Below are 46,987 nucleotides of genomic sequence, written 5' to 3'. Positions count from 1 at the left end.
AGGCCCAGACGCTTGGCCGCGGCCAGGTCGACGTGGTTGTAGCCGGCCGAGCGCAGCGCGATCAGGCGCGTGCCTCCCGCAGCGAGGCGTTCGAGTACGGGGGCGCTGAGGTCATCATTGATGAAAGCGCAAACCACCTCGTGGTCTTCAGCCAGGGCCACTGTATCGATGCTCAGGCGCGCGGGTTGAAACTGCAGTTCGAGGTCGGCGGGGAGCTCGGCGGCGAGAAAACTGTCGCGGTCGTAGGTCTGGCTGCTGAATAAAAGGGTGCGCATCGGATCCTCCGGTTGATCAGCGTTCGGTCAGGCGTTGATGCGGGCCTGTGCCGCCAGGCGATTGATCGCCCGGTCGAGCTCCTCGAGGGCACTGTAGGCGCGCGGGTCTTGCTGCTTGAGCAGGGTTTCGCTGCGCTGGCAGGCGGCACGCAATTGCGGCACGCCACAGTAGCGGGTCGCGCCATGCAACCGGTGGACTCGCTCGATCAGCGCGTTGTGGTCGTCGATGTCCCGGGCAAAACGAATGGCTTCGCGGTCGGCTTCCAGGGACGCCAGCAGCATGGCCAGCATATCTGCCGCCAGGTCCGCCTTGCCGGCAGCCAGGCGCAGGCCTTCTTCGTGATCGAGCACCTGCAGTTCCGGCGCGCCAGCGTGCCGATCGCCAGAGCGTTCCGGACCTTGATTGCGCAGGGCCAGGCCACTCCACTTCAACACCACCTGGGCCAATTGCCGTTCGCTGATCGGCTTGGTCAGGTAGTCATCCATGCCGCTTTGCAGCAGCGCGCGTTTCTCGTTGGCCATGGCATGGGCGGTCAGTGCGACGATCGGCAATGGCGTGCAGTGCCGTTCACTCTCCCATTGACGAATCGCCTCGGTGCTCTGGCGCCCGTCCATCCCGGGCATTTGCACATCCATCAACACTAGGTCGAAGGTCTCGTTCTGCACCGCCTTGATCGCAGCAAAGCCGCTTTCCACGGCGAGCACTTTGGCACCCATGTCTTCGAGCAGGGTTTGGACCAACAGCAAATTGGCCGGGTTGTCGTCGACGCACAGCACTTTAGGTGCGCGGCTGGACAATGGCTCGCCCGGTTCGTTGCGAGTCTGGCGCGGGTTGACCAGGTCGGACAAGGCCCTGCGCAGCTTGCGGGTGCAGGCCGGTTTGGCCTGGAGCTGACTGTGGGGGTTGGGAACGGACAGGTGGAACAGTGTCTGTTCGGTCGTCGGGCACAGCACCAGCACTTTGCAGCCCAGGTGTTCGAGGTCCCAGATGTGCTGGTTGAGGCGTTCGGGCGGCATGTCTTTGCTGGTAATGCCCAGCACGGCCAGCTCGATCGCCTGCTCGGTCTGGTGCACCCCGGTCACGCCATTGGTCAGGCTTTCCAGAGTGTTGAATGGCGTCACCGCGAGGCCGCAGTCTTCGAGTTGGTGCTGCAGGGCCTGGCGCGCCAGTTCATGGTTCTCCAGTACTGCAACGCGGCGCCCCAGCAGCGGCGGGCTGGGCAGGTCCTCGGCGTCGTCGCGGGTCTTGGGCAGGCTCAGGCTGATCCAGAATTCCGAGCCTTCGCCCGGGGTGCTGTCGACGCCGATCTCGCCGCCCATCTGCTCAATCAGGCGCTTGGAAATCACCAGGCCCAGGCCGGTCCCGCCAGGTTGCCGCGACAGCGAGTTATCCGCCTGGCTGAAGGCCTGAAACAAGGCGCGCACATCCTGGCTCGACAGGCCGATTCCGGTGTCCTGAATACTGATGCGCAACTGCACGCTGTCTTCCTGCTCGTCTTCCAGCATGGCGCGAGCGACGATCGTACCTTCGCGGGTGAACTTGATCGCATTGCTCACCAGATTGGTGAGGATCTGCTTGAGTCGCAGCGGGTCGCCTACCAGCGACAACGGCGTGTCGCGGTAAACCAGGCTGACCAACTCCAGCTGTTTGGCGTGGGCGGCGGGGGCGAGGATGGTCAGGGTGTCTTGCAACAGATCGCGCAGGTTGAACGGAATATGGTCGAGCACCAGTTTGCCCGCCTCGATCTTCGAGAAGTCGAGAATCTCGTTGATGATGCCCAGCAGGCTGTCGGCAGACTTTTCGATGGTGCCCAGGTAGTCGAGTTGACGCGGGGTCAGTTCGCTTTTTTGCAGCAGGTGGGTGAAACCCAGGATGCCATTGAGCGGGGTGCGGATTTCATGGCTCATGTTGGCCAGGAACTCGGACTTGATCCGGCTCGCTTCCAGGGCTTCCTTGCGCGCCAGATCCAGCTCGATGTTCTGGATCTCGATGGTTTCCAGGTTCTGGCGCACGTCTTCGGTGGCCTGGTCGACGCTGTGCTGGAGTTCTTCCTGGGCGTTCTGCAGGGTCCCGGCCATGCGATTAATGCCCGACGCCAGTTCGTCCAGCTCCTGGCTGCCAAGGGGGGGCAAGCGGGTTTCCAGGTGCCCGTCCTTGAGTTGCGCGACGGCCTGCTTAATCTGGCCGATAGGACGGTTGATGGTGTGGCCCATGCGCAAGGCCAGCAGCGCCGCGCTGCCGAGGCCCGCGCTGATCAGCAGCAGGCTGGCGAACAGGCTGCGATAACCACGCAGTAGCATGCCATTGTGGGACAGCTCGAGTTCGACCCAGCCGAGCAGGCGATCAGCCTCTTCGGGGATCAGGTCGCCCGCCAGGTTTCGATGTTTTCCGAATACCGGCAGCAGGTAGCGCGTTGCGTCATTGCCGCTGCGTCGCAGCAGTTGCGAACCGTCGCCCAGGGGCGCCTGATTGAGCATGGTGGGGCCGGCGTGAGCCAGCGGCGTGCGGTCGGCGGCGAGAAAGGTGACCGCGCGAACGTCCTGCTGCTCCAGCGACTGGGTGGCGATGCGTTCAAGCAGTTCGTTGTTATGGTGACCCATGGCGGGGGCGACCAGTGGCGCCAGTTGTTCGGCGATCATTTCCCCGCGCTGCATCAGCTGAGTTTGCAGGTCGGACTGCTGCATCCAGGTAAAGTAGCCGCCCAGCAGCAGCGTCATCAGGCTGGTCGGCAGCAGTGTCAGCAGCAATACGCGGCCTTTTATTCCCAGTTTTTTGAGCACGCATTTCTCCTGCATCCAGCGATTTAATGACCTGCGCTTACGTCCGGTACGCGCCACCTGCGCAGTGTAGCGATTTGCTCGCGGCCAATCCCCGTAAAATTGTGCCGGTCATTCGTCGGCCCATTCAGCCTATTCAGGTCCGGAGCGAACCTTGGGTTGCCCTCGGCGAAGCGATCTTGAATAATCTATCAACTGAGAATTATTTGCAGATACTCATGACTCCCATCGCTAGCGAACATCCGCGCATCCTCTCCATTGAAGACGACCTCGTTCTCGGTGCCTATGTGCACGAACATCTTGGACGCAACGGCTTCCAGGTGACCTGGTGCCAAAATGGCCAGGAGGGACTGGACCTGGCGCGCGAGCAACGCTTCGACGTGGTGCTGATGGACATTCTGCTGCCGGGCCTGAATGGGCTCAAGGCGCTGACCCAGTTGCGCGAGAGCCATTCGACCCCGGTGCTGCTGATGTCGGCGCTCGGGGCAGAAGCTGATCGCATCAGCGGCTTTCGCCTGGGGGCTGATGATTACCTGCCCAAACCGTTCAGCATGGCGGAGTTGCGGGTGCGGATCGAAGCGATATTGCGACGGGTGGCACTCGACCGTCGGCCGGCCCCGGTTGCCACTGCGCCCCTGGGAGACTGCCTGCGCTTTGACGATGGCTGTTGTGATGTCTTCTCCCGGGATCGGGCAGCGGGCCTGACCCGCAGCGAGTACCGCCTGCTGGAAACCCTGAACCGCAACGGCGACGAGGTATTGAGCAAGGCCTTCCTTTATCAGCAAGTCCTGCAACGCGGCTACGCAGCCCATGACCGCAGCCTGGACATGCACATCAGCCAGATTCGCCGCAAGCTCAAGGCCATCGACTACCTGGAACGCGAAGTGCGTACGGTCTGGGGCAAAGGCTACGTATTGAGTGCCGCTGATGAAGTGTTCTGACCTGCCGGGGCGGCATTCGCTGTTCTGGAAGCTGGCCTTCCTGCTGGTAGCGTTCTGCCTGCTGATGATCTGGCTGAGCTGGTCTTGGGGCCGCTACATGGAAGAGCGCAATCAGTTTCTCTCCGATGAAGCCCGGGGCACCTTGTCGCGCTACGCCGCCGAGGCCGAGCGCGCCTGGCAGCAGGACCAGCAGTCCGGCGTCGACAGCTGGCTGCAGGGCATGCGCCAGCGTGAGGCGGGCTGGGTCGGCGTCATCAGTGGCGACCTGCAGTCATTGAGCAGCCAGGAGCTGACAGACAAGGAGGTCCAGCACCTGACCTTTCTGCGCGGCCTCGACTGGCCCATCCACAAGAAAGGCCTGCCGTGGCTGCGAGTGCCCTTTCCTGGCGACTCGTCCGCCGGCAGCCTGGTGATCGAGCTGCCCCAGCGTTTTGTGCCCGGGCAATATCGGCTGTTCTGGCGCATCATCACCAATGGCCTGATTCCCGGGCTCTTCACCCTGCTGCTGTGCGTCGGGCTGTATCGCCTGCTGGTCGTGCCGCTGAACAATCTGCGTGAACAGGCCAACGCCTGGCGGGCCGACCAACTGGGCGTGCGCCTGTCGAGCCGCACCACCAACCGCCAGGATGAACTGGGTGAGCTGGGTCGCGCGTTCGATCACATGTCCGAACGGTTGCAGGGCACCGTGGCCCTGCAACAACAGCTGCTGCGCGATCTGTCCCACGAATTGCGAACGCCGCTGAGCCGCCTGCGGGTAGCCAGCGACAGCGAGCAGGACCTGGCGCAATTGCGCGAGCGCATCGGTCGGGAAGTCGATGGCATGCAGCGGCTGGTCGAGGACACCCTGCAACTGGCCTGGCTCGACACCGAGCGCGGGCCGTTGCCCGGTGAAGCGATCCAGATTCAGGCGCTGTGGGAGATGCTGACGGAAAACGCCTGTTATGAGAGTGGCTGGCCGAGCGGGCAGTTGGTCTGCACCGTGGATGCCTCATGCTGGGTGCGCGGCAATCTCAACACCCTGGCCCAGGCGATGGAAAATGTCCTGCGCAATGCCATTCGCCATTCGCCCCAGGGCGGGGTAGTGACCCTGGGAGGCCGGCGTGACGGCAACTTCTGGCATCTGTGGCTGGAGGATGAGGGGGGCGGTGTGGCTGAAGCTGATCTGGAGCGGATCTTCTCGCCGTTCACCCGGCTCGACGGCTCGCGCCCGGGCGACGGTGGATTCGGCCTGGGCCTGAGCATTGCGCGCAATGCGGTGCAGCGCCAGGGTGGGAGTATCCGGGCGCAGAATACCGGGACTGGTTTGCGCCTGAATATGCGGTTGGTGGCTCATGGAGGCGGTGTCAGCGCAGCCGTCTTCGCGAGCAAGCCCGCTCCCACAGGGATTTGTGTCGTCTAGATGATTTGTGGAGGCGAACTGAATAGCGGCCTTATTCCCACAAGCCATAAGCACCGCACTTTGCGTGATATGGCCTTTGCGGGTTTGCCGGTATGATGGGCGCCCCCGCAGTCTGGATTGCGAATACGCCATGACATTGCAGTACCCAACTATCGCCGATTGCGTCGGCAACACCCCGCTGGTTCGTCTGCAGCGCCTGCCTGGCGCCACCAGCAATACCCTTTTGCTCAAGCTTGAAGGGAATAACCCGGCGGGTTCGGTCAAGGATCGTCCTGCGTTGTCGATGATCACCCGCGCAGAATTGCGCGGGCAGATTCAGTCCGGCGATACGCTAATTGAGGCGACTTCGGGTAACACCGGGATTGCGCTGGCGATGGCGGCTGCAATCAAGGGTTACAAGATGATCCTGATCATGCCGGACAACTCCAGTGCCGAACGCAAGGCCGCAATGACCGCCTATGGTGCCGAACTCATTCTGGTAACCCAGGAAGAAGGCATGGAAGGCGCGCGTGATCTCGCCCAGCGTATGGAAGCCGAAGGTCGTGGCAAGGTGCTGGACCAGTTCGCCAACGGTGACAATCCTGAAGCGCACTACACTACAACTGGCCCGGAAATCTGGCGCCAGACCCAAGGTACCATTACCCATTTCGTCAGCTCCATGGGTACGACCGGCACCATCATGGGCGTTTCGCGCTACTTGAAAGAGCAGAGCGAGAGTGTGCAGATCGTCGGCCTGCAACCCATGGAAGGCTCGGCCATTCCGGGCATCCGCCGCTGGCCGCAGGAATACCTGCCAAAAATCTACCAGGCCGATCGCGTGGACCGCATCGTCGACATGGCGCAAGCCGAAGCCGAGGACGTGACCCGTCGTCTGGCTCGTGAAGAAGGTGTCTTCTGCGGCGTGTCCTCAGGCGGTGCGGTGGCAGCGATGCTGCGCCTGTCCAAGGAGGTTGAAAATGCGGTGATCGTCGCGATCATCTGCGACCGTGGCGACCGTTACCTGTCGACCGGCATTTTCGACGCGGCCAACTGATGGCCAAGCACGAGAGAGGCCTGCGCTTCCAGCCGACTGGCGGCAGCAAGGCACCCCAGATCCCGACCGGCAAGAAACAGCGCCTGACCATCGAGCGCCTGGCGAATGACGGCCGCGGCATCGCTTTTTTCGAAGGTCGCACCTGGTTTGTTCTGGGTGCTTTGGCAGGTGAAGAAGTTGAAGCGAGAGTACTGGGTACTCACGCCAAGGTGGTGGAGGCGCGAACCGAGCGCGTGTTCCAGGCCAGTGAACTGCGCCGTCCGGCACCTTGCCCGCACTTCAGTCGCTGCGGTGGCTGCAGCTTGCAGCATCTGCCCCATGGCGAACAGCTTGCACTGAAACAGCGCATGCTCGCCGAGCAATTATCCAAGGTCGCCGGTGTCGAACCTCAGGAGTGGGCAGCGCCGTTGAGCGGTCCGGAATTCGGTTACCGCCGTCGCGCCCGAGTGGCGGTGCGTTGGGACATGAAAGCGAAGAAACTCGAAGTCGGTTTCCGTGCAGCCGGCAGTCAGGACATCGTTGCAATCAGCGAATGTCCGGTGCTGGTACAGCCCTTGCAGCCGATCATGACGCGTTTGCCGCAAATGCTGGGGCGCTTGAGCAAACCTCAGGCGCTGGGGCATGTGGAACTGTTCAGCGGGTCTTCCCTGGCGGTGTTGCTGCGGCACATGGCGCCATTGTCCGAGACTGACCTGACCATTCTGAAGGAATTCTGCGCTTTCCATGACGCCCAACTGTGGCTGCAGGGTGAAGGCGAACCGCAACCGGTCGATGCCGATCAGTCCCTGGGGTATCGGTTGGAGCGCTGGGATCTGGACCTGGCCTACCGGCCCGGCGATTTCGTCCAGGTCAATGCCGGCGTCAATGAGGCCATGGTCGCCCAGGCGCTGGATTGGCTGAACCCGCAGCCGGATGATCGGGTACTGGATCTGTTCTGTGGCTTGGGTAACTTTGCCCTGCCATTGGCCAAGGTCGTACGCGAAGTGGTGGCGGTGGAGGGCGTGCAGGCCATGGTCGAGCGTGCAGCCGCCAACGCAGCTTGTAATAATCTGCATAACACTCATTTTTTTCAGGCCGATTTATCCCAGCCTTTGACCGATGCCGAGTGGGCAGCCGAAGGCTTTTGTGCGGTACTCTTGGACCCACCGCGTGACGGTGCCTATGAGGTCGTGCGCAAGCTCAAGGCGCTGGGCGCCGAGCGATTGGTGTATGTGTCGTGCAACCCGGCAACCCTGGCGCGCGACACGGTCGAATTGATCAAGCAGGGCTACCGGTTAAAACGTGCCGGGATTCTCGATATGTTTCCTCAGACGGCACATGTCGAGGCCATGGCGTTATTTGAAGCGAGCCAGGACGGCTCGCCTGGTCCGACTGACCCGCCCGCACAGCGCTCGAATTAGCCCCACGAGCGCCTCCGGCAATAAAGGTCAGCGATTTGACGCATTGAATCTGCGTCGTAGGGAAGGTAAGCAAGATGGTACAGGTGAGAGCACACCAGCCGATCAACACCGACGGCAGTATCAATCTCGAGGCTTGGCTCGATCATGCGGTCAGTGTCGATCTGGCACTGGATCGCGAAGCCTTGAAGGAGGCGTGCGAGTTCGCCCGCACCTCTGAACAACAGGCCAATGCGGCAAAGAACCTGTGGTCCGAAGGGACTTCGAGTTTCCGCACCGGCCTTGAGATCGCCGAGATTCTCGCCGACCTCAAGCTCGATCAGGATTCGCTGGTGGCGGCGATCCTGTACCGCGGCGTGCGCGAAGGCCAGATCGAGCTGCCGGCGGTCAGCCAGCGCTTCGGTCCGGTGGTCGCCAAACTGATCGACGGCGTGCTGCGCATGGCGGCGATCAGCGCCAGCCTAAGCCCGCGTCAGTCCCTGGTGTTGGGCACTCAGGGCCAGGTTGAAAACCTGCGCAAAATGTTGGTGGCGATGGTTGACGACGTCCGTGTGGCGCTGATCAAGCTGGCCGAACGCACCTGCGCGATCCGTGCGGTGAAAACAGCCGACGACGAGAAGCGCAACCGGGTCGCCCGCGAGGTGTTCGACATCTACGCGCCGTTGGCTCACCGTCTGGGCATCGGCCATATCAAGTGGGAGCTGGAGGACTTGTCCTTCCGTTACCTGGAGCCGGATCAATACAAGCAGATCGCCAAGTTGCTGCACGAGCGCCGGCTGGATCGCGAGCGGTTCATTGCCGATGTGATGAGCCAACTGAAGGTCGAGCTGCAGGCGACGGGTGTCGATGCCGACATCAGCGGCCGGGCCAAACACATCTATTCGATCTGGCGCAAAATGCAGCGCAAAGGCCTGGAGTTCAGCCAGATCTACGACGTGCGTGCGGTTCGAGTGCTGGTGCCGGAAATGCGCGACTGCTACACCGCGCTGGGCATCGTCCACACCCTGTGGCGGCACATCCCGAAAGAGTTCGACGACTACATCGCCAACCCCAAGGAGAACGGCTACCGCTCGCTGCACACCGCAGTGATCGGTCCCGAGGGCAAGGTGCTGGAAGTGCAGATCCGCACTCATGCCATGCACGAGGAAGCCGAGCTGGGGGTTTGCGCCCACTGGCGCTACAAGGGCACCGACGTCAAGTCCGGCTCCAACCACTACGAAGAGAAAATCTCCTGGCTGCGTCAGGTGCTCGAATGGCATGAAGAGCTGGGTGACATTGGCGGGCTCGCGGAACAGCTGCGCGTCGATATCGAACCGGATCGGGTCTACATCTTTACCCCCGACGGTCACGCCATCGACTTGCCCAAGGGCGCGACGCCGCTGGACTTCGCATATCGGGTTCACACCGAGATCGGCCACAACTGCCGTGGTGCCAAGATCAACGGGCGCATCGTGCCGCTCAACTACAGCCTGCAGACCGGCGAACAGGTCGAGATCATCACCAGCAAGCACGGCACGCCGAGCCGCGACTGGCTGAACCCGAACCTGGGTTACGTGACCACCTCGCGGGCTCGGGCGAAAATCGTTCACTGGTTCAAATTGCAGGCCCGCGACCAGAACGTTGCGGCCGGCAAGACCTTGCTCGAGCGCGAACTCAATCGTCTCGGTCTGCCAGCGGTGGATTTCGACAAGCTGGCCGACAAGGCCAACATGAAAACCGCCGAGGACATGTACGCCGCCCTCGGTGCTGGCGATCTGCGCCTGGCGCAGTTGGTCAACCTGGCCCAGCAGTTGGTCGAGCCGGAGCGCGGCAATGAGCAACTGGAGCTGATTCCACGCAAAGCCACTGGTTACAAGCCAGGCAAGCGTGGCGACATCCAGATCCAGGGCGTCGGCAACCTCATGACCCAGATGGCCGGATGCTGCCAGCCGTTGCCGGGCGATGCCATTGTCGGTTACATCACCCAGGGCCGCGGTGTGAGCATTCACCGCCAGGATTGTGCCTCGGTGCTGCAACTGAGCGGGCGCGAGCCTGAGCGTATCATCCAGGTCAGCTGGGGCCCGGTGCCGGTGCTTACCTATCCGGTGGATATTATCATTCGTGCCTACGACCGTTCCGGTTTGCTGCGTGACGTGTCCCAGGTGCTGCTCAACGAGCGGATCAACGTGCTGGCGGTCAACACCCGCTCGAACAAGGAGGACAACACGGCGCTGATGTCCCTGACCATCGAGATTCCGGGGCTGGATGCATTGGGTCGGTTGCTGGGGCGGATTTCCCAGTTGCCGAACATCATCGAAACCCGGCGTAACCGTACGCCCTGACATGGGGACTTGACTCTTTACTGTGGGAGCGAGCTTGCTCGCGATGGACGTCAACGATAACGCGTGCTGTCTGGATGAACACGTCGCTCTCAGGTTCCTCGCGAGCAAGCTCGCTCCTACAAAGAGCGGATAGAGATTGATTGATGTATTCACTTGAAGATTTGCTGCACCTGATGAACCGTCTGCGTGACCCGCAATTTGGTTGCCCCTGGGACATCAGGCAAACCTATGCCAGCATCGTCCCGCACACCCTCGAAGAAGCCTACGAAGTGGCCGATGCCATCGAGCAGGGTGATTTTGATCACTTGCAGGGTGAGCTGGGAGATTTGCTGTTCCAGGTGGTTTACTACAGCCAGCTGGCACGGGAAGAAGGGCGCTTTGAATTCGCAGGCGTCATCGACAGCATCACCCGCAAGCTGATCCGCCGTCATCCCCACGTGTTTCCTACCGCAGATCTGTATGCGCCGCTGGATGTCCCGCGCTTGAGCGAGGAGCAGGTCAAGCAGCGCTGGGAAGAGATCAAGGCTGAAGAGCGAGCCGAGAAGTCCACGACGCCGCAGCAGCTGTCATTGCTCGATGACGTGCCCGCCGCGTTGCCGGCGCTGTCCCGTTCGGCAAAATTGCAGAAACGCGCAGCCCAGGTCGGTTTCGACTGGCCGGACGCATTACCGGTACTGGACAAGGTTCGCGAAGAACTGGATGAAGTGCTCCAGGCCATGGCCGACAACGATCCTTCTGCGGTAGCCGATGAGGTGGGTGACCTGCTGTTTTCCGTAGTCAATCTGGCGCGTCATCTCAAGGTCGATCCGGAAACCGCGCTGCGCGGTGCCAACGGCAAATTCGAACGACGCTTCCGATTTATCGAACAGGCATTGCGCGACACCCACCGTCCCATGGAAGATTGCACCCTCGAAGAGTTGGACGCCTTGTGGGGCGAAGCCAAACGCCAGGAAAAGAATTTGCCCAACTGCGGTTGAGCAGTTGCCTAAGTGAGTACTAAGCACCATGAGCATTTCCCTTCGCGACCAGTTGCTCAAAGCAGGGCTGGTCAACCAGAAGCAGGCCAAACAGGTCGGCAAAGAAAAGCAGAAGCAGCAACGCCTGGCCCATAAAGGCCAGATCGAACTGGACGACTCGCAGCAACGGGCGGCTCAGGAAGCCAAGGCCGAAAAGGTCAAGCGCGACCAGGAGCTGAATCGCCTGCAGCAGGAAAAAGCCGAAGCCAAGGCGCGTGCCGCCCAGGTCAAGCAACTGATCGAAGCCTCGCGCCTGCCGAAGTTGACGACCGAGGACTACTACAATTTCGTCGACGACAAGAAGGTCAAGCGGCTGTGCGTCAACACCCTGATGCGCAACAAACTCAGCAACGGCTCATTGGCCATCGTGCACCATGCCGGCGGCTACGAGGTGATTCCCCGTGAAGCGGCCCTGAAGATCCAGGAGCGCGATCCGCAGCGTATCGTGCAGATGAACGTGCAGACCGAAGAAGCGGCGGCTGAAGACGATCCGTACGCGGCCTATCAAATTCCTGATGATCTGATGTGGTAATTCAATAAGTTAAGTAACTGACGCTACACATGCGTTATTACATCAAGTCGAAAATGTAGTTGAGCTCGGGCAAGTGTATAAGTACGCTTTCTCGGGCTCTTCTTGTTTTGCGACTAATAAAATATTTCGATTGTGCCGAAGTCTTGTCTTTTTCAAGTGTGAATTGATTGAGTTGTTTTATTTTTCGTCAGAAGGAGATGAATAACATAATATAATTAGGTGAGGTATTTGATGTTGATAGCTATCGCTTCTTTGCAACAACCCACGTTCCATTCCGAATTTTCCTGGCCGCGTAAGCCCGGTCAGTCCATGACCGACTATGTGAGCCAGGAGCTCAGCCGGCGAATGCAGTTCGTCAGTGATCGCCTCGATACTGCCGCTCAGGCGGCTCAGGAGCTTTATCCAGACCGCACCTGCCTGTTCTTCACGCTGCCCGAGTTCTTCTGGAACCTGCCCTGGGACAGCGTACGCAATGAAGAAGAACTTCTGGAGTTCGGCTGGGCGTGCATGGACCGGATGCCTGAATGCATGGAGCTTTTGATGAGTTGGGCGCGTGTGGAAACACACGGGAAAATAATACTGCTGGCGGGCAGTTGTGCCACTTTGATAAAAGTCGGAGAGGGGCAGGGCGCGTACTTTGATGTGGTCAACTATTTGCTGTCAGTCAATAATTTCAACTTTCGCAATGATGGTCTTCCGGAGTTGTCGATGTGGCCTAAGCGCCACGTGTCGGGCATTGATTTTGGCGAACATGCCAGCAGTGAAGATGGGTATTGGTTTTTTAAGTTGTCTGAAGATTTGACTATCAAAGTCAAGACGCTCAGCTCTGTAGCAGCAGAGCAGAACGCTGCGGGCAGTTTTAATTCGGCCTTCTCAAATACTCTCATTCCGGGGGTCACGTTCAGCGTGAATCTGTGCCTGGATTACACCGTTGTGCAAGCAGGAGAGCGAGACCAGGAGTTGGAGGCCATCGGCTCGAAGATTGATTTCCTGATTGCCTGCGGCATGTCCTTCCAGGAAGGACCGATCTATCCGCAAAGCGTCCAGTTTGCCGCGAGGAACGACGGGATGGGGGAGGGCAGCTGCGAATTCGCGCGAGTAGAGGCCGGAGCAATCACCCAGGTGCTGCCTGCCGTGACCATTGAAGACACGCTGTACCTGATATCAGTCGAGCTGGACTGAACCCCGGGCCCATGGAGCCGCCTGCCGCAGTGCGGGGCTGGGGCAGGCGTGCTCGGATCAGGCCGGCTCAGCTATCAGGGTATTCGCATGCAATTCCAGTTTTTCCAGTTCGGCCTTGTAGCTCTGGGCGTCGGATTCGGAATGGAACATGCCTACCAACAAGTCCTGCTGGTGTACATCCCAGATCCGGATGCCGGCGGCGACACCTTCATGGGACATGTGTGAATCGTCGCGTTCAGTTACTTTCACAGTCATCTGCTTGCTCCAATTTCAGTTACCTGCACCAAGGCATGTGCAGGTCTCTGTTATATGTTTGGATAGCTGGCTAAGTAAACAGGCTGTTTGAGTAACGGTTTTTTGTAAAAATGGAGAAAGTCCTGCAGCCCTTTAAATCCGCGACATTCGGTCGCAGGGCGTTTGGTTTCATGACAAAAGCTTCATGTTCGAAGAAAGGTTTGGCTTCGCCAGCTCCTACCGGAGAATGGCGGCGCCGAAACCAAAAAAAACGCCCCGAACCAGTCGGGGCGTTTTTTGTGTGGTGCAGCAGAGGTGGGGCGTATTACTTGCCCGTCCAGCGCTTCAGTACCAGCGTGGCATTGGTGCCACCGAAACCGAAGCTGTTGCTCATCACGGTATTGATGGTGGCGTCTTCGCGAGTCTTGGTCAGGATTGGCATGTCTGCCACCTCCGGGTCCAGTTCGTCGATGTTGGCGGAGCCCGCCATGAAGTTACCTTCCATCATCAGCATGCAGTAGATCGCCTCGTGAACGCCGGCGGCGCCCAGGGAGTGACCCGACAGGCTCTTGGTAGAGCTGATGGCCGGAGCCTTGTCGCCGAACACTTCCCGCACACCTTTCATCTCCATGACGTCGCCGACCGGAGTCGAAGTGCCGTGGGTGTTCAGGTAGTCGATCGGGGCGTCAACGGTGGACATAGCCATCTGCATGCAGCGGATGGCGCCTTCGCCGCTTGGGGCGACCATGTCGTAGCCGTCGGAGGTCGCGCCGTAGCCGACGATTTCCGCGTAGATCTTCGCGCCGCGAGCCAGGGCGTGTTCGAGCTCTTCGACCACGACCATGCCGCCACCGCCGGCGATGACAAAACCGTCACGCTTGGCGTCGTAGGCGCGGGAAGCTTTTTCCGGGGTTTCGTTGTACTGGCTGGACAATGCGCCCATAGCGTCGAACAGGAACGACTGGCTCCAGTGCTCTTCTTCACCGCCGCCGGCGAACACGATGTCCTGCTTGCCCATCTGTATCTGTTCCATGGCGGTACCGATGCAGTGAGCACTGGTGGCGCAGGCAGAAGCGATGGAGTAGTTCAGGCCCTTGATCTTGAATGGGGTGGCCAGGCAAGCGGAAACGGTGCTGCTCATGGTCCGCGTTACACGGTATGGGCCGACGCGCTTCACGCCTTTCTCGCGCAGGATGTCCAGCGCTTCCATCTGGTTCAGGGTGGAGGCGCCACCGGAACCGGCGATCAGGCCGGTACGCGGGTTCGAGACTTGCTCATCGGTCAGACCGGAGTCGGCGATGGCGTCTTTCATGGCCAAGTAGGCGTAAGCCGCCGCGTGGCCAACGAAGCGATAGATCTTGCGATCGATCAGTTCTTCGAGGGGCAGGTCAATGGAGCCGGAAACCTGGCTACGCAGACCCATTTCGGCATATTCCGGGTTGAACCGGATGCCAGGGCGACTTGCACGCAGGTTAGCGGAGACGGTCTCTTTGTCATTGCCCAGGCACGAAACGATGCCCAGACCAGTGATAACGACGCGGCGCATGCGGATAACCCTTAGAAGTTGTCAGTGGAGGTAAATACGCCGACCCGGAGGCCTTCGGCGGTGTAGATCTCGCGGCCGTCGACGCTGACCGAACCATCTGCGATGGCCAGGTTCAGCTTGCCTTTGAGCACGCGCTTGATCTGAATGTTATACGTAACTTTCTTCGCGGTCGGCAGGACCTGACCAAAGAACTTCACTTCGCCCGAACCCAGGGCGCGACCGCGGCCTGGCAGGCCTTGCCAGCCAAGGAAGAAGCCGACCAGTTGCCACATGGCGTCAAGGCCCAGGCAGCCTGGCATCACCGGATCACCTTCAAAGTGACAGGCGAAGAACCACAGGTCCGGAGTGATATCCAGCTCGGCGACCAATTCACCTTTGCCGTACTTGCCACCCTCTTCGCTGATGTGGGTGATGCGATCAACCATCAGCATGTTGGGGGCGGGCAGTTGCGCGTTACCAGGGCCGAACAGCTCACCGCGACTGCAGCGCAGCAGGTCTTCCCGAGTAAAGGCGTTTTGTTTGGTCATGCGAGCTCCTCAATAATCCGATGCGGCAGGTGGGGCAAATCTTCCCGGCCGATCGAAGCGTTTAATGCCTCGAGTCAGCAGCCTACTCATAGACTATTGCGTTGTGGTGAAAGTCACAGCACCAAGGACATGAAAGTACACTTGTGCACTGAAATTATTTTTCAAGCCCCTTTTCGGGCCTGTTCGGGTGCCTAAGACTGCCGCACTTTCGCCTTTCACGCCAGTCACAGATGGTCAAAAGGCCTGCACTACTGCACCCAACGTTGCAGAATTTGCTGTAGGTCATTGCGTTTGAAGGGCTTGGCCAGGTAATCGTTCATTCCCGCCGTTAAACAGGCTTCACGATCGCCCTGCAAGGCGTTGGCGGTCAGGGCGATGATCGGCACGTCGCTGCAGCCGGGTAGTTTGCGGATTTCCCGGGTGGCCTCATAGCCGTCCATGACAGGCAGGCGGCAGTCCATCAGGATTGCCTCGAACACCAGGCTTTCGGCATTGCGTACCGCCTGCGCACCATCGACGGCGACGCTTACAGTAAAGCCCAGACTGCGCAACATTGCTTCGATGACGGTCTGATTGACCGGGTTGTCCTCCACCAGCAGCACGTTGCGTCCCATGCCGTCCCCACTGCCGGCGGGCATGCGCGGCGCGGCCACCGGCAGCGTCTGCTTGTACAGCGCCAGGGGAATCTCCAGGGTAAATACCGAGCCCAGGCCTTCTTCGCTCTTGGCGCGCAAGGTGCCGCCCATGCGTTCGGCTAGGGTGCGGGCAATCGGCAGGCCCAGTCCGGTGCCGCCATAGCGCCTGGAGATGGAGCTGTCGGCCTGTTGAAACGCGTTGAACATCAGCTCCAGGCTTTCGGCCGAAATGCCGATACCGCTGTCGCGCACGGTGCAGGTGAACCACAGCAGCTCATGATCCAGCGATTGCCACTGCGGTTCGACGCTGACTCGACCGTGCTCGGTAAATTTCAGCGCATTGCCCACCAGGTTCACCAGGATCTGCCGGATGCGCGTCGGGTCGCCTTGAACCTGCAGCGACTTCATGTCTTCGGGGATCAGCAGCGACAACTCGAGCCCGCGCTGCACTGCGCTGTGCTGGAAGGCCTGGGCGCAACTGTTGATCAGGTCGACGAGATTGAACGGGATGTGCTCAAGCTCCAGCGCGGAACGCTCGATTCGCGAGAAGTCGAGGATGTCATTGATCACCTTGAGGAGGTGTTCAGTGGACTCCGAGGCGAGCGCGGCATACTCGACTTGTTCTTCGGTCATCTCGGTGGTCTCAAGCAACTGCAGCATGCCCAGCACGCCATTCATCGGGGTGCGCAATTCGTGGCTCATCATCGCCAGGAAATCGGATTTGGCGTTGTTGGCCTTTTCCGCCTCTTCGCGGGTCTGGATCAATTGCGCCATCGCCTGGTGCTGTTCGCGGCTGGCCTGTTCGAGGCCGCTTGCGAGGTTGTTGATGTGTTGGGACAGCGCGCCCAGCTCGGTATCATCGACAATCGGCAGGGGCGTCTTGTAGTCGCCGTCCTGGATGGCCTTGACCGCGTTGCCAATGTCGCGAATCGGTTGTGACAGGCTGCCCGCCAGGCGCCGGGCGATCAGAAACGTAAACAACAGTGCAAACAAAGCCAGGATCGCGGCCTTGAGCAGGATCTCCTGCTGGCGCTGGTTGAACGCGTCATTCGACAGGCCGACGATTACTCGTCCCAGGTAATCCTCGGTGGGGGCAAACTTGGCGACCCGGCTGTTCTGGAAAAAATCATTGTTGAGCGCGATCCGTTGCAGGCGTACGGGGGCCTGGAACACTTCGACTTGTTGTGAGCGGTTGTGGTTTTCCGAAGGTTGCTCGACATATACCAGAATGCGGTTGGCGCTGTCCTGGACTTCGAGGAAACGCACATTGGGCGTGGCCAAGGTGGCCTTGAGCAAGCCTTCGAGCACCTCATTGTTGCCGGAGATGACGCCATATTCAGCGGCCGGCGCCAGTTGGTTGGCTATCAGCTGGCCGGTGTGATTGAGCTCTTGGCGCAAGTCCTGGATGCGCACGAAGGTAAAGAAGCTGATTAACAGCAGCGTCAGCAACAGGGCAGGGCCGAGGCTGATCATTTGCGTGCGGGTGTTGATGTCCCAACGGCGATGGAAGGTCACGGGCGGCTTACTCCTTCGGCCAACTGTTTTGCGACAGATGCTTCGTCGATCTGTTCAATACCTAATGAACGAGCAACCTGCGGGTTATTCAGGACTTTGAACCGATAGGGATAGTGCGCACGCGGCCAAGTGGTTGGCGAGCGGTCGAGCAACCGGTCGAGAACGGCCAGCCAATCGTTCTGGTCGCTATAAGTGCTGGCAAGGCTGCCGGCCTTGACGAACGCGGCGTTGGGGCCGACCAGCGCCAGTTGCCGTGCGTAGCTGCTAAGCAGCAGGTTTTTTGCGGTCTTGGGGTTGTACAGGTCCGGATCGTCGAGGCCCAGCAATACGTCGCTATTTTTCAACAGGCTTTGCAGGGGGCGGCTGTCGTTGGTGTCATCCCAATGCTTGGCGATGATTTCCATGCGTAGAGGGGCAGCGGCCTGGCGCAGTTCCTTGATGAGGAATTCGCTGTGGCGATCGTACAACACGCCGATCCGTTTCGCTTGGGGTAACAAGATGTGGATCAGGCGCAATTGGCGTTCAAGTGGAGGATCGCTCCACAGCAGGCTCAGGCGCGGGGGCAGGGCGGAGCCCAGGCGCTGTCGGGCTTGCAGGCGGCTGATGCGCAGCACCAGTGTTGGTGGGCCTTGGGCATCCTGCAGGCGCCAGTCGAGGCTCGGCGGGTCGAGCAGGATCAGCCGAGTGTCGCCTGGCAGTTTTCCCGGAGCAGGTAGATTGGCCAGGGGCTCAAAACGGACCCGGTCGCGCGGGCGCCGCTCGCTCAGGGCCGCAGCAAAGGAGCGCATGCGGGGGCTGTCGTCGGCGCCGGTGAGCAGAATGTCGGCGGCGTTTGCCGTCATCAGGTTCAGCATGCCGACAGCCGCCAGGTACACGCTGGCTAACAGGCGGCCAATGGTCGGCGTCTTCCCTGACAAACGGGCTGGCATTCTAAAACTCCAGCTGCGCACTGAAGTACATCACCTGGCGCTGGTCGTACTGATTGTCGATGAAGGTGGTGGGTTGATTGTCCAGGCGCTGCTGCAGCACGCCGGCCAGCTCCAGACTGGCCTTGCCCAAATGGATGCGCTTGGCGATACGTGTGTCGACGCGTTCGAAGCGATAGCCGTTGAGCGCATCCTCGCCGTAGTAGAACAGGGCGCTGTTCCAGCCATACCCCCATTCCCGCAGCCAGCCGGCGGAACCACTGTTGCGCGCAGTTTGCATTTCATCTTCCGGATTGCTCGCGTGAGCATCGACGTAGGCATAGGTCAAGCGCAGGCGGTCGGCGCGGTTGATGCTCCAGTCCAGCTGGGTTTCGGCCCCGGTAAAGCGCGCCTTGTTGGCGTTACTGGCAATGTACTGATTGTTGCGCAGGGGTTCGCTGATCATCCCGGTGATTTCGTCGTTGAACACTTTCACGTCCACCGCCAGCCCCAGCTCGATGAAGTAGCCGTTGTAGCCGAGCTCCCGGGAGCGCATGTGTTCCTGCTTGAGGTCACCGGGGCCTCGGGTCCTGACGAAATAACGCGCACTGGATTGTCCGTATGCGCTGGGGAGCAGTTTGGTTACCCGGTAGCTCCAGTCGACGTTGTTCTCGAACATGTCCGGCGAGCGGATGGCTTCGGAGTAAACGGCTCGCAGGCCATGGCGCGGGTTGATCAGGTAATTGACGGCCAACCGCGGGGTCAGGGAGCTGCCGATCAACTGGGTGTCTTCGAACATGGCTCCGCCCTGCAGCAACCAGTGGTCTGTGGCGCGCCACTCAAGCTGACCGAACGCTCGCCAGGTGGTGTCGTCAAGGGTGCCATTAAAGTAGGTTTCGGAATCTGCCCGGTCGTAACGATAGTTCAGGCCGCTGACCAGGCGCAGGCGGTCGGACAGGCTCAGGGTGTCCTGCAACTCCAGGTCGAAGCGCGATTCCCGGGTGCTCTGGTCGATGTCGCCGCACAGGGTCTGGCGGGCGCCGTTGTTCCATTGCCCCAGCACCTGATTGGCCAGCTCCTGTTCTGCAGTCGGGCCCGGTGGCGCGCCGCTTGCGGTAAAGTGTCCGATATTGCGCGCCAGCCTTTCGGTGTAGTTAGGGTTGAGCTGCCACAAGCGGGTCAGTTGCGGGCTGAACGACACTTCGGCATCGCAGGCGCGCCATGTCTGCTGGCGGTCCCAGTGCTGGGCCGTACCCTGGATATATAGACTGTGATCAGGATCGATGTCGAGGTTCCAGCGCAGGGAGCCGGCGTAGGTCTTGGCAACTACGTCGGAATTGTTCCCAGCATCGGTAGTTCCCGAGAACACTGGCCTGTAGGTGTACGGGCGTTGGTTGCTGCCGTCCTTGGCGTTGAGCTGCCAGTCAATGCTCTGTCGTTCATCGAGTGCCTGGCTGACGGCGAGGTTGATGCGGTTGAGGCGACGGCTGTCGCGGTAGTCGGCGCCGTTGCGGTCGGAGTCAAAGCCATCGTCCTGCAAGCCGGATAGCGACAGGCGCAGATCGCCGTCGTCCCAGCCCATGCCCTGGCTGGCGTAATAGTCATTGATACCACGCTGGCCCCGGACAATTTTCATCCGGCTGCCATGGCTGTCGGCCGGACGACGGGTAATGATGTTGACCACCGCCATCAAGGCATTGGCGCCGTAGCTGACCGTATTCGGCCCGCGGAAGACCTCGATGCGCTCGATGTCGTCCAGGGGTACCGGAATATCGCTCCAGTCCACCGTGGACAAGCCTGCCCGGTAGACAGAGCGCCCATCGATCAGCACCTGCATGCGCCGTGCTTCGCTGGCACTGGTGCCGTGATAGTTCACCGCCGGCTGGTTACCGCTGATGTTGCCGACCATCATCCCCGGTACCAGGCGCAGCAGTTCGCTGATGTCCCGGGCGCCGCTGGCCGTGATCAGTTGGCTGTCGATCACCGTCATGCTGCCCGGTACCGCCGCTGGCGATTGCTTCAGTCGAGTCGCCGTCAGGACTTGGGGCAATGGTTCGCTGTCGAGGAACAGGTCGTCTGCCAGCAATGGCGAGCTGAAGATCAGCGCCATAACCAGCGGCGAGCGCGATGACGTGGAGCCAAATGACACAACACATCCTTGATCGTGGTGAATGGGCGCGCATGTTAACCGAGCCGGTCGACTTTTCCATGCACGATGCCGGCATTTCCCCGATTTGTCGCGGGCGTTCCGGTTCGGGACGCTATTTAACGTGAGGGCTGGCCGCGACCGGGACGCTCCGTATAATGCCGGCATCGCCACTGGTATGGATTAACGGATTGCATATGACTGAACAGCGCCCAATCGCGGTCCTGGGAGGCGGAAGTTTTGGTACCGCCGTGGCCAATCTCCTGGCTGAAAACGGGCATCAGGTCCGACAGTGGATGCGAGATCCGGAGCAGGCCGAGGCCATCCGGGTCAATCGTGAAAACCCGCGTTACCTCAAGGGCATCAAGATACTGCCGGCAGTGGAGCCGGTCACCGACTTGCAGGCCACGCTGGATGCCTGTGACCTGTGCTTCGTAGCGCTGCCTTCCAGCGCGTTGCGCTCGGTGCTGGTGCCGTATGCCGAACGCTTGAGCGGCAAGCTACTGGTAAGCCTGACCAAAGGCATCGAAGCCCACACCTTCAAATTGATGAGCGAGATCCTTGAGGAAATCGCCCCGCAAGCACGCATTGGCGTGCTCTCCGGACCGAATCTGGCCCGTGAGATCGCCGAGCACGCGCTCACCGCCACGGTGGTAGCCAGTGAAGATGAGGAGCTATGCCAGCGCGTACAGGCGGCCTTGCATGGCCGCACGTTCCGCGTTTACGCCAGTGCTGACCGCTACGGCGTGGAGTTGGGCGGGGCGTTGAAAAACGTCTACGCAATCATCGCCGGTATGGCGGTAGCGCTGGGCATGGGCGAAAACACCAAGAGCATGTTGATCACCCGCGCGCTGGCGGAAATGACTCGTTTTGCAGTGAATCAGGGTGCCAATCCGATGACATTCCTGGGGTTGGCGGGCGTTGGCGACCTGATCGTCACCTGTTCCTCGCCAAAAAGCCGAAATTACCAGGTGGGTTTTGCCCTCGGTCAAGGTTTGAGCCTGGAAGACGCGGTCACGCGCCTGGGTGAGGTTGCCGAAGGCGTGAACACGCTGAAGGTGCTCAAGGCCAAGGCACAGGAGGTAGGCGTGTATATGCCATTGGTCGCCGGACTGCACGCGATCCTGTTTGAAGGGCGCACGCTTGAGCAAGTGATCGGGCTGTTGATGCGCGGCGAACCGAAAACCGACGTCGACTTCATTTCTACCAGTGGTTTCAACTGAATTTATCTACACAAGTCCAATCTACTGAGTCAGGGAGCGAGAAATGAACGAACCGAAAGAACAAGCCAAGTACGAGTCCATCCTGCTTCGCGTGCTGTGGATGATCGTTTACGTGCTGGTCTGGCAAGTGGCGCAATTCATCCTGGGCGCCGTGGTGCTGGTTCAGTTGATCTATCGTTTGATCTACGGTGCACCGAGCGCCAGCCTGATGAACTTCGGCGACAGCCTGAGCCAGTTTCTGGCGCAGGTCGGCCGTTTTGGCAGCTTTCACAGTGACCAGAAACCCTGGCCGTTCGCCGACTGGCCGACGCCGCGCACACCTGAAGGTGAAGCGCCGCACACAGTGCCGCCTGCCCCGCATCCCGCCCGAGATGAGGAACCGAAACTATGAAACTTTGGGTATTGCGTCATGGTGAAGCCGAACCTCACGGCACGCGTCCTGATTCCGAGCGGGAATTGACGGCGAATGGCCGCGTCGAAGTTTTGCGCAGCGCGGCCGAGCTGGTCGGCCAGCCGTTGACGGCGATCTACGCCAGTCCCTTCAAGCGTGCGCAGGAGACGGCGATATTGGTACGCGAAGCCCTGGGCTTCCTGCCGCAGATACGCACTGTCGAATGGCTCACGCCCGACTGCCGTCCGCAAGCAGTGGCGGAGCAGTTGGTGTCTGTCGAATGCGTGCTGCTGGTCAGCCATAACCCCCTGGTGGGCAATCTGCTCGGGTATTTGCAGCATGGTCATGTGCAGGCCCCGGAAGCGGTGCGCACAGCCGGCCTGGCCGAGCTGGAGGGCGATGGGCCGCTCGCGGGGGCTATGACGCTGAACAGCATCAAGCATCCTTGACGCTTTTTAGGTGACCCTGCAAAAAGTCAACCAAGCAACCGCTTGGTTGACTACGCTTGCTCCAGACCCAAAAAACAGGAGCGAGTCGCATGTCTGGCGCTTTTCGATTGCCTCTGGATGTCTTCTACGAGCGTGAAGCCCGCCATCCCCGCCAGCGCTATCTGGTTCAACCCACGGGCGGTGGCCTGGTCGAAACGCTGACCTGGGCCGACGTCGGCCATCAGGCGCGCTGCGCAGCCCATTGGCTACGAGCGCGGGAATTGCCCCAAGGCAGCCACATCGCCCTGATCTCGAAAAACTGCGCGCATTGGATCATTGTCGATCTGGCGATCTGGATGGCGGGCCATGTGTCTGTTCCGCTCTACCCTAATCTCATTGCCGAATCCGTCAGCCAGGTGCTTGAGCATTCCGAAGCGGCGCTGGCTTTCATTGGCAAACTCGATGACTGGCCAGGCATGTCCCGGGGCCTTCCCGCCGGCCTGCCGACCATCAGCCTGCCGCTGCATCCTCCTGGTACTTTCGATTTCAATTGGGCTGACCTGCAAGCCAGTTCGCCCATCCGAGACGATCCCAAGCCTGCCGCCGACCAACTGGCGACCATCATCTACACCTCCGGCACCACGGGCATGCCAAAAGGCGTGATGCACAGTTTCGCCAACCTGGGTTTCGCCACCACCCGCGGCACGCAGTTGTTCGGCCTCAACGAGTCGGATCGCCTGCTGTCATACCTGCCGCTGTGTCACGTAGCGGAGCGGATGTTCGTCGAACTGGCGTCGATATACACCGGGCAAACCGTGTTCTTTGCCGAGAGTCTCGACACCTTCCTGACCGACCTGCAGCGCGCCCGACCTACCGCCTTGTTCGGCGTGCCAAGGATCTGGACCAAATTCCAGATGGGCGTGTACAGCAAGCTTCCGGCAAAGCGCCTGGACTTGCTGCTCGGTTTGCCGATCATCGGCAAGCGCGTGGGGCACAAGGTGCTTGTCGGGCTTGGCCTGGATGCATTGCGCGTCGCGTTATCCGGCGCAGCTCCGGTGCCGCAGACGTTGCTGTTGTGGTATCGCAAGCTCGGGTTGGATGTGCTGGAGGTCTATGGCATGACTGAAAGCTGTGGTTACTCGCACATCTGCCTGCCTGGCCAGCAAAAAACCGGCTGGATCGGCAAACCCTGCCCCGATGTCGAGGTGCGTATCGAACCTTCGGGTGAAGTGCTGGTTCGCAGCGGTGCGACCATGCTCGGCTACTTCAAGGAACCCGAGAAAACCGCCGACACCCTCACCGCCGACGGCTTCCTGCGCACGGGTGACAAAGGTGAAGAAGACGCCGAGGGCAACCTGCGCCTGACTGGACGCTTGAAGGAAATCTTCAAGACCAGCAAAGGCAAATACGTGGCGCCGGCTCCCATCGAGAATCGCCTGGCGGTGCACTCGCGGATCGAGCAGGTGTGCGTGGTAGGCGATGGCTTGAGCGCGCCACTGGGCTTGTGCGTGCTGTCCGCAGTCGGCCAGCAGGACGCGGGGGGCAATGGGCGCGCGGGCCTGCACGCGAGCCTGGAAAAACTCCTGGAGGAGGTCAATGGCGCCCTGGATAAACATGAACGCTTGCGCCGCCTGGTGGTGGTCAAGGACAACTGGGCGGTGGAGAACGGCTTCCTCACGCCAACCCTGAAAATCAAGCGCAACGTGATCGAAGCGGCTTACGGTGAGCGGTTCGAGGAATGGAGTGAGCGTAACGAGACCGTGCTGTGGCAGGATTGAGTGACAAACAAAACCAACAAAGGATGTCAGCGATGAGCCTGTGGCGCACCCCCCCGAACATTGAGCAGTTGAACGTCATCCAGAAAAACACCATTGGTGAAGTGCTGGATATTCGCTTCGAAGCGTTCGACGACGAGTCCCTGACCGCGAGCATGGTCATCGATCATCGCACTCACCAGCCCTATGGCCTGCTGCACGGCGGGGCCTCGGTGGTGCTGGCCGAGACCGTGGGGTCGATGGCCAGCTACCTGTGCATCGACGCCAGCAAGTTTTACTGCGTGGGACTGGAGATCAACGCCAATCACCTGCGCGGTCTGCGCAGTGGCCGGGTGACGGCGGTGGCCAAGCCGATTCACATTGGCCGTACCACCCACGTTTGGGATATCCGCCTGCGCAGTGACGAGGGCAAGGCCAGTTGCGTATCACGCCTGACCATGGCCGTGGTACCTCTGGGGGAGAACCCTCCCGCGCGCTAATAGTGCTGACTTGCTGGCTGTAGCAGCCTGCGCCTGGCTGCTACAGCATGGGTGTATGGCCGGACTGTCATCATTCCTGTCAGTTACGGTCATTGCCGCAGAGCACGGTCTTGCAGACAATCAATGCCTGTTCTCGCTTATGGATTTGCCGGTATGTCGCAACAGATATTCTTCGCCCATGCCAACGGTTTCCCTTCCGGAACCTATGGCAAATTGTTTTCGGCTCTGGCGCCGGAGTTCCAGGTCACGCATCTGGAGCAGCACGCCCACGATCCGCGCTTTCCGGCGGACGACAATTGGTACAATCTGGTGGATGAGCTGATTCATCACCTGCAACAGCAACCGGAACCGGTGTGGGGTGTCGGCCATTCTTTTGGCGGGGTGCTGCACCTGCACGCTGCGTTGCGCTGCCCGGAGCTGTATCGCGGGGTGGTCATGCTCGATTCGCCGGTATTGACTCGGGCCGATCAATGGGTCATTCGCGCCGCCAAGCGCTTTGGCTTCATCGATCGCCTTACGCCGGCCGGCCGTACCCTGGGCCGCCGCGAAGAATTCTCCGATCTGGAAAGCGCGCGCCGCTACTTTTCCGGCAAAAGCCTGTTTCGCAGCTTCGATCCGGAGTGCCTGGATGCTTACTTGCATCACGGTTTGCACCGAGTGGGCGACACCTTGCGATTGCGCTTCGATCCCGCCACGGAAATCAGCATCTACCGGGGCGTACCCCACACCAGTCCGGGCCGGACGCGGCAGTTGAAAGTGCCGCTGGCGGTGGTTCGAGGGCACAAGAGCCGGGTGGTCATGCGCCATCACGCCAGTGCCGTGGGTCGCCTGCCGCTGGGTGAGTCCCTGACCATGCCGGGCGGCCATATGTTTCCGCTCGAACGCCCGCAGGATACCGCCACGCTGCTGAAGGACCTGTTCAGCCGTTGGGAAGGCCGTCGTCAGCAGGATTGCGCATGAGCCATGGCGTTGAAGAAATTCGCCTGAACCTGCCGCACATCGAGCTGGCGGCGCACCTGTTCGGGCCTGAGGACGGGCTGCCCGTCATCGCCCTGCATGGCTGGCTGGACAACGCCAACAGCTTTGCCCGGTTGGCGCCCAAGCTCCATGGTTTGCGTATCATCGCCCTGGACATGGCCGGTCATGGTCACTCCGGGCATCGGCCCGCAGGTGCCGGCTACGCGATGTGGGACTACGCCCACGACGTGCTGCAAGTCGCCGAGCAGTTGGGTTTGCAACGATTTGCGCTGCTGGGCCATTCGATGGGGGCGATCGCTTCATTGATTATCGCGGGTTCGCTGCCCGAGCGCGTCACACACCTGGCGCTGATCGATGGCATCATTCCTCCAACTGACAAGGCGGAAAATGCTGCGCAGCGGATGGGCATGGCATTGCAGGCGCAACTGGATCTGCGGGAGAAACGCAAGCCGGTGTATGCCACGCTCGACCAAGCCATCGAAGCGCGCATGAAAGGCCTGGTAGCGGTGAGTCGCGAAGCCGCCGAGTTGCTGGCTCAGCGTGGGCTGATGCCGGTGCCGGGCGGTTACACATGGCGCACCGACAACCGCCTGACGTTGCCATCACCCCTGCGCCTGACCACGGAGCAGGCGATGGCCTTTGTGCAGAGGGTCGGTTGTCCGGCCAAACTGGTGGTCGCTGCCGAAGGCATGCTCGCCCGACACGAGGAGTTGCTGGAGCGTCTACCCTTCAGTCGGGAACAACTGCCAGGTGGCCATCATTTGCACCTGAACGACGAGGCTGGCGCTGATCTTGTCGCAGACTGTTTCAATCGGTTCTTCACCATTCCTTGACTTGCGCCGAGCAACTGTCGAGGCTGGGCGGCTTGAAATGGGAGACAACCATGAAAGATCTTTACCCCGCTGCGACCCCGAATGACCAACAGGTCGTCAAGTGTGCCCAGGGCATGCCGATCCGATGAGTCTTTCGATGCGCTCACTCAGTTTTTTCGCGCTGTGCTGTTTCAGTGCACAGTCCTTTGCTGCCGATGTGTCAGGTAGCCAGGACCTGCCAATTCTGCCGCGGATGGGCGACGCGCAAATCGTCGACTACCGTCCGGCCGTGGAAATGGAGCGGATCTATCCTCTTGGGTCGATCCGTAAGATCAGCGGGAAATTGCGCTTCGAGGGACAGGTCACGGCTCGGGGGCAGGCCACTTCCGTGACCTACGAACTGCCGCCGGAACACTCTTCCACGGACGCTTTCACGGCGGCCCGTGAGGCTTTGCAGAAGCAGGGGGCCGAGTTGTTGTTCTGGTGCCAGGCGCGTGACTGTGGGGAGAGCAGCCTGTGGGCCAATGAGGTATTTGGCAACGCAAAATTATACGGGGCTGATGACCAGCAGGCTTATCTGCTATTGCGCTTGGCGGCGCCCCAGGACAATACCCTGGTTGCGCTCTACAGCATTACCCGGGGCAATCGTAAAGCCTACCTGCATGTCGAGCAGTTTGACGCCACAGCCCCACTGGGCGAATTGCTGCCGACTTCCGCAACGTTGCTGCGACAGCTTAAAAGCAATGGCGAACTCGACTTCCCGAAGTTGATCGCCGCTCCCGACGATACCTGGTTGCGTCTGCTGTCTCGTGGCTTGAACCTGGATACCAGCCTGCGCGTCAGTGTCTCCGGGCCGAATGCCGGGGCCTGGCATCAGGCACTGATGAAGAAGGGTGTGCGTGCGGCACGGATGGAAACCGGTAGCAACGAAGGCTCTGGCCTGCACATCGAGCTATTGCGATAAGCTTCATCAGGCGAGCGCCAGATGCGCGTTCGCCGACTCTTTACTGACTGACGAGACCTAAATGATCAACAATGATCGGCTGTTGGTGCAGATCCTGCTCCTGGTGCTGTTTTGCGCGAGCTTATGGGTGATGGCGCCGTTCTGGTCGGCGTTGTTCTGGGGGGCGGTGTTGGCGTTTGCCAGTTGGCCATTGATGCGATTGCTGACCCGCTGGCTCAATGGTCGTGAATCCCTGGCCGCCGGCTTGCTAACCTTGGGCTGGATGTTGCTGGTGGCGGTGCCACTGGTATGGCTGGGTTTCAACCTGGCCGATCACGTGCGCGATGCCACGGCTTTCATCAAGGATGTGCAGGTCGACGGCCTGCCCGAGGCGCCAACCTGGCTGGGTTCGATTCCGTTGGTTGGCGAGCGGCTGGTAGGGATATGGGACAGCATCGATCAGCAGGGCGCAGCGATGATGGTCGCGGTCAAGCCGTACCTCGGACAGGTTGGTAACTGGTTGCTGGCCCGCAGTGCACAGATTGGCGGTGGCATCCTCGATCTGACCTTGAGCATTGTCTTCGTGTTCTTTTTCTATCGCGACGGACCGCGCCTGGCAGCATTCGTCCATGGCTTGCTCGAACGATTGATCGGCGACCGCGCCGGCTATTACATCGAGTTGGTGGCCGGTACGGTCCAACGTGTAGTAAACGGTGTAATCGGCACGGCAGCGGCGCAGGCGGTGCTGGCGTTGGTCGGGTTCCTGATTGCCGGCGTTCCCGGGGCACTGGTACTCGGTATCGTTACCTTCCTGCTCAGCCTGATTCCCATGGGCCCGCCGCTGGTGTGGATTCCTGCGACGGCCTGGCTTGCGTGGAAAGGTGACTACGGGATGGCGGTATTCCTGGGGATCTGGGGCACATTCATCATCAGCGGCGTCGACAACGTGCTCAAGCCCTATCTGATCAGTCGGGGCGGTAACCTGCCCCTGGTGATTGTATTGCTGGGTGTATTTGGCGGCTTGATCGCGTTTGGCTTCATTGGCTTGTTCATAGGCCCGACTTTGTTGGCGGTGGCCTACAGTCTGCTGACTGACTGGAGCAAGACCCAAGGCCGTACGCAGGACCGGTATTGAGCGAATAGGCTAATATTGCCTGATCTGTCGGGACGATTTACCGATCATCGGGCCCCGCAGCGCCGCTGGTTCCGCTACAATGCGCGCCGATTTCGTCCTGCCTGAGAGCCCGCCCATGTCCGTCTGCCAGACTCCTATCATCGTCGCCCTGGATTTCCCCACCCGTGACGCCGCACTGAAGCTGGCCGATCAACTGGACCCGACTCTGTGCCGGGTCAAAGTGGGCAAGGAGCTGTTTACCAGTTGCGCGTCGGAAATTGTCGGCACCCTGCGAGACAAGGGTTTCGAAGTATTCCTCGACCTCAAGTTCCATGACATCCCCAACACCACCGCGATGGCGGTGAAAGCCGCTGCGGAAATGGGCGTGTGGATGGTCAACGTGCATTGCTCGGGGGGGCTGCGCATGATGGCGGCGTGTCGCGAAGTGCTTGACCAACGCACTGGCCCCAAGCCGCTGTTGATCGGCGTTACCGTACTGACCAGCATGGAACGTGAGGATCTGGCAGGTATCGGCCTGGACATCGAACCGCAGGAGCAGGTACTACGCCTGGCCGCATTGGCTGAAAAAGCAGGGATGGATGGTCTGGTGTGCTCGGCGCTGGAGGCTCAGGCCCTGAAATCGGCTCACCCGTCGTTGCAACTGGTCACGCCGGGTATTCGTCCAGCGGGCAGCGCCCAGGACGATCAACGCCGAATCCTGACCCCGCGACAGGCGCTGGAGGCCGGCTCCGATTACCTGGTGATCGGCCGTCCGATCAGCCAGGCGGCGGATCCGGCCAAGGCTTTGGCTGCCGTGGTTGCGGAGCTGGCGTAATACTGTGGGAGCGGGCTTGCTGGCGAAGGAGGTGCGTCATCCAGCAATATTATTGCCTGACACGCCTCCTTCGCGAGCAAGCCCGCTCCCAAAGGGTTTAGCGGGTCAATGCACGAACGCGTTAGACCTTCAGTACCAACTTGCCAAAGTTCTCCCCGCTGAACAACTTCATCAGCGTCTCCGGGAACGTCTCCAGCCCTTCGACGATATCTTCCTTGCTCTTGAGCTGTCCCTTGGCCATCCAGCCCGCCATCTCCTGTCCGGCGGCGGCGAACTGTGCCGCGTAGTCCATCACCACAAAGCCTTCCATGCGTGCGCGGTTGACCAATAGCGACAGGTAATTGGCTGGTCCCTTGACTGCCTCCTTGTTGTTGTACTGGCTAATAGCGCCGCAAATCACCACTCGCGCCTTCATATTCAAGCGGCTCAGCACTGCGTCGAGAATATCGCCGCCGACGTTATCGAAATACACGTCGACTCCTTTCGGGCATTCGCGCTTCAGGCCGGCGTACACGTCTTCGTTCTTGTAGTCGATCGCGCCGTCGAAACCTAGTTCCTCGACCAGGAACTTGCACTTGTCAGCGCCGCCAGCGATACCGATCACACGGCATCCCTTGAGCTTGGCTATCTGCCCGGCAATGCTGCCTACAGCGCCGGCGGCACCCGACAGCACCACGGTGTCGCCTTCTTTTGGCGCGCCGACGTCGAGCAAGGCGAAGTAGGCGGTCATGCCGGTCATGCCCAGCGCTGACAAGTAACGTGGCAGCGGGGCCAGTTTCGGATCGACCTTGTAGAAACCCCGCGGCTCGCCGAGGAAATAATCCTGCACGCCAAGTGCGCCGTTGACGTAGTCGCCGACTGCAAAGCCCGGATTATTCGAGGCGACGACTTTTCCTACGCCCAGTGCGCGCATGACTTCACCGATACCGACCGGAGGAATGTAGGACTTGCCCTCATTCATCCAGCCACGCATGGCGGGGTCCAGGGACAGGTATTCGTTTTTGACCAGGATCTGTCCTGCGTCCGGCTCACCGACCGGTACTTCCTGATAGGTGAAGGTCTCGCGGGTCGCCGGGCCCACCGGACGTTTGGCGAGCAGGAACTGGCGATTGGTCTGGGTAGTCATGACTGGCGCTCAAAAGGGATGAAGCCTTGTTGATAGCCCTTCGTGACCCAGGCCGCAAGTTAGGCTGATACGGCGAATGCACTTCGATCCAGAGCAGTGATAGTTGCCCCGGCTGTTTCATCACTGCCACTCATGGGCGGCCAACCGGCCTTTTGATAGTGCTGACGTGCTGCCGGCACCTGTGACTAGACTGGGTGCACGGACTTTCCCAGCTTTTTTCGAGGACATGGCAATGAGCATGACGTTTTCTGGTCAGGTGGCAGTAGTGACGGGCGCCGGTAATGGTATCGGCCGTGCAACTGCCCAGGCGTTCGCCGCTGAAGGCTTGAAAGTGGTGGTCGCCGACCTGGATACGGCAAGCGGCGAAGGTACAGTGGCGTTAATTCGTACATTGGGCGGCGAAGCTACCTTCGTGCGCTGCGACGTCACGCAGGAAGGTGAAGTGAAACATCTGATGGATGAGGTGGTGAATACCTACGGACGCCTGGACTATGCCTTTAACAACGCCGGCATCGAAATTGAGAAAGGCAAACTGGCGGACGGTACGCTAGATGAGTTCGACGCAATTATGGGGGTCAATGTCAAAGGCGTTTGGCTGTGTATGAAGTATCAGTTACCCCTGCTGCTGGCCCAGGGCGGTGGCGCCATCGTCAATACAGCTTCGGTGGCGGGCCTGGGGGCTGCGCCGAAGATGAGCATCTATGCGGCGTCCAAGCACGCGGTGATCGGCCTGACCAAATCGGCGGCGATCGAGTATGCGAAAAAGAAAATACGGGTCAATGCGGTGTGCCCGGCGGTGATCGACACTGCCATGTTCCGCCGGGCTTATGAGGCGGATCCGAAGAAGGGCGAGTTCGCCAATGCGATGCATCCGGTCGGTCGCATAGGTAAAGTGGAGGAGATCGCCAGTGCGGTGTTGTACTTGTGCAGTGACGGCGCCGCATTTACCACCGGGCACTCGCTGGCGGTGGACGGGGGCGTAACTGCCTTCTAACCCGCACACGCCTTGCCGGAGCTGTGTAGGCCTGTTTAGGCGCTGTCGAGTGCAACGAGGCTGCGATCTTTTTTGCTGTTTCGTACAGTGAGATCCAGCCTTTTTCCTACCTGCCGTTACCCATCCATTCAGGAGCATCATGCTGTACTGCCTTTCGCAAAACGAACAGGAGGCAGCAGCTCATGGAATTGAGAATAGATCGACAGGCTTTGGTCCCCGTCGTACAACAAGTCGTCGACTCGCTGGTCCGCTGGCTCAGGTGTGGCAACGTAGCGCCCGGTACCCGGCTACCTCCGGTACGGCAGATCGCGCGTATCAATCTGCTCAGTCAGGCCTGTGTGGTCGAAGCGTGCGAGCGGCTGGTGGTGAAAGGATTGCTGGTCGCGCGTCGCGGAACCGCTTTTTTCGTGGCTTCGCCCCAGGCCAATCAGCTCGAAGATTTTTCCTGGGACGAGGGGGCCGAGGGGAAGCAACTCGGCCAGCGGGATCCCTGGGGGCTGGGTTGCGGCGGGTTACCAGAGAGCTGGCGCGAAACCGATGATTTGGCCTTCGCGATTCGTCAGGTAAGCCGTACCGATATGGCGAGCCTTTTTAACTACAGCACGCCGCTCGGCTTGCCGGCCTTGCGCCAGCAGATCATCAAGCGGCTGATCCGGCTGGAAATCCAGGCGCAGGAACATGAGGTGATGACCACGTCTGGTGCCAGTCAGGCGCTTGACCTGATTGTGCGCACCTTGTTCATGCCGGGCGACAGCGTCGTAGTGGAAAGTCCGGGTTACTGTGTGCTATTCGATCTCCTGCGTCTGCACCGCATCACCATGATCGAGATACCACGAAACCCGAACGGGCCAGACATTGCAGCACTCGAGGCTGTCTTGCTCAAGCAGCGTCCCCGTGCACTGTTCATCAACAGCTTCCATCAGAATCCAACTGGCAGCAGTCTTGGGCGACTGGTGGCGAAAAGGCTATTTCAGCTGGCCAATGCCTACGGTGTGCTGGTTATCGAGGACGACGTCTACGCCGATTTGCACACTGGGCCCGGGGTGCGATTGGCCGCCCTGGATGCCAAGCGCAATGTTGTCTACGTCGGCAGCTACTCAAAAACCCTCAGCAGTTCGCTCAGGGTCGGCTTCGTCGTCGCGCCGGCGGAAGTCATTTCTCGACTGGTGAGCGTGAAGATGATCAGCAGCAAGGGCGCCTCGCCGTTCGCCGAGTCGGTACTCGCCTGCCTGTTGGCCAGCGGCGCCTATGGCAAATTGGTGCAGCGCCAGCGCCAGCGTCTCAACGGCGCCCGAAGGCTGGTATTGCAAATGCTTGACGACGCCGATTGGGAAGTGTTCGGCAAGCCCTCCGGTGGCCTGTTCGTCTGGGCGCGCTCGCGCAAGCAGGATCGCGCGCAGATTCGCGCCCATGCCCAGCGCTGCGGTATCCAGTTGTCTTCTTCGACTGCATTCAGCCCCTCCGATGAGACTACCGACTGGCTGCGCATCAATGTCGCTTATGCTTGTGATCAGCAGGCCCGCAGGTTTTTCCAGGCGACTTCGCCGGATCGACCTCAAGCGTTCTGAAAACGACGGAGGCGTAGCTTTTTGCCATTATTCCGACGCCAGAGTCTTGTGTTGCCTGGGGCCCGTTGCGAATCTGCGTGAATAGACTTATTCAGGGGGACCCAGTGCAATGAATTCGGTCGTGCAAGGACGTTTTGCCAACCTCGGTATGGCAAAAAAAATGGGTGTGGGGTTTGCCTTGGTACTGCTATTGACGGCACTGATCGCTGCCATCGGAGTGTGGTCGCTGCAGACCATTAGCCAGCGCTTTCATGATCTCAAGCAGATGTCGTCGCTCAATAGCGGGTTACTCAAGGTGCGCTTGCTCGAACAGGAATATGCCTTGCGTGGCGACGCCAAAACCGTGGAGGCCTTGCATGCCGGGGTCGACGATCTGATCGCCTTGGCTACCGGGCTTAAGCAGGCCTCTGCAGCAAATGTCCCTGTCATGAGTGACGTGGAGCAGTCCCTGGCGGCCTATCGAACCGCCTTCGACGAGTTCGTCTCGCTCAGCCAGACCAAGGAGCTGGCGTTGGAAATGGCCAATTGGTCAGTCTCAAGCGTTGCCAACAACCTTGATGTTCTGCAGGCCGGGCTCGCCGATGATGGGGCTTACACCCTGAAAGAGTCCCAAGGCAAGGATGGCGCGCAATTCATCGAACAGGCCGGTCAGGTCAGTCAGGTCTCGCGGTTGATGCTGCAGGCGATGAACGAGGCGCGAGTGCGCCTGGATTTGAGTCGCAAGGGTGATGATAGCGCCGGTCAGGGCAAGATTGAGCAGGCCGACCAGGCGCTGGCCCAGGCTGAACAGCTCAAGTCCGCGGTCATGGATGACGGTTACAAGACGGTTCTCAACGAAGTAGCTGGCCACATTGCCGGTTTCAGCGAAAAGCTTGCGGAGTACACCGGGCTCCTTGCTCAGGAAAAGACCGTCTATGGGCAGTTGCACCAGCGTGCCGCCCAGGTGGTGGATCGAGTGGATCAGGCTTATGTAGCCGAAGATCAGTCCATGCAGGCAGAGCTGAAAAAGAACGCCCTGTTGATCATCGGCTCCTCTGCGCTGGCACTTCTGGTCGGCTTGATTGCGGCGTGGGTGATCACCCGCTTGATCGTGGCGCCCCTGCGCAGTGTGATCCATGTCGCCCAGCGAATTGCATCGGGTGATCTGAGTGCAACGGTCGAGGTGACCCGGCGCGACGAAATCGGTCAACTGATGCATGCCATGCAGCAGATGGGGGCGGGGCTGAGCAACATCGTCAGTGGCTTGCAGGCCGGTATCGAACAGTTGGCCAGTTCGGCGCAGTCGTTGTCGGCAGGTACCGAGCAGACCAATCTTGAGGTCAGTAGCCAGAAGGAGGAAACCGAGCAGGTAGCCACCGCAATGAACCAGATGACCGCCACCGTACACGACGTCGCGCGTAATGCCGAGGAGGCCGCTCAAGCGGCCCAGACGGCTGATAGCAAGGTCGAAAGCGGGCAGCAAGTGGTGCGCCAGAGCATGGCGCGGATCGAGTTGCTGGCGGGTTCCGCGACCTCGGCCAGTTCAAGTATTGAAAGCCTGAGCGCCGAGATCCAGAACATCGGCACGGTGCTCGATGTCATTAAGAGTGTGGCAGAGCAGACCAACCTGCTGGCTCTGAATGCGGCGATTGAGGCCGCGCGCGCCGGTGAGCAGGGCAGGGGCTTCGCCGTGGTGGCGGATGAAGTTCGGGCCTTGGCCAAGCGTACCCAGCAATCGACCGAGGAAATTGAACGTCTGGTGAGCGCCTTGCGTTCTGCGGCGCACTCGTCGGTGCAAGAGATCCAGAACAGTGGGGAGCTGGTCAAGCTGGCTGTCAGCGATGCGCTGCAGACCGAAAGTGCCCTGGGCAGCATTGCGGCGGCAGTCTCATTGATTCAGCAGATGAACCAGCAAATTGCGGCAGCAGCCGAGGAGCAGAGCTCGGTGGCCGAGGAAATCAATAGAAGCGTGACGAGCATTCGTGCCAGTGCTGATCAGTCGTCGCTGGCGATGCAGGGCAATGCTGCGTCCAGCATCGAGCTGGCGCAACTGGGAATCGAGCTGAAGGGGATGGTGGGGCATTTCAAATTGTAAAACCGGACACACCGGTGGCATGTTCGTGGGATCTGTACGAGCTCGCTCGCGATGGTCGTGAACGATGACTCGGGGAATCAGACACCCCGTAGCGCTCAGACGTTTTTCGCGAGCAAACTCGCTCCTGCACGGGTCGATCAGTCGTAGATGACTTTTTTCTTCCAGTCAGCATCGGCTTCGACGTCCTTGAGGCCTTCGGTCAACTGGTTCACTTCATCATCGGCAGGCGCAGTCTTGTCCATCACCTGGGCGTTGGCGCGAGCCAGGAGTTTCTCCAAGTACTGAAGCTGTTCGGCGTATAGCTGTGGTTCCTGCTGTTTGCGCAGGTATTGCACGCCGCGCTCGAAAGCCAGTCGCGCCTGGCCAGGTTGATTTTGCTGCAGCGAGTGCTGGCCAAGATTGTTGAAGAACTCGATGTGCAGCAGCACCAGGATATGGCGAACCTCACGTATCCAGCGCTTGGCTTCATTGGTGGGCAGGAAACCGTCCTGTACTGCGCGGGTGATTTGACCGTGCAGGGCTTCCAGCAGGAAACGTACGTCCTTGGCTTTGGCTTCAGTCTGGATCGGCGCCGGCGGGTTATTGACCGGAATCGACTCCCCTTGCTCGATCAGTGCTGCCAGCTCGGCGATCCGGGCCTTGAGCTCGGCATTGGATTTTTCCAGGTTAAGCAGGCGTTGGCAGACGTTCAGTTCCAGGCGCGTCAACAGAAGCTTGAGCGCCGGTGTCATCAGCTGTCCAGGGAATGTCTCAGTGATCTCGCCACAACGACGCAGGCGGTCGTTGAGCTCAACCTTGGTGCGGGCCTTCTCCAGCTTGTTGTTTTCCACCACATTGTTCATGTAGCCAATGACGATCAATAGCGCGATCCCGGCTACGACAAGCAGGGTGATCATGAGTGGAGTCACCGGTAAGACCTCTTTTTATGGAAATTCGCGAGCGAGTGTAGTGGCTTGGCATTGGAGCGCATAGCGCTGCACGACGGGTTGAATCGGACAGTGTCCTGCCTGTATCGGCCGCCATGCGTCTTATATAAGTAATCCTTGGCCTGGGCGCACATGGCCATCATCTGTGGCTGGATCGACTATAGCGTCTTGGCAGGCGTCAGAATATAGGCGCCAGACACCGGGCGGCGGAAAAGCCCGAAACGCGCTTGAAACCAGGTCGAAGTCATTGATTTAAATAAATTTATATCTGGGGGTTGACGACCTCTCAATCCATCCATAGAATGCGCGCCACTTACAGCGGAAAGCACACAGCGAAACGCGGTAGGGAGTGAATGTTGTACGTGTGTCCCCTTCGTCTAGTGGCCTAGGACACCGCCCTTTCACGGCGGTAACAGGGGTTCGAGTCCCCTAGGGGACGCCAATGCGGGAATAGCTCAGTTGGTAGAGCACGACCTTGCCAAGGTCGGGGTCGCGAGTTCGAGTCTCGTTTCCCGCTCCAATTTTAAACAGTGTCGCTTTCGGGCGGCGCTGAGTGAAACCAGAGCCAAGTCTTCGGATGCGGATCTGGGCACCGAAACACACACCATGTGTTCCGGGCAGCGTGTCCCCTTCGTCTAGTGGCCTAGGACACCGCCCTTTCACGGCGGTAACAGGGGTTCGAGTCCCCTAGGGGACGCCATTTGCGGGAATAGCTCAGTTGGTAGAGCACGACCTTGCCAAGGTCGGGGTCGCGAGTTCGAGTCTCGTTTCCCGCTCCATATTTAACGAAAACGCCGCTCACTGAGCGGCGTTTTTGTTTGTGCAGGATTTTTACCCCAGACGTAAAAAAGCCCGCCAGTCAGACTGAGCGGACCTTTTGCATGCGTGGTTTTTCACATCGAAAGGATCAGACGTCCGGCGAACAGAATCAGGATCACGCCCATCGCCCGCTCGAACCAATGTCCCATACGCAAGAACAGCAGGCGTACCCTGTTGGAGGAGAAAAACACCGCGACGATGACAAACCACAGCGCGTTGACGAAACACATCCAGATTCCGTAAAGCGCTTGAATGTTCAGCGGGGTAGTAGCGCTGATGATCGTGGTAAAGATCGCCAGGAAAAACAGTGTGGCCTTGGGGTTGGTGGCGTTCGTCAGGAAGCCTGTGGTGAACGCCTTCACCAAGGACTGCTCAACCGCTGGTGTATCACGTTCCTGCTCACCTTCAAGCACGGTTTTGGCTTTGCTGCGCAGCAGGCTGATGCCCAGGTACAAAATGTAGGCGCCGCCTGCGACCTTAGCCACCGTCAACAGCCACGGCGTGGTGTGCATCAACGCTCCCACCCCTAACAGGGTGTACAGCACATGAACTGAAATCCCCGCGCCAATACCCAACGCTGTGCAGATACCAACAAGTCGGCCATAGCGCACGCTCTGGCGGATGGTGACGGCGAAGTCCGGTCCGGGGGCAACCACCGCCAGGAAGTGGATGGTTGCCAATGCGAGAAACTCGCCCAGGTAATTCCCTGACATTTTAACTCCATAAGTTAAGGGTGGAGCATGTCGAGAGTTCAGGCGGCCGCCGACTCAGTCCACGCTGTAGTGAACCGATAGTGAGCCTTTCTTCGTTGAGGTGGAGGCAATGGTGACCGTGCCCAACTCCTTCAGGCTGCATACGTGAGTGCCGCCACAACCATAGGCTGGTAGTTCGCCAAAACTGATTTCCCGTGCGCCTTCGCGCAGTGATGTCAGGCGTGGCAGGTCGTCGGCAATCCACTGCTTGAGGCCGATCTGGACCGTCTGTACGTCGACCTCTTGCGCGGACTCTGCAGGTTTGAATTGCACCCTGCCTTCGCCCGGCCAGTGATGCGCCTTGATCGGTATCCAGTCCATGGTCTGCACGAAGTGGCCGATCAAATGACCTGCAGAATGCATGCGGGTATTGAGCTGGCGACGTTGCTCGTCGACCCGAATCCTTGTCATGCCTGGCATTACCGGCCTGTCGACGAAATGGATGATTTGATCCTGATGCTGTACCACGCGAAGCACCTGGCCCTCGCCGATCCAGCCGGTGTCAAAAGGCTGTCCACCACCTTGGGGATGAAATAGCGTGGCCCGCAGCACCACGGCGAACTCGCTCTCGTGCGGTATGCAGTCCAGAACTTCCACGTTGGCATTGAGTTCATCACTGTGAAAAAAGAGGCGAAGCGTCATGTGCAGAATCCGAATAAATACTGTTTTTTATTATAGGTAGGGGGGGAAAGCGTGATAATCCGGTCAAACATCAAAGGACTGTTGCGCTGTGAGCATAAATCTTCCACTGCCGCTGCTGGGTGAAATGGCGATTTTCGTCAAGGTTGTCGAGACCGGCAGCTTCTCTGAAGCGGCTCGTCAACTCGGCTCCTCGCCGTCGGCGGTCAGTCGCAGCATTTCGCGCCTGGAAAAAGCGCTTGCCACTCGCCTATTGCAACGCACCACGCGCAAGTTGCGCCTGAGTGACGGCGGCGAAGAGGTGTTCAAGCGTTGCCAGGAGATGGTCAGCGCGGCCAAGTCGGTCATGGAAATCAGTGGCCTGTTCACCGATGAGACTGAAGGGTTGATACGCGTCAGCGTGCCCAAGGCGGTGGGGCGATTTGTGATTCATCCGCACATGCCGGAATTTTTGCGACGCTTTCCCAAGGTGGACGTTGAGTTGCTGCTCGAGGATCGGCAGGTGGATCTGATCGATGACAATGTCGACCTGGCCATTCGGATCACTGATCGGCCACCTGTCGGACTGGTGGGGCGGCAGCTACTGACGATCGATCATATGCTGTGTGCCACTCCACAGTACCTGGCCGAACACGGCATACCGGCGCATCCTCACGATTTGCTCAACCACAGTTGCATCTACCTGGGAGAAACCCCTGGCGATGCGCGCTGGAAATTCAAAAAGGGCACCAAGGCGGTCACGGTCGGTGTACGTGGGCGATATGCTGCCAACCACACCGGCGTTCGCCTGGGCGCGGTGTTGCAACACATCGGAATTGGCAGCCTGCCTTATTTCACCGCGCGTCACGCGTTGGAGCAAGGGCTTATCGTGCAGGTGTTGGCGGACTGGACTTTTCTGGCGTCCTACCACGGTGGTGCCTGGCTGCTGCATTCACCAACCCGGTACATGCCGCCGAAGTTGCGGGTGTTTATCGATTATCTGGTGGAGTGCCTGGAGAAAGAGCCGACCTTGGGCAAGCCCGGTCGGGGAGCTGAGTTGGCGGCATATGAGTCGCCCGAAAGTGAAGGGTTGCCCTGAGAGGCCCCATCGGCTGCCACAAAAAAAGCCCGCATGTTCACCATGCGGGCCTTTTGTATTGCTGATCGTGGATCAGTGCTTACTGTCGTCGTTGGACATCGACAGCAGTTGCTTCTCCTGATTCCAGTCGAACGGTTCGTCGTTCTGTTCGGCTTCGAAGCGACGTTCTTCCAGTGCCTGGTACAACTCGATTTCATCGTCAGGCATGTAGTGCAGGCAATCACCGGCGAAATACCACAGCAGATCGCGCGGGACCAGGTGGGCGATTTGCGGGTAGCGGGTGATGACCTGGCAGAGGATGTCCTGGCCCAGGTATTGGCTTTCGATCGGGTCTACCGGCAACAATGCTCGCAGTTCGTCGAAGCGCTCCAGGAACAAGGCATGGCTTTCTTCGGGAACCTGCTCGGCCTCGCCCACGGCTACCAGGATGCTGCGCAAGTGGTCCAGCAGGACGAGATGATCGGCAACGATGTTGGACACGAGATAAGTCCTCAAGAGCAAAACGGGCGCGGGAGTATAAAGCTCCTGCGCCCGTTTTTACAGGTCGAACGGAATCAGCGGACCTTTCCGTCTGCCAGCGCCAGCTCATCCTTGTCGAAGTCATCGACATCGATCACCTTGCGTCGCGCCGCCTCGGCTTCACGCAAAGTGATCGCTTCCGCTGGCTGCAATACGCCGGCTTCAAGTGCGGCATCAATCGCATGCTCTCCGGCGGCGGGCTTGACCTGGCCACTCTTGAGCGCCACATGCAGCTTCTTCTGCAGAGGCTGCGCGGCGTTCAACAGATTGCACGCGTGCTGCAGCGCGCCGACTGCGTCATCTGCCGCCTGCGGACGGTAGCAACCGCCGAGCAACTCTTCCAGGGCTGGATCACCTTTGGCGCGACCGATTACTGCGGCAACCTCGGCACCGAGTTTGTCCGACGGGCCTTTGTGACGGCGACCGAACGGAAACACAATCACCCGCAGCAGGCAGCCCAATACTTTGTTCGGGAAGTTGGTCAGCAATTCATCGAGGGCCTTTTCCGACTGACCGAGGCTTTCTTCCATTGCCCAGTTAAACAGCGGCGCCATGTGGTCGGGCGAATCGAGATCGTGATAACGTTTGAGTGCAGCGGAGGCCAGGTACATGTTGCTCAGTACATCACCCAGCCGTGCCGACAGGCGTTCGCGACGTTTCAGTTCGCCGCCCAGCAGCATCATGCTGAGGTCCGCGAGCATGGCGAACGCGGCCGCCTGGCGGTTGAGCGCACGGAAGTAACCTTGACTCAGGGAATTGCCCGGCGCCCGTTCGAAGTGACCAAAGCCGAGGTTCAGCACCAGTGTGCTGGCGGCGTTGCTCACGGCAAACCCAATGTGCTTGAGCAGCAGCGCATCGAATTCGACCAGGGCCTGATCCTTGTCCTCGCGGCCGGCCAAGGCCATTTCCTTGAGCACGAACGGATGGCAGCGAATGGCGCCTTGTCCGAAGATCATCAGGTTGCGCGAAAGGATGTTGGCGCCTTCCACGGTGATGAAGATCGGCGCGCCGTTCCAGCTGCGTCCCAGGTAATTGTTCGGGCCCATGATGATGGCCTTGCCGCCGTGCACGTCCATGGCGTGGCTGATGCATTCGCGGCCACGTTCGGTCAGGTGGTACTTGAGGATCGCCGACAGCACCGAAGGCTTCTCGCCCAGGTCAACGGCATTGGCGGTGAGCATTCGCGCGGCATCCATCATCCAGGCATTGCCGCCGATGCGCGCCATGGCTTCCTGGATACCTTCGAATGCCGAGAGCGGCACGTTGAACTGTTCGCGCACCTGGGCGTACTGGCCGGTCACGAGGCTGGTGAACTTGGCGGCGCCGGTGCCGACTGCCGGCAGGGAAATCGAACGGCCAACCGACAGGCAGTTCATCAGCATCATCCAGCCCTTGCCGAGCATCTCCTGGCCGCCGATCAGGTAGTCCAGGGGGATGAACACATCCTTGCCAGAGTTGGGACCGTTCATGAACGCGGCGCCCAGCGGCAGATGGCGCCGCCCGATCTCGACGCCCGGGGTGTCAGTTGGAATGAGCGCCAGGCTGATGCCCAGGTCTTCCTGGTCACCCAGCAGATGGTCCGGGTCATAAGCCTTGAACGCGAGGCCCAGGAGCGTGGCGACCGGACCCAGGGTGATGTAGCGCTTTTCCCAGTTCAGGCGCAGGCCCAGGGTTTCCTGGCCTTCCCATTCGCCTTTGCAGATGATCCCGGTGTCGGGCATCGCGCCGGCATCCGAACCGGCGAGTGGGCCTGTCAGGGCGAAGCACGGAATATCGTCACCGCGCGCCAGGCGTGGCAGGTAATGATTGCGTTGTTCGTCAGTGCCGTAATGCAGCAGCAGCTCAGCGGGCCCGAGGGAGTTGGGGACCATCACTGTGGAGGCAAGGTCGCCACTGCGAGTCGCCAGTTTCATCGCGACCTGGGAGTGGGCATAGGCGGAAAAGCCTTTGCCACCGAATTCCTTGGGAATGATCAGGGCGAAGAAACCGTTGTCCTTGATGTGGGCCCAGGCTTGCGGTGGCAAGTCCATGTCCTGGCCGATCTGCCAGTCGCTGACCATGGCGCATAGCTCTTCGGTCGGGCCATCGATAAAGGCCTGTTCCTCTTCGCTCAACTGCACTTTTGGATAGGCCAGCAATTTGTCCCAGTCCGGACGACCACTGAACAATTCACCGTCCCACCACACCGTGCCGGCGTCGATGGCGTCGCGTTCGGTTTGCGACATCGGCGGCAGGGTTTTCTGGAACCAGCTGAACAATGGCGCGCTGAAAAATTTGCGGCGCAGATCAGGCAGTAGCAACGGCGCCGCTACGGCGGCTATCAGCACCCACAGCAGCAGCAACAACCAGCCGGGCGCGTGGCTGAAGGCACCCATTGCCACCACAAACACGGCAACGATGCACAGGGCCGGTAGGGGGGCGGTGCGGCGGTGCGCCAGATAGGCAATGCCGACGATCAGAACCAGTATCCACAACAACAGCATAATTAATCCTCCGTGAACCAGGGCAAAACCAACCCTCACAGCTTAGACGGCATCCGTAGCAGGGTGAGCAGGGCAAGGTGTTGAATTGTGAGAAACCTTGTAAAAGTTGTGCAGGCACGGTTGGCAACGGGCTGCGCAAATCGTTCGCTGCCCGCGCGACAATGCGCCCATGTTTGGCCGAAATGCCGTTATCTCTGTGCTTATCCTGTCGCTAGACTCGGGCCTTACCCAGGAGATTGATCTCATGCACGAGTATTTGAGTCCCGGCCGCTTCATCGATAGTGACCATCCGTCCGTAGTGGAGTTCGCTGAAAAACATCGTGGTACCCGTCGCGACCCGATCGAGCAGGCGATCAATCTGTATTACGCCGTGCGCGAAGCCGTGCGCTACAACCCCTATACCTTCAGCCGCGATCCGCAGACCTTGCGCGGCAGCTACGCGCTGGCCGCTGGGGAAAGCTATTGCGTGCCCAAAGCCACATTGCTGGCTGGGGCCGCGCGACATTGTGGGATCCCGGCGCGTATCGGCCTGGCCGATGTGCGCAATCACCTGTCGACCCCGCGGCTGCTTGAACTGCTCAGGAGCGACGTGTTCGCCATGCACGGTTACACCGAACTGTTCCTGAACGGACGCTGGGTAAAGGCCACGCCGGCATTCAATCAAGGCTTGTGCGAGTTGTTTAACGTCGCGCCACTGGAGTTCGACGGGATCAACGACAGCGTATTCCACCCGTTCAACCGCGCTGGCGAGCCGTTGATGGAGTACCTGGTCGACCACGGCCAGTTCACCGATGTGCCTGAAGCGTTCTTTTTCGAGCACTTGGAAAAATGCTATCCGCATCTGTTCGGTGAACGGTTGCCGGTGCTGCTGGGGGACATTCAGAGCGATTTGAGCCGCGCCTGATCCGGCGTATGCTGCCTGCGCATTCATCCATAAAGAGGCGCTCATGCTGAAGATCTGGGGTCGGAAAAATTCGTCGAATGTCAGGAAACCGTTGTGGGCAGCCGAGGAGCTGGGCCTCGCTTATGAGGCTATAGATGCAGGCGGCTCCTTTGGCGTGGTGGATACCCCCGAGTACCGGGCGATGAACCCCAACGGTCGTGTGCCGGTGATGGAGGACGACGGCTTCGTGCTGTGGGAATCCAACGCCATCGTGCGTTATCTCCTGGCCCGTCATGCCAGCAACAGCCCCTGGTACCCTGCGGATCCGCAAGCCCGCGCCAGCGCCGACAAGTGGATGGACTGGGCCACTTCGAGTTTTGCCGGACCGTTCCGCACCGTGTTCTGGGGCGTGCTGCGCACCTCGGCCGATAAACAGGACTGGCCGGCCATCCACGCCGCGATCAAAGAGTGCGACGCGCTGCTGGCGATGGTTGACCAGGCGTTGGCCACCCATCCCTACCTGTCCGGTGATGAGATCGGCATGGGTGACATTCCCCTTGGCAGTTTTATTTATGCCTGGTTCGAGATGCCCATCGAGCGTGCCCACCAGCCCCATCTGAAGGCCTGGTATGCACGGCTCAAGCAGCGTCCGGCGTATCAGAAGGCCGTCATGACCGCGTTGACTTAATACTCACTATCGACACGCTTGACTGTACTTGTGGGGCGGGGACAAGCACCATTGCACTCATGCGCCGCGGTTGTGTTCGTCGCCGTCCGCCCTTATCTATTCCTTACTTTCCCTTCTTGGTGCGTAATCCGATATGAGTTCCGCTCTGTCCATCCGGCAGCTAACCAAAACCTACGGCAACGGTTTCCAGGCCCTGAGTGGTATCGATCTGGATGTCGCCGAAGGTGATTTTTTCGCCTTGCTCGGCCCTAACGGCGCCGGCAAGTCCACGACCATCGGCATTCTCTCGACCCTGGTGAACAAGACCAGCGGTACGGTGAACATCTTCGGTCACGACCTGGACAAAAACCCGGCGGCGCTCAAGCGCTCCATCGGCGTCGTGCCCCAGGAGTTCAACTTCAACCAGTTCGAAAAGACCTTCGACATCGTCGTGACCCAGGCTGGTTACTACGGCATCCCGCCGAAAATCGCCAAGGAACGCGCCGAGCAGTACCTGACCCAATTGGGCCTGTGGGACAAGCGCGACACGCCGTCGCGTTCCCTGTCCGGCGGGATGAAGCGCCGGCTGATGATCGCCCGCGCGCTGGTTCACGAACCGCGCCTGCTGATCCTCGACGAACCGACGGCGGGAGTGGATATCGAACTGCGCCGCTCGATGTGGACCTTCCTTACCGAGTTGAACCAGAAAGGCATCACCATCATCCTCACCACCCATTATTTGGAAGAGGCTGAGCAGCTGTGCCGCAACATTGGCATCATCGACCACGGCACCATCGTCGAGAACACCAGCATGAAGCAGTTGCTGGGGCAGTTGCATGTGGAGACTTTCCTGCTCGATCTCAAGAACACTTTGAGCGTTGCGCCGCAGTTGCTCGGTTACCCGACCAAACTGCTCGACGGTCATACCCTCGAAGTCCAGGTCGACAAGGCTATGGGTATTACCGCGCTGTTTACCCAGCTTGCTCAACAGCGCATCGAAGTATTGAGCCTGCGCAACAAAACCAATCGCCTTGAGGAGTTGTTCGTGTCCCTGGTGGAGAAAAATCTGTCGAAGGTGGCGGTATGAGTTCCGAGCTGCAACCCAACCTAGTTGCCCTGAACACCATCGTTTATCGCGAGGTCAAGCGCTTCACCCGAATCTGGCCGCAGACGTTGCTGCCGCCGGCCATCACCATGGTGCTGTACTTCGTGATCTTCGGTAACCTGATCGGTCGGCAGATCGGTGATATGGGTGGCTTCACCTATATGGAATACATCGTGCCGGGCCTGATCATGATGTCGGTGATCACCAATTCCTACGGCAACGTGGTGTCGAGTTTTTTCGGCAGCAAGTTCCAGCGTTCCATCGAGGAGCTAATGGTGTCGCCGGTATCGCCGCACACCATTCTGATCGGTTACACCCTCGGGGGCGTGCTGCGCGGGTTGATGGTGGGGGTGATCGTGACCCTGTTGTCGTTGTTCTTTACCCAATTGCAGGTGCATCACTTGGGCGTGACCATCCTGGTGGTGGTGCTGACGGCGACGATTTTCTCGCTGCTGGGCTTTATCAACGCCGTATTTGCGCGCAATTTTGATGACATCTCGATCATCCCGACCTTTGTACTGACGCCGCTGACTTACCTGGGGGGCGTGTTCTATTCGATTTCCCTGCTGCCGCCGTTCTGGCAGACCGTGTCCCTGGCGAACCCGGTGCTGCACATGGTCAACGCATTCCGATACGGAATCCTGGGGGTTTCCGACATCAAAATCAGCGTAGCGATCACGTTCATGTTGGTGGCGACCGTGGCGCTATATATCGGCTGCGCGCGTTTGCTGGTAAGTGGTCGCGGGATGCGGACTTAAGGACGACCGCGGCGTCATTCCAAACACCGTATAAACAAACGGCCTCCCATGTGGAGGCCGTTTTACCTTGCTACATCCGGTTTTTCTTGCGTCGCCGCCACTGCCGCGCAACCCACCAGCGCCAGTAAACCATCGTCAGGCAATAGCCCAAGGCCCCCAGCACCAGCCCAGTGAGCACCGAGCCCAGCAGAAAGGGCTGCCACATCGTGGACAGTTCGCCGCGGATCCATTCCCAGGTCAGTTCATGCGGCAGGTGCCGGGCAGGAATGTCCATCAACCAGGCCCCGGTCTGGTAGGTGCAGAAGAACACCACTGGCATGGTGATCGGATTGGTCAGCCAGACCAGGCTGACGGCGATAGGAATATTGCCGCGCACCATGATCGCCAGGGCGGCGGCCACCAGCATCTGCAGGGGAATGGGCAGGAACGCTGCGAACAACCCCACGGCCATCGCCCGGGCGACGGAGTGGCGGTTGAGGTGCCACAGGTTCGGGTCATGCAGCAGGGTGCCAAGGAAGCGTAAGGACTTATGTTCCCTGATGCTCGTCGGGTCTGGCATATAGCGTTTGAATAAGCGCCGGGGCATAAGGCTTCTCGGTCGGTTAAGGCGGCAAGTATGTCTCGATTCGATGAACCGGCTATTCAGACTTTGTGACAATTAATAACGACGGCCGTGCGATCAGCCGACTATGCCTAGGGGGTGGACTCTCAAGGACGGGCGTATGCGCACAGGGATGATAGCGCTGGCGCTGGGTTTGCTGACCCTGCGTTTTTTACCGGCATTACCGCCGGTCTGGTTGTTAATACTGATGCCGATAGCGGGCTTGATGTTGCTGCCGTTTCGCACCTATCCGCTGGCGTTTCTCCTGTTCGGCTTCAGTTGGGCCTGTGCCCAGGCGCAATGGGCGGTGAATGATCGCCTACCCATTCAGCTTGACGGTGAAACCCGTTGGGTAGAAGGGACGGTCACAGGGCTGCCGCAGAATGCCGAAGGTGTCGTGCGCTTCGAACTGTCGGACAGCCATTCCAGGCGTACGAAACTGCCGCAGCGGATACGCCTGGCCTGGTACGACGGCCCTGCGGTGAACAGCGGAGAGCGCTGGCGCCTGGCGGTCAAGCTGAAACGGCCGGTCGGGCTGCTCAATCCCCATGCGTTCGACTACGACGCCTGGCTGCTGGCGCAACGCATCGGCGCCACCGGCACGGTGAAGGCTGGCGAGAAACTCGCGGATGCCC

General features: G+C 59.9%; 41 protein-coding genes, 4 tRNA genes and 2 pseudogenes. 32 read left to right on the top strand and 15 right to left on the bottom strand.

The annotated features are described in order from the left end of the window. Both L9059_RS26575 and L9059_RS26570 read right to left on the bottom strand, forming a co-directional pair. A pseudogene (locus tag L9059_RS26575) lies at positions 1-275 on the bottom strand (2-hydroxyacid dehydrogenase); the annotation flags it as partial. 27 nt (positions 276-302) lie between these two features. Continuing rightward, positions 303-3,056 (bottom strand): response regulator, encoded by a 2,754-nt coding sequence (locus tag L9059_RS26570; RefSeq protein WP_247293864.1) that lies wholly within the window; start codon positions 3,054-3,056, stop codon positions 303-305. A gap of 215 nt (positions 3,057-3,271) precedes the next feature. Here L9059_RS26570 and L9059_RS26565 point away from each other — a divergent pair, with 215 nt between their 5' ends. The 8 genes from L9059_RS26565 (at position 3,272) to L9059_RS26530 (ending at position 12,874) form a co-directional block, all read left to right on the top strand. Beyond that, entirely contained in the window at positions 3,272-3,994 is a 723-nt protein-coding gene (locus L9059_RS26565; RefSeq protein ID WP_247293863.1) for a response regulator transcription factor, read from the top strand. After that, positions 3,981-5,393, top strand: coding sequence for a sensor histidine kinase (locus L9059_RS26560; protein ID WP_247293862.1), 1,413 nt, complete (start codon positions 3,981-3,983; stop codon positions 5,391-5,393). Before L9059_RS26565 ends, L9059_RS26560 begins: the two co-directional genes overlap by 14 nt. Positions 5,394-5,523: 130 nt before the next feature. Then, the gene (gene cysM, locus L9059_RS26555) at positions 5,524-6,426 is read left to right on the top strand and encodes a cysteine synthase CysM (RefSeq protein WP_247293861.1); all 903 of its coding nucleotides are present in this window, start codon (positions 5,524-5,526) and stop codon (positions 6,424-6,426) included. Then, positions 6,426-7,826 (top strand): 23S rRNA (uracil(1939)-C(5))-methyltransferase RlmD, encoded by a 1,401-nt coding sequence (gene rlmD / locus L9059_RS26550; protein WP_247293860.1) that lies wholly within the window; start codon positions 6,426-6,428, stop codon positions 7,824-7,826. Before cysM ends, rlmD begins: the two co-directional genes overlap by 1 nt. Before the next feature lie 74 nt (positions 7,827-7,900). Further along, on the top strand, positions 7,901-10,144 hold the full coding sequence (relA, locus tag L9059_RS26545) for a GTP diphosphokinase (RefSeq protein WP_247293857.1): 2,244 nt from the start codon (positions 7,901-7,903) through the stop codon (positions 10,142-10,144). Between the two features lie 143 nt (positions 10,145-10,287). After that, entirely contained in the window at positions 10,288-11,121 is an 834-nt protein-coding gene (gene mazG / locus L9059_RS26540) for a nucleoside triphosphate pyrophosphohydrolase (protein ID WP_247293855.1), read from the top strand. Between the two features lie 28 nt (positions 11,122-11,149). Continuing rightward, positions 11,150-11,692 carry a DUF2058 domain-containing protein gene (locus tag L9059_RS26535; RefSeq protein ID WP_247293854.1) on the top strand — a complete coding sequence of 181 codons (543 nt, stop codon included), beginning with the start codon at positions 11,150-11,152 and terminating at the stop codon, positions 11,690-11,692. 231 nt (positions 11,693-11,923) lie between these two features. Further along, a complete protein-coding gene (locus tag L9059_RS26530) occupies positions 11,924-12,874 on the top strand; it encodes a hypothetical protein (protein WP_247293852.1) in 951 nt (316 codons plus the stop codon). A gap of 57 nt (positions 12,875-12,931) precedes the next feature. Here the strand turns inward: L9059_RS26530 and L9059_RS26525 are convergent, their stop codons facing one another. The 6 genes from L9059_RS26525 to L9059_RS26500 form a co-directional block, all read right to left on the bottom strand. Then, positions 12,932-13,129, bottom strand: coding sequence for a hypothetical protein (locus L9059_RS26525; protein ID WP_247293851.1), 198 nt, complete (start codon positions 13,127-13,129; stop codon positions 12,932-12,934). A gap of 304 nt (positions 13,130-13,433) precedes the next feature. Next, positions 13,434-14,654, bottom strand: coding sequence for a beta-ketoacyl-ACP synthase I (gene fabB / locus L9059_RS26520; protein WP_247293850.1), 1,221 nt, complete (start codon positions 14,652-14,654; stop codon positions 13,434-13,436). Positions 14,655-14,665: 11 nt separating this feature from the next. After that, the gene (fabA, locus tag L9059_RS26515; RefSeq protein ID WP_010211704.1) at positions 14,666-15,181 is read right to left on the bottom strand and encodes a 3-hydroxyacyl-[acyl-carrier-protein] dehydratase FabA; all 516 of its coding nucleotides are present in this window, start codon (positions 15,179-15,181) and stop codon (positions 14,666-14,668) included. A gap of 248 nt (positions 15,182-15,429) precedes the next feature. Continuing rightward, positions 15,430-17,331 (bottom strand): response regulator, encoded by a 1,902-nt coding sequence (locus tag L9059_RS26510; protein ID WP_247293849.1) that lies wholly within the window; start codon positions 17,329-17,331, stop codon positions 15,430-15,432. Then, on the bottom strand, positions 17,328-18,260 hold the full coding sequence (locus L9059_RS26505; RefSeq protein WP_247293848.1) for an ABC transporter substrate-binding protein: 933 nt from the start codon (positions 18,258-18,260) through the stop codon (positions 17,328-17,330). The genes L9059_RS26510 and L9059_RS26505 overlap by 4 nt, the downstream gene beginning before the upstream one ends. A 1-nt stretch (position 18,261) precedes the next feature. After that, positions 18,262-20,385, bottom strand: a complete 2,124-nt coding sequence (locus L9059_RS26500) for a TonB-dependent receptor plug domain-containing protein (RefSeq protein ID WP_247293847.1) — start codon at positions 20,383-20,385, stop codon at positions 18,262-18,264. 194 nt (positions 20,386-20,579) lie between these two features. Here L9059_RS26500 and L9059_RS26495 point away from each other — a divergent pair, with 194 nt between their 5' ends. The 10 genes from L9059_RS26495 to pyrF all read left to right on the top strand — a co-directional run bounded on the left by L9059_RS26495 (position 20,580) and on the right by pyrF (position 29,360). Beyond that, positions 20,580-21,605 carry an NAD(P)H-dependent glycerol-3-phosphate dehydrogenase gene (locus L9059_RS26495; protein ID WP_247293846.1) on the top strand — a complete coding sequence of 342 codons (1,026 nt, stop codon included), beginning with the start codon at positions 20,580-20,582 and terminating at the stop codon, positions 21,603-21,605. A gap of 43 nt (positions 21,606-21,648) precedes the next feature. Then, on the top strand, positions 21,649-21,996 hold the full coding sequence (locus L9059_RS26490) for a DUF4389 domain-containing protein (RefSeq protein WP_247293845.1): 348 nt from the start codon (positions 21,649-21,651) through the stop codon (positions 21,994-21,996). Then, positions 21,993-22,445, top strand: coding sequence for a phosphohistidine phosphatase SixA (gene sixA / locus L9059_RS26485; RefSeq protein ID WP_247293844.1), 453 nt, complete (start codon positions 21,993-21,995; stop codon positions 22,443-22,445). The genes L9059_RS26490 and sixA overlap by 4 nt, the downstream gene beginning before the upstream one ends. Positions 22,446-22,534: 89 nt before the next feature. Further along, positions 22,535-24,202 (top strand): AMP-binding protein, encoded by a 1,668-nt coding sequence (locus tag L9059_RS26480; protein WP_247293842.1) that lies wholly within the window; start codon positions 22,535-22,537, stop codon positions 24,200-24,202. A 32-nt stretch (positions 24,203-24,234) separates the two neighbouring features. Next, complete coding sequence (locus tag L9059_RS26475) at positions 24,235-24,678, top strand: hotdog fold thioesterase (RefSeq protein WP_247293841.1); 444 nt, start codon at positions 24,235-24,237, stop codon at positions 24,676-24,678. A 153-nt stretch (positions 24,679-24,831) separates the two neighbouring features. Further along, positions 24,832-25,638, top strand: coding sequence for an alpha/beta fold hydrolase (locus tag L9059_RS26470; RefSeq protein WP_247293840.1), 807 nt, complete (start codon positions 24,832-24,834; stop codon positions 25,636-25,638). After that, positions 25,635-26,489, top strand: a complete 855-nt coding sequence (locus L9059_RS26465; RefSeq protein WP_247293839.1) for an alpha/beta hydrolase — start codon at positions 25,635-25,637, stop codon at positions 26,487-26,489. Before L9059_RS26470 ends, L9059_RS26465 begins: the two co-directional genes overlap by 4 nt. 136 nt (positions 26,490-26,625) lie before the next feature. Next, positions 26,626-27,432, top strand: a complete 807-nt coding sequence (locus L9059_RS26460; RefSeq protein WP_247293838.1) for a DUF4892 domain-containing protein — start codon at positions 26,626-26,628, stop codon at positions 27,430-27,432. A gap of 61 nt (positions 27,433-27,493) precedes the next feature. Next, on the top strand, positions 27,494-28,546 hold the full coding sequence (locus L9059_RS26455; RefSeq protein WP_247293837.1) for an AI-2E family transporter: 1,053 nt from the start codon (positions 27,494-27,496) through the stop codon (positions 28,544-28,546). A 115-nt stretch (positions 28,547-28,661) separates the two neighbouring features. After that, positions 28,662-29,360, top strand: a complete 699-nt coding sequence (pyrF, locus tag L9059_RS26450; protein ID WP_247293836.1) for an orotidine-5'-phosphate decarboxylase — start codon at positions 28,662-28,664, stop codon at positions 29,358-29,360. Positions 29,361-29,481: 121 nt separating this feature from the next. On the opposite strand, the gene L9059_RS26445 is transcribed toward pyrF, so the two are convergent. After that, positions 29,482-30,486, bottom strand: a complete 1,005-nt coding sequence (locus L9059_RS26445; protein ID WP_247293835.1) for an NADP-dependent oxidoreductase — start codon at positions 30,484-30,486, stop codon at positions 29,482-29,484. 232 nt (positions 30,487-30,718) lie between these two features. Between L9059_RS26445 and L9059_RS26440 the strand changes: the two genes are divergently transcribed. The 4 genes and pseudogenes from L9059_RS26440 to L9059_RS31120 all read left to right on the top strand — a co-directional run bounded on the left by L9059_RS26440 (position 30,719) and on the right by L9059_RS31120 (position 35,122). Then, complete coding sequence (locus L9059_RS26440) at positions 30,719-31,480, top strand: SDR family oxidoreductase (protein ID WP_247293834.1); 762 nt, start codon at positions 30,719-30,721, stop codon at positions 31,478-31,480. 182 nt (positions 31,481-31,662) lie between these two features. Continuing rightward, the gene (locus L9059_RS26435; protein WP_247293833.1) at positions 31,663-33,048 is read left to right on the top strand and encodes an aminotransferase-like domain-containing protein; all 1,386 of its coding nucleotides are present in this window, start codon (positions 31,663-31,665) and stop codon (positions 33,046-33,048) included. A 109-nt stretch (positions 33,049-33,157) separates the two neighbouring features. Beyond that, positions 33,158-34,423, top strand: a pseudogene (locus tag L9059_RS31125) (HAMP domain-containing methyl-accepting chemotaxis protein); the annotation flags it as partial. Then, the gene (locus L9059_RS31120; RefSeq protein WP_428480302.1) at positions 34,409-35,122 is read left to right on the top strand and encodes a methyl-accepting chemotaxis protein; all 714 of its coding nucleotides are present in this window, start codon (positions 34,409-34,411) and stop codon (positions 35,120-35,122) included. The pseudogene L9059_RS31125 and the gene L9059_RS31120, both read left to right, overlap by 15 nt. A 137-nt stretch (positions 35,123-35,259) precedes the next feature. On the opposite strand, the gene L9059_RS26425 is transcribed toward L9059_RS31120, so the two are convergent. After that, positions 35,260-36,018: a hypothetical protein gene (locus L9059_RS26425; protein ID WP_247293830.1), complete on the bottom strand. Its 759-nt coding sequence runs from the start codon at positions 36,016-36,018 to the stop codon at positions 35,260-35,262. Positions 36,019-36,414: 396 nt separating this feature from the next. Here L9059_RS26425 and L9059_RS26420 point away from each other — a divergent pair. The 4 genes from L9059_RS26420 to L9059_RS26405 all read left to right on the top strand — a co-directional run bounded on the left by L9059_RS26420 (position 36,415) and on the right by L9059_RS26405 (position 36,827). Further along, positions 36,415-36,490, top strand: a tRNA-Glu gene (locus L9059_RS26420). 2 nt (positions 36,491-36,492) lie between these two features. After that, positions 36,493-36,568, top strand: a tRNA-Gly gene (locus tag L9059_RS26415). 104 nt (positions 36,569-36,672) lie between these two features. Further along, positions 36,673-36,748 (top strand) — tRNA-Glu (locus L9059_RS26410). A gap of 3 nt (positions 36,749-36,751) precedes the next feature. Then, positions 36,752-36,827 (top strand) — tRNA-Gly (locus tag L9059_RS26405). Between the two features lie 114 nt (positions 36,828-36,941). On the opposite strand, the gene L9059_RS26400 is transcribed toward L9059_RS26405, so the two are convergent. Then, entirely contained in the window at positions 36,942-37,580 is a 639-nt protein-coding gene (locus tag L9059_RS26400) for a LysE family translocator (RefSeq protein WP_247293829.1), read from the bottom strand. Between the two features lie 54 nt (positions 37,581-37,634). Further along, a complete protein-coding gene (locus L9059_RS26395) occupies positions 37,635-38,261 on the bottom strand; it encodes an alanyl-tRNA editing protein (protein WP_247293828.1) in 627 nt (208 codons plus the stop codon). Between the two features lie 88 nt (positions 38,262-38,349). Here L9059_RS26395 and L9059_RS26390 point away from each other — a divergent pair, with 88 nt between their 5' ends. Beyond that, complete coding sequence (locus tag L9059_RS26390) at positions 38,350-39,336, top strand: LysR family transcriptional regulator (RefSeq protein WP_247293827.1); 987 nt, start codon at positions 38,350-38,352, stop codon at positions 39,334-39,336. A gap of 72 nt (positions 39,337-39,408) precedes the next feature. Here L9059_RS26390 and L9059_RS26385 read toward each other — a convergent pair whose 3' ends face one another. Next, complete coding sequence (locus tag L9059_RS26385) at positions 39,409-39,816, bottom strand: PA2817 family protein (RefSeq protein ID WP_247293826.1); 408 nt, start codon at positions 39,814-39,816, stop codon at positions 39,409-39,411. Positions 39,817-39,890: 74 nt separating this feature from the next. After that, positions 39,891-42,338, bottom strand: coding sequence for an acyl-CoA dehydrogenase (locus L9059_RS26380; protein WP_247293825.1), 2,448 nt, complete (start codon positions 42,336-42,338; stop codon positions 39,891-39,893). Between the two features lie 244 nt (positions 42,339-42,582). Between L9059_RS26380 and L9059_RS26375 the strand changes: the two genes are divergently transcribed. The 4 genes from L9059_RS26375 to L9059_RS26360 all read left to right on the top strand — a co-directional run bounded on the left by L9059_RS26375 (position 42,583) and on the right by L9059_RS26360 (position 45,751). Further along, entirely contained in the window at positions 42,583-43,242 is a 660-nt protein-coding gene (locus L9059_RS26375) for a transglutaminase-like domain-containing protein (protein WP_247293824.1), read from the top strand. A 43-nt stretch (positions 43,243-43,285) separates the two neighbouring features. Then, on the top strand, positions 43,286-43,909 hold the full coding sequence (locus L9059_RS26370; protein ID WP_247293823.1) for a glutathione S-transferase family protein: 624 nt from the start codon (positions 43,286-43,288) through the stop codon (positions 43,907-43,909). 133 nt (positions 43,910-44,042) lie between these two features. Next, positions 44,043-44,975 (top strand): ABC transporter ATP-binding protein, encoded by a 933-nt coding sequence (locus L9059_RS26365; RefSeq protein WP_247293822.1) that lies wholly within the window; start codon positions 44,043-44,045, stop codon positions 44,973-44,975. Next, positions 44,972-45,751: an ABC transporter permease gene (locus tag L9059_RS26360; protein ID WP_247293820.1), complete on the top strand. Its 780-nt coding sequence runs from the start codon at positions 44,972-44,974 to the stop codon at positions 45,749-45,751. Before L9059_RS26365 ends, L9059_RS26360 begins: the two co-directional genes overlap by 4 nt. 70 nt (positions 45,752-45,821) lie before the next feature. Here the strand turns inward: L9059_RS26360 and L9059_RS26355 are convergent, their stop codons facing one another. Continuing rightward, entirely contained in the window at positions 45,822-46,337 is a 516-nt protein-coding gene (locus tag L9059_RS26355; protein WP_247293819.1) for a DUF2062 domain-containing protein, read from the bottom strand. Between the two features lie 136 nt (positions 46,338-46,473). Here L9059_RS26355 and L9059_RS26350 point away from each other — a divergent pair. Further along, on the top strand, positions 46,474-46,987 hold a 514-nt coding region (locus tag L9059_RS26350), incomplete at its 3' end, for a ComEC/Rec2 family competence protein (RefSeq protein WP_247293818.1).

Source organism: Pseudomonas violetae (assembly GCF_023072615.1).
GTDB lineage: Bacteria > Pseudomonadota > Gammaproteobacteria > Pseudomonadales > Pseudomonadaceae > Aquipseudomonas > Aquipseudomonas violetae.
Note: the sequence above shows the minus strand (reverse complement) of the source record. Positions and strands in the feature narration are given on the sequence as shown.

Excerpts from the sequence above, each read along its gene's own strand:
- L9059_RS26565 (WP_247293863.1), top strand. The coding sequence starts at position 3,272 with ATGACTCCCATCGCTAGCGAACATCCGCGCATCCTCTCCATTGAAGAC.
- L9059_RS26560 (WP_247293862.1), top strand. The coding sequence starts at position 3,981 with ATGAAGTGTTCTGACCTGCCGGGGCGGCATTCGCTGTTCTGGAAGCTG.
- cysM (WP_247293861.1), top strand. The coding sequence starts at position 5,524 with ATGACATTGCAGTACCCAACTATCGCCGATTGCGTCGGCAACACCCCG.
- rlmD (WP_247293860.1), top strand. The coding sequence starts at position 6,426 with ATGGCCAAGCACGAGAGAGGCCTGCGCTTCCAGCCGACTGGCGGCAGC.
- relA (WP_247293857.1), top strand. The coding sequence starts at position 7,901 with ATGGTACAGGTGAGAGCACACCAGCCGATCAACACCGACGGCAGTATC.
- mazG (WP_247293855.1), top strand. The coding sequence starts at position 10,288 with ATGTATTCACTTGAAGATTTGCTGCACCTGATGAACCGTCTGCGTGAC.
- L9059_RS26535 (WP_247293854.1), top strand. The coding sequence starts at position 11,150 with ATGAGCATTTCCCTTCGCGACCAGTTGCTCAAAGCAGGGCTGGTCAAC.
- L9059_RS26530 (WP_247293852.1), top strand. The coding sequence starts at position 11,924 with ATGTTGATAGCTATCGCTTCTTTGCAACAACCCACGTTCCATTCCGAA.
- L9059_RS26525 (WP_247293851.1), bottom strand. The coding sequence starts at position 13,129 with ATGACTGTGAAAGTAACTGAACGCGACGATTCACACATGTCCCATGAA.
- fabB (WP_247293850.1), bottom strand. The coding sequence starts at position 14,654 with ATGCGCCGCGTCGTTATCACTGGTCTGGGCATCGTTTCGTGCCTGGGC.
- fabA (WP_010211704.1), bottom strand. The coding sequence starts at position 15,181 with ATGACCAAACAAAACGCCTTTACTCGGGAAGACCTGCTGCGCTGCAGT.
- L9059_RS26505 (WP_247293848.1), bottom strand. The coding sequence starts at position 18,260 with ATGCCAGCCCGTTTGTCAGGGAAGACGCCGACCATTGGCCGCCTGTTA.
- L9059_RS26495 (WP_247293846.1), top strand. The coding sequence starts at position 20,580 with ATGACTGAACAGCGCCCAATCGCGGTCCTGGGAGGCGGAAGTTTTGGT.
- L9059_RS26490 (WP_247293845.1), top strand. The coding sequence starts at position 21,649 with ATGAACGAACCGAAAGAACAAGCCAAGTACGAGTCCATCCTGCTTCGC.
- sixA (WP_247293844.1), top strand. The coding sequence starts at position 21,993 with ATGAAACTTTGGGTATTGCGTCATGGTGAAGCCGAACCTCACGGCACG.
- L9059_RS26480 (WP_247293842.1), top strand. The coding sequence starts at position 22,535 with ATGTCTGGCGCTTTTCGATTGCCTCTGGATGTCTTCTACGAGCGTGAA.
- L9059_RS26475 (WP_247293841.1), top strand. The coding sequence starts at position 24,235 with ATGAGCCTGTGGCGCACCCCCCCGAACATTGAGCAGTTGAACGTCATC.
- L9059_RS26470 (WP_247293840.1), top strand. The coding sequence starts at position 24,832 with ATGTCGCAACAGATATTCTTCGCCCATGCCAACGGTTTCCCTTCCGGA.
- L9059_RS26465 (WP_247293839.1), top strand. The coding sequence starts at position 25,635 with ATGAGCCATGGCGTTGAAGAAATTCGCCTGAACCTGCCGCACATCGAG.
- L9059_RS26460 (WP_247293838.1), top strand. The coding sequence starts at position 26,626 with ATGCGCTCACTCAGTTTTTTCGCGCTGTGCTGTTTCAGTGCACAGTCC.
- L9059_RS26455 (WP_247293837.1), top strand. The coding sequence starts at position 27,494 with ATGATCAACAATGATCGGCTGTTGGTGCAGATCCTGCTCCTGGTGCTG.
- pyrF (WP_247293836.1), top strand. The coding sequence starts at position 28,662 with ATGTCCGTCTGCCAGACTCCTATCATCGTCGCCCTGGATTTCCCCACC.
- L9059_RS26445 (WP_247293835.1), bottom strand. The coding sequence starts at position 30,486 with ATGACTACCCAGACCAATCGCCAGTTCCTGCTCGCCAAACGTCCGGTG.
- L9059_RS26440 (WP_247293834.1), top strand. The coding sequence starts at position 30,719 with ATGAGCATGACGTTTTCTGGTCAGGTGGCAGTAGTGACGGGCGCCGGT.
- L9059_RS26435 (WP_247293833.1), top strand. The coding sequence starts at position 31,663 with ATGGAATTGAGAATAGATCGACAGGCTTTGGTCCCCGTCGTACAACAA.
- L9059_RS31120 (WP_428480302.1), top strand. The coding sequence starts at position 34,409 with ATGAACCAGATGACCGCCACCGTACACGACGTCGCGCGTAATGCCGAG.
- L9059_RS26425 (WP_247293830.1), bottom strand. The coding sequence starts at position 36,018 with ATGATCACCCTGCTTGTCGTAGCCGGGATCGCGCTATTGATCGTCATT.
- L9059_RS26400 (WP_247293829.1), bottom strand. The coding sequence starts at position 37,580 with ATGTCAGGGAATTACCTGGGCGAGTTTCTCGCATTGGCAACCATCCAC.
- L9059_RS26395 (WP_247293828.1), bottom strand. The coding sequence starts at position 38,261 with ATGACGCTTCGCCTCTTTTTTCACAGTGATGAACTCAATGCCAACGTG.
- L9059_RS26380 (WP_247293825.1), bottom strand. The coding sequence starts at position 42,338 with ATGCTGTTGTTGTGGATACTGGTTCTGATCGTCGGCATTGCCTATCTG.
- L9059_RS26375 (WP_247293824.1), top strand. The coding sequence starts at position 42,583 with ATGCACGAGTATTTGAGTCCCGGCCGCTTCATCGATAGTGACCATCCG.
- L9059_RS26370 (WP_247293823.1), top strand. The coding sequence starts at position 43,286 with ATGCTGAAGATCTGGGGTCGGAAAAATTCGTCGAATGTCAGGAAACCG.
- L9059_RS26365 (WP_247293822.1), top strand. The coding sequence starts at position 44,043 with ATGAGTTCCGCTCTGTCCATCCGGCAGCTAACCAAAACCTACGGCAAC.
- L9059_RS26360 (WP_247293820.1), top strand. The coding sequence starts at position 44,972 with ATGAGTTCCGAGCTGCAACCCAACCTAGTTGCCCTGAACACCATCGTT.
- L9059_RS26355 (WP_247293819.1), bottom strand. The coding sequence starts at position 46,337 with ATGCCCCGGCGCTTATTCAAACGCTATATGCCAGACCCGACGAGCATC.